We start from the raw sequence: 46,182 nt of genomic DNA on the forward strand, positions 1-46,182 counted from the left end.
ACTCTTCACTGACGAGGAATGCTACAACTTCTTCAAGGCTGCTGGATATGAAACCGATTGAACGCAACACGCTCTAAAATACCTTCGGGGGAGTTTGAGGGGGCGGACAGCCCCCTCATGGTCGAGATCACCCACATAATTCGCGACAAGTAACGATGTCATCCAGTGCCGCGGCGCCCCTTCGCGCGGAATCCCTGGCACCAAACCTCGGGAATCCCCGCCAGATGCCCCTAAATATTTGCAATAATGTCTCCCCCAATCATCCCCGCGCAACAAAATGTCGAAAAAATCCAGTCGAGAGACATAAATTCCTCTCCATTGACGGTTGACGCCCCATTCGCCTGACCATAATGTCCCGAAATGTCGTAAAGGAGCCTCGGGCAATGACCAGCCTAGTCGTCATCGTAGGAATTTCGCGCATGGGCCGGTAACGGATACCCTCTTTCCACCCATGCGCCCCCGTCAAAACCGGGGGCTTTTTTATGCGCAGCACGTCACAACAGATGCCTCACGGAGCAAACACATGACCCGCCAAATGACCGGAGCGAAAATGATCGTTCAAGCCCTGATCGATCAGGGCGTCGATACCGTATTCGGATATCCCGGCGGCGCGGTCCTGCCGATCTATGACGAGGTGTTCCAGCAAAACAGCATCAAACACGTGCTGGTGCGCCACGAACAGGGCGCGGTCCATGCCGCGGAAGGCTATGCCCGTTCGACCGGCAAGCCCGGCGTGGTGCTGGTGACCTCCGGTCCCGGCGCGACCAACGCGGTGACCGGCCTCACCGACGCGCTGCTCGATTCCATCCCGCTGGTGGTGCTGACCGGCCAGGTCCCGACTTTCATGATCGGCTCGGATGCCTTCCAGGAAGCCGACACCGTGGGCATCACCCGGCCCTGTACCAAGCACAATTGGCTGGTCAAGGAGACCGACAGCCTCAGCGACGTGCTGCACGAGGCTTTCCACGTCGCCACCCACGGCCGCCCCGGGCCGGTGCTGGTCGATATCCCCAAGGACGTGCAATTCGCCACCGGCGCCTATACGCCGCCGAAGCCCTCGACCTCGCATTACCAGCCCCGCGTCAAGGGTGACATGGCCGAGATCACCGAGCTGGTCGCCGCCATCGAGACCGCCAAACGGCCGGTCTTCTATACCGGCGGCGGGGTGATCAACTCCGGCCCCGGCGCGTCGCAATTGCTGCGCGAACTGGTCGATGCCACCGGTTTTCCCATCACCTCGACCTTGATGGGCCTTGGCGCCTATCCGGCCTCCGGGGAAAAATGGATCGGTATGCTGGGCATGCACGGGCTTTATGAGGCCAATATGGCGATGCATGGCTGCGACCTGATGATCAACATCGGCGCGCGCTTTGACGACCGGATCACCGGCGTGATCGACAGTTTCAGCCCGAAAAGCACCAAGGCCCATATCGACATCGATCCGTCCTCGATCAACAAGGTGATCCGCATCGACATTCCGATCGTCGGCGATGTCGGCCATGTGCTCGAGGACCTGCTCAAGATCTGGAAATCCCGCGGCCGCAAGACCGATGGCGCGGCGCTGGCGAAATGGTGGCGGCAGATCGAGGAATGGCGCGCCGTCGATTGCCTGAAATTCGAACAGAAAGGCAGCGTGATCAAGCCGCAGCACGCGCTGGCCAGGCTCGAGGCGCTGACCAAGTCCCATGACCGCTACATCACCACCGAGGTCGGCCAGCACCAGATGTGGGCGGCGCAATATCTCGGTTTCGAGGATCCCAACCGCTGGATGACCTCGGGCGGCCTTGGCACCATGGGCTATGGGTTCCCGGCCTCCATCGGCGTGCAGATGGCGCATCCCGAAGCGCTGGTGATCAATGTCGCCGGCGAAGCTTCCTGGCTGATGAACATGCAGGAAATGGGCACGGCGATGCAGTACAACCTGCCGGTCAAGCAGTTCATCCTCAACAACGAGCGCCTCGGCATGGTGCGCCAATGGCAGGAATTGCTGCATGGCGAGCGCTATTCGCAGAGCTGGTCCGAGGCATTGCCCGACTTCGTGAAACTGGCCGAGGCCTTCGGCGCCAAGGGCATCCAGTGTTCCGATCCCGACCGGCTCGACGATGCGATCATGGAAATGATCGAATATCCCGGCCCGGTGATCTTCGATTGCCTGGTAGAGAAACACGAGAATTGCTTCCCGATGATCCCGAGCGGCAAGGCGCATAACGAAATGCTGCTCGGTGCGGCCGAGACCCAGGGCGTGATCGACGCCAAGGGCTCGGTATTGGTTTAACCCGTTTTTTCGCAAGAACGGACCGGAATTTGCGAAAATTCCGCAGCGTGACGACAGAAAGGGACAGCAATGTCAGCCCTGAAGATCAAGAAAGGCTCCACGTCGCATTCGGCCTATAACCTGCGGCCGAATTTCTCCGACGTGATCGAGCGCCATACCCTCGCCGTGCTGGTGGAGAACGAACCCGGCGTGCTGGCGCGGGTCATCGGCCTGTTCTCCGGTCGCGGCTACAATATCGACAGCCTGACCGTGGCGGAGGTCGATCACACCGGCCATCTCAGCCGCATCACCATCGTCACCTCGGGCACGCCGCAGGTAATCGAGCAGATCAAGGCGCAGCTCGGGCGTATCGTCACGGTACATGACGTGCACGACCTGACGGTCGAGGGCGCCAGCGTGGAGCGTGAACTGGCGATGTTCAAGGTCTCGGGCACCGGCGACAAGCGGGTCGAGGCGCTGCGCCTCGCTGATATCTTCCGCGCCAATGTCGTGGACAGCACGCTGGAAAGCTTCATCTTCGAGATCACCGGCGCACCGGAGAAGATCGATGCCTTCGCCGATCTGATGCGCCCGCTCGGGCTCAGCGAAGTTGCCCGCACCGGCGTCGCGGCCCTGCCCCGCGGCGACTGAGCCGCCCATCGCAGGATCTGATCAACGCGTCGCCCCGGCGGCGCGTTTCTGCTTTCCGGCAAAAGGCAGGACCATCGGCGCGGGCTCCGGCATCTCCTGTGACGCCAATGCCTCCCGCGCGCGCAGCACCTCGGGAAGATCGCGGAACACCTGCCCGCCGACCAGCTTCGGATCACGGGCCCGGCGCAGCCGCTGCTCGGTCTCGACTTCGAATTCCACGAGATCTCCGGGACTGAATTCCAGCGTCGCCTGTCCGGTTTCCGCGTCGCCCTCATAAAAGGCAAGATCGCCATGATCTTCGCACCAAAATACCGCTTTTCCAGCCGACAAATCGCTCCAGAGAACCACACCGTACATAAATTCACTCACAAAATTTCGATTAACACCTTGCTAACAAGTTGAAAGGGACTAAGAACACCCTTATCGATGCAACTCAGGCTTGTATCTTGTGTCACCGCTACCAGTTTAATGGCACTATTCCGCGTCAATACTGACGCCGAATAGCGTCAATTCATCCCGTCGGACAATTCCGAACCCAACATTTTCTTTTTGATCGGAACGGCCAGTTTCATTGATGAATAAATTTGACCATCCCATGCTCTCCCCGGCAGAAACACGCAGAATGTTTGGCAGAAACCTGCGCCTGCTGAGCCGGGATTACCCTTCGGTCTCCGACTTGTCCCGCCGGTTGGGCATCAATCGCACCCAGTTCAACCGTTACGTCTCGGGCGAAAGCTTCCCCCGCCCCGATGTGCTGGCCCGGATCTGCCGCTTCTTCGATGTCGATGCGCGCATCCTGCTCGAACCGCTGGAAGAGATCGCGGGATTCAGGGATCCGATCTCCGGCCGCTTCCTGCGCGATTTCATCGGCGCCGGGGCCCGCTATGTTCCCACAGCGGATTTTCCAAGCGGCTTCTACCGCCTGTCCCGGCGCAGCTTCGCGAATCCGGAGCGCTTCAATCTTGGCCTCGTCCATATCCGCCGCGACGGCACCAACACCTATCTGCGCGGCTATGACTGCGCCGAGGTCATGCAGCTGCAGGGTCTGGAGAACACACCACGGCTGCGCGAGTTTCGCGGTGTCGTCACCCAGCAGGACGGCGGCATCGCGATCATCTCCTCGCGCCGCGACACGTTCGCCTGTTCGTTCAAATATCTCAGCCGCGTCGCCTCGGTGGAGAATAATTTCTGGCTCGGCTATATCACCCGCACGATCCCGGAAAACCTCGGCGGCCTGCGCGCCACCCGGCTGGCCTTCGAACATCTCGGCAATGATCTGGCAAACGTGCTGGCGGTCGCGCGCGGCACCGGGCTCTGCGACGCCGCGGAACTGCCGCCCTTTCACCGTCGCCTGCTGCGTCCCGAGGTCGGCTTCTCCTGAGCGGCTAGAGCGGCGGCGGGCGGCGCTGCGGCCAGTCGGTCATCTCGTGCCAGCGCGCGGCGAGCCGCAGCAGCAGCGCATCCGACCCGCGCGGGCCGATCATCTGCAGCCCCGCAGGCAGCCCCTCCGCGCCGAACCCGGCGGGCAGGTTGACCACCGGCAGCCCGATCAGGCTTGCCGGAGTGACCACCTGCATCCAGCGATGATAGCTGTCCATCTCGCGCCCGGCGATCTGCTCGGGATGCACCTCCTCGACGGCGAAGGGCCAGAGCTGCGCCGAGGGAAGCACCAGCGCGTCGAAGGTCTCAAACAGCGCCGCCGCCTTGCGGAACCAGTCCGAACGCTGCATCGAGGCACGCTGTATCGTCATCGCATCGAAACGATAGCCGCGCGCGACCTCCCAGATCGCCGCCTCCTTCAGGAGCGCGCGCCGGGCCGGATCGTCATAGAGCGCCGAAAGACTGCCCGCCACGGCAAAGGAGCGCAGGGTGATCCAGCTTTCCCAGATCGCCTCGGCGGCAAAGGGCGGCGGCGCCGCCATCACGTCACAGCCCAGCCCGCCCATCTGCTCGAGCGCGGCCTCGCTGGAGGCGATGATCCCTTCCGCCATCGGAAACGCGCCGCCCCAATCTCCCAGCCAGCCGAGCTTCAACCCGCCAACCGACCCGCCAATCCGGGGCAGGCAATCGGCCTGGTCGAAACCATGCGGCTGGCGCGGATCGGCCCCACTCATCACGTCGAGCAGCGCCGCAAGATCGGCAGGGCTGCGCGCCATCGGTCCGGCGGTCGCCAGCTGGTGCAGGAACATCTCGCCCTCGGGCTCGCCGGGCACCAGCCCCCAGGTCGGGCGCATGCCATAGACATTGTTCCAGCCCGCCGGATTGCGCAGCGAGCCCATCATGTCCGAGCCATCGGCGACACAGAGCATCCGCGCCGCCAAGGCCGCCGCCGCGCCGCCCGAGGATCCGCCCGCCGAACGGGTCAGGTCATAGGGATTGCGCGTCGCCCCATGCACCGGATTGAACGTATGCGAGCCCAGCCCGAATTCCGGCGTGTTGGTCTTGCCAATGATCAGCGCCCCGGCACGCCGCAACCGGGCCACCAGCAAATCGTCACGCGCCGCCACCTGCCCGGCGAAGACCGGCGAACCCATCGAGGTCGGCAGGCCCTCAGCATTGGCCAGATCCTTGATCGCGATCGGAATGCCATGCAGCCAACCCTGGCGCGGCGCCGCATCGGCCGCCCGCGCCTCGGCCATCAACGCCTCCCCGTCGCGCAGCGACACGATCGCGTTGACCGCCCCGTTCACCGCCGCGATCCGCGCCAGGGTCGCTTCCATCAGCTCCGCCGCGCTTACCTCGCGCGCCGCCAGTGCCGCGCTCAGGTCGAGCGCCTCTCGTTCCAGAATATCCATGACAGGCAGAAAACCCGCGCGGACGGGTCAACGCAAGGCTTCGTTTTTTCTGACGTGAAATACCTCGGGGGTCCGGGGGCAGCGCCCCCGGCTGCGGCCGCGCGTCCCGCCGCCGGACCTTATCAGCCGCCCTGCGCCTCGGCGCGGCTCTTGCCCGACACGGCAAGGGCCAGCGTCGCCCCCATCAGCCCGTCGAGGTCGCCATCGAGCACTCCCTTGGTATCGGAGGTCTCGAAATTGGTACGCAGGTCCTTCACCATCTGGTAGGGCTGCAGCACGTAGGAACGGATCTGGTTGCCCCAGCCTGCCTCCCCCTTGTTCTCATGCGCCTCGTTGATCGCCGCGTTGCGGCGGTCGAGCTCGAGCTGATAGAGCCGCGATTTCAGCGCCTTCATGGCGATATCGCGGTTCTGGTGCTGGGACTTCTCCGAGGAGGTCACCACGATCCCGGTCGGATGGTGGGTGATCCGCACCGCCGAGTCGGTGGTGTTCACATGCTGGCCGCCCGCGCCGGAGGAGCGGTAGGTATCGATGCGGATATCCGAAGGGTTCACGTCGATCTCGATATTGTCATCGACTACCGGATAGACCCAGACCGAGCTGAACGAAGTGTGCCGCTTGGCGGCGGAATCATAGGGGCTGATCCGCACCAGGCGGTGCACGCCGGATTCCGATTTCAGCCAGCCATAGGCATTCTGCCCGCTGATCTTGTAGGTCGCATGCTTGATCCCGGCCTCGTCGCCAGAGCTCTCCGATTGCAGCTCGACCTTGTAGCCCTTCTTCTCCGCCCAGCGGACATACATCCGCGCCAGCATGCTGGCCCAGTCGCAGCTTTCCGTGCCCCCGGCGCCGGCATTGATCTCGAGGAAGGTATCGTTGCCGTCGGCCTCCCCGTCGAGCAGCGCCTCGAGCTCCTTCTGCGCGGCCTTTTCCGCCAGCGCCTTCAGCGCCGCCTCGGCATCGCCGATGACCTCGCTGTCCTCTTCCATCTCGCCCAGTTCGATGAGCTCGATATTGTCGGCCAGCTCCTGCTTGATCTCCTCATAGGTGGTTATCGCATCCACCAGCATCTGCCGCTCGCGCATCAGCTTCTGCGCCGCGTCCGGATTGTCCCAGAGGGTCGGATCCTCGACCCGTGCATTGAATTCCTCGAGACGATGCGGCGCGGTCTCCACATTCAGACGTTGGGCCAGCAAATCCAGGGATTTGCCGATCTGATCTGCGGTATTCTGTGCCTCTGCGCGCATATGCCTGCCTTGAAATGATCTGCGGCTCCCCGGGTTTGGAGAGCCGCCTGTGTGATAGACCAGCCGCGGCACCGCGGCAAGTGGGGCCGGGCCGCGGGAGCCCCTGGCCGTCTAGTAGAGACCGCCCGAGGACAGGGTCCCGAAACCCGCTTTCGGGCCGACCACGGCCTTCTTGCCGGTCGAGGTGGTGACCTGACGGCCGCCGCCGCCACCGACCTCGTCAACCAGCGGCAGGTCGGCGCCCATGGCAAAACCGCCGTCGAAAGTGATGCCGAAGATCGGCTCCTCGCCCTCGCGGAAACATTCGGAGACCACGTTGGCGCCCGACGCCCCGTCGCTGAGCCGCGCGCCGGTGAACCGGTCGATCTTGATGAAACGGCATTGCTCGGGCACCTCGAACTGGCCGCCGCCGTATTTCTTCACCGCCTCGGTCATGAAACGCTGGAACACCGGACCGCACATGCCGCCCCCCGTGGCACCACGTCCCATCGGGCGCGGCTGGTCATAGCCGATGTAGCAGCCGGCGACGATGTTGGAGGTGAAGCCGATGAACCAGACGTCCTTGGCATCATTGGTGGTGCCGGTCTTGCCCGCGGTGGGCACGCCGAGATCGACCGAGCGGCGCGCGGTGCCGCGCTCGACCACGCCGCGCATCATCGAGGTGAGCTGATAGGCGGTCACCGGATCCATCACCCGCTCGCGGTTGGAAATGATCCGCGGCGCGGTGCCGGGGGCAAGCTCGGTGTTCTGGCAATCGTTGCAGATCCGCTCGTCATGCTGATAGACCGTGCGCCCGTAGCGGTCCTGCACCCGGTCGACCAGCGTCGGCTGCACCCGCTCGCCGCCATTGGCGAACATCGCATAGGCCGAGACCATCTGATAGAGCGTGGTCTCCTGGCTGCCGAGCGCATTGGCAAGCACCGGGGAAAGATCGTCATAGACCCCGAAACGCTCCGCATAGGAGCCGACAACATCCATGCCGACCTCCTGGGCCAGACGGATGGTCATCAGGTTGCGCGACTGCTCGATCCCGGTGCGCAAAGGCGTCGGGCCGTAATACCGGTTGGAGGCATTCTTCGGCCGCCAGACCCCTTGCGGCGTGTTGATCTCGATCGGCGCATCGACCACGATCGTCGCCGGGCTGTAGCCTGAATCAAGCGCCGAGGCATAGACGAAGGGCTTGAAGCTCGAACCGGGCTGGCGCTTGGCCTGGGTGGAACGGTTGAACACGCTGGCCTGGTAGGAGAAACCGCCCTGCATCGCCAGCACCCGCCCGGTATCGACGTCCATGGCGACGAAACCGCCCTGCACTTCCGGCACCTGGCGCAATGTCCAGCGGATGAATTCGCCGCTGCCGTCATCGGTCATGCGGCGCACCAGCACCACGTCGCCGACCTCCAGCAGATCGCCCGCAACCTGTGCCTTGCGTCCCAAGCTGGTCTTGCCGCTTTCCTCATCGACGATCAGCTTGCGCGCCCATTGCACGTCCTTGGCGGGGATCCAGTGACCGTCCTCGTCCTCCTCGACATTCTCGATGCCGATCCGCGCGTCGTTCTGGCCGACCTCGAGCACGACCGCAGGATACCACTGGCTTTCCAGATCGATATCGCGGGGCACGCGCACCCCGGCCAGCGCCTCGCGCCAGCTTTGCTCGCTGCCGAGGACCTCGGCAGACAGGTTCTTGCGGGTGCCGCGCCAGATACCGCGGTTGCGGTCATATTGCTCGAGCTCGCGGCGCAGCGCATTAGCGGCGATCGGCTGCATCTCGTTGTCGATCGTGGCGCGTACGGTCAGGCCGCCGGTGAAGAATTCGCCCTCGCCGAAGTCGCGGCTGAGCTGGCGGCGGATCTCGTCGGTGAAGTAATCGCGCGGCGGCAGCTCGGCCTTGAAGCTCTCGAAATCACCGTTCTGCACCGAACGCAGCGGCTGCGCGACCTCGCTCTCATAGGCGGCCTCGTCGATATAGCCGTTCTCCTTCATCTCGCGCAGCACGAAGTTGCGCCGCGCCAGCAGCCGGTCCTTGCGCCGTACCGGGTGATAATCCGACGGGGCCTTGGGCAGCGAGGCGAGGAAGGCCGCCTCGTGCGGGGCGAGTTCCGACAGGGTCTTGTTGAAATAGGTCTGGCTGGCCGCCGCGACGCCATAGGAATTCTGCCCGAGGAAGATCTCGTTGAGATAGAGCTCCAGGATCTTCTCCTTCGGCAGGGTCTCCTCGAGCCGCGCGGCGAGGATGATCTCCTTGATCTTGCGCTCGGCACGGCGGTCGCCGGAAAGCAGGAAGTTCTTCATCACCTGCTGGGTGATTGTCGAGGCGCCGCGCACATCCTGCCCGCGGCTCTTCACCGCGTCGATCGCGGCGGCGGCGATACCGCGCAGGTCATAGCCCTCATGGGTGTAGAAATTCTTGTCCTCGGCGGAGATGAACGCCTGTTTGACGAGATCGGGGATCGTGTTGGCGGGTGCGAAGAGCCGCCGCTCCTTGGCAAATTCGTCGATCAGCCGCCCCTGCCCGGAATAGATCCGGCTGATCGTCGGCGGCGTATATTGCGCCAGCGATTCGTGGCTCGGCAGGTCGCGGCCATAGATCCAGAATACCGCCCCTATGCTGAGCGCCACCATGGCGATGCCCATGGTCAATGTCGTGAAGATAGCGCCCAGAAAAGACAGGATAAATCGGAACAAGATGCAGACCGCCGTATGAGATGTCGATTGGCCCCTCTATAGCGGCTGCCGCCCCTGTCGTCAAAACACATGGCTGTAACGTCAACGCTGCGCCGGATGCCGCGCGCCCTGCCCGTTCGACTGGCGAATTACTGCCGGATCAAGGGTTTGCGCGCCGAGTCTTCGTCGCGCCAGGCGAGCAGCGCCTCGGCCATCGCGCCGACCATCCCGGCCCGCCAGATCGGGTCGCGCAGATTGGCGAGATCCCGCTTCGAGCTGAGGAAACCGACCTCCACCAGTACCGAGGGGATATCGGCGGATTTCAATACCGAGAAACCGGCCTTGCGCAGCGGACGGCGGTTCATCGGTCCGCCCGCGGCGGTCATTGCCTCGACCAGCGTCTGCGCGAGCGCGGTTGAGCGCGGCTCGGTCTCCTGACGGGCCAGATCGAGCAGGATTCCCGCCACCTGGTCGTCCGAGCCGGTCAGATCGGCCCCGGCGATGATGTCGCTGCGGTTATGGCGTGCGGCGAGATGCGCGGTCGCGGCATCGCTGGCCTCGTCCGAAAGCGCATAGATCGTCGCGCCGTTGGCGCCTCCCTGATCAAGACTGTCGGCATGGAGCGAGATAAACACGTCGCCCTCGGCCTGATGCGCCAGCGCCACGCGGGTTTCGAGCGCCACGAAGATATCGTCATCGCGGGTCAGCACCACCTCGACCCCGGCACGCAGCAACGCATCGCGCAGCGCGCGGGCGAAACTCAGCATCAAATCCTTTTCCGCCACGCCCTCGCGCTCGGCGCCCGGGTCAATCCCGCCGTGCCCGGCGTCCAGCACCACCACGAAACGCTCCTCCCCCGGGGCCGCCTTGCGCGGTGGCGCGGTCAGCGCCACGGTCCAGTCGGGATCGCGCGGCGTGCCAGCCGCGGCGGCGAATTCTTCGGCATCGACGGGTTTGAGGTCGATCTCCAGCATCGCGCCACTGCCGTCCTCGGCGACCGGCATCCCGATTTCCTGCGGCAGCATCGGCTCGGCCAGGTCGGCCACCAGCCGCGACCAGCCGGGCTGGAAGGCACCGAAACGCACGGCGCGGACCCGGCCCGGCTCGGCCAGCAGATCGCCGGCCGCGATCCCGGTCCAGTCGGCCTCGCGGAAATCCACCACGAGCCGCGCCGGTTCATCGAGCAAGAACACCCGGAACGGCACGCCCTGGCTCAGCGCGATGCGCAGCGAACTGCGCCCGAACCAGTGATCGCTGATCCGGCTTTCCTGCGCATCGACCCGCGCCAGCGCCGTCAGGTCCTGCGCGAAAACACCCTGCACGCCGAGCGCCAATGCGCCCGCAATCCCCAAAATGACCTGTCTCACTGCTCTGCCCGTCCTGTTTTCCCCGCTTCTAGCATTGAAGCGGCAAGGCGGGAAGCGTCCTAGCGGGCCTTCATATAGGCTTCGAGCCGCGCCAGCCCTTCCGCGATGTCGGCTGTGCTGCGGGCATAGGAGAAACGCAAGGTACCGTGGCCGCGCAACGGATCGAAATCGAGCCCCGGCGTCACCGCGACCCCGGCCTTGTCAAGAATATCGGCGGCCAGCGCACGGCTGTCATCGGTGATCGCCGAGACGTCGGCATAGACATAGAAGGCACCGTCGGGCGGTGCGATCTCGGTGAAACCGGCCCTTGGCAATCCCTCGAGCATCATCGTGCGATTGGCGCGATAGACATCCATGTTCGCTTCGAGCTCCGCCTCGCAATCCATTGCCGCCAGTGCCGCGACCTGGCTGGCATGGGGGGCGCAGATGAACATGTTCTGCGCGATCCGCTCGACCACGCGGACCTGATCCTCGGGCACCACCATCCAGCCGACACGCCACCCGGTCATCGAGAAATACTTGGAAAAGGAATTGATCACATAGCACTCATCGCTGACCTCCAGCGCCGTGACCGCCTTCTTCTCGTATTCGATTCCGTGATAGATCTCGTCCGAAATGAACGACGCGCCGCTGTCATGGCAGGCCCCGATCAGCGCGCTCATCGCAGCGTGATCAAGCATTGTGCCGGTCGGGTTGGCCGGTGAGGCGACCAGCAGCCCGGCAAGATCGAGCAAGGCGAAATCCTCCGGCACCGGCTGATAGCGGTTTTCCGGGCGGGTCGGCAGATCGACCGGCTGCAAGGCCAGCGCCCTGAGGATCTGTCGATAGCTCGGATAGCCCGGGGCGCCGATGCCGACCTTGTCGCCGCTGTCGAAGAGGGAGGTGAAGGCGAGCAGGAAACCGCCGGAGGAGCCCGGCGTGATCACCACCCGGGCCGGGTCGAGATCGACATTGTACCATTCGCCATACATTCGCGCGATCCGCTCCCGCAGCGCAGGCAGGCCAAGCGCCACGGTATAGCCCAAAGGCCCGTCTGCCATGGCTTTTGCCAGTGCCTCGGTCGCGGCCCTGGGGGCGCCGGTGCCGGGCTGACCCACCTCCATATGGATGATATGGCGCCCGGCTTCTTCGGCAGCGGCGGCGGCTTGCATCACATCCATCACGATAAAGGGATCAACGGCGGACCGGGTTGAATTGCGCATGGGCTTGCTCCTAGTGTCGGCATATGCTTTCACCGCGTCCTGAAGCTGGCGTCAAGTCCGGCGCCAAAACCGTTTTGAAACCCGCATTCGAAAGTGAGATCCATGTCCAGACGCCTGTCCGCTCCCGTCCTCGCCACCGGCCTGGCTCTCGGCCTCACCTCCGGCTTCGGCCTGACCACCCCTTCGGTGGCGCAGGCGATGGACCTGACCGAGCTGACGGATGCCGAGCGGGCCCAGTTCCGGGCCGAGGTTCGCTCCTATCTCATGGACAATCCCGAAGTGATCATGGAAGCGGTCGATCAGCTGCAGCGTCGCGAGGCCGAGGCGCAGGCGGAGGCGGATCACAGCCTCGTCAGCGACAATCAGGAGGCGATCTTCAACGACGGCTATTCCTGGGTCGGCGGCAATCCCGAGGGCGACATCACCCTGGTCGAATTCCTCGACTACCGCTGCGGCTATTGCAAGAAAGCCCATGAAGAGGTTGCCAAACTGCTCGAGACGGATGGCAATATCCGGCTGATCGTCAAGGAATTCCCGATCCTCGGTGAACAATCCATGCTGGCGTCGCGCTTCGCGGTCGCGACCAAGCAGGTATCCGGGGATGATAGCTACAGGGCATTGAACGATGCGTTGATGGCCTTCAACGGCGACATCACGATGGAGAGCCTGCGCCGTCTGGCCAAGACCTTCGGCCTCGATTTCGACGCCATTGCGGCGAAGATGGACAGCGAGGCGGTCACGCGGGAGATTACCGAGACCCGCGAACTCGCGCAGCGGCTGCGGATTTCCGGCACGCCCACCTTCGTGATGCAGGGCGAGATGCTGCGCGGCTATCTACCCTATGACCAGATGCGCGACCTGGTGGACGAAAAGCGCGGGTAAGGACGATGCTGCCCCGGATCTGCACGGCCGCGTTGCTTGGACTGCTGCCGGGGCTCGCTTTTGCCGGGACGGATTTCGGCAATCTGAGCGCGGCAGAACGCGAAGCCTTCGGCAGGGAGCTGCGCGCCGCCCTGCTCGCGGAGCCGGAGATCGTCGCGAAGGCGCTCGAGGAGCCGAACCCGGTGCGCGACGCGTTTCGCCAGAATGTCGAGGATGACCTGGCGGTGCTGGCCCGGCTGGCACCGCGGCTGCTGGACGGTCACGATATCGCGCTCTTTACGGCAAAGGATTGCCCGGACTGCCAGCGCGCTGTCAAGGAATTGCAAGACTTAACAGAGGCTTTGGGGGTGAGTTTCATCCTGCATGATCTCGACGATCCGGAAATCGCGGCGCTGGCGGCGGAGCTGGGGCTGAGCGAGGCGCCCTTCTACGTGCTGCCCCGCATGATCTTGCGCGGGCAGATGCCCGCGGTGGTGTTGAACCGCTATCTCAACCAGTGACCCCGGCGCGCGGCGCGCTCTATTCGGCCGCGTCCCTGGCCTCTGCCGCCTCGATCTCGGCGGCACGTTTCTCGACCTGCTCGACGATATGCTCGATCATGCCCTCGTTGCCGAGCTTGTGGCTCTGCTTGCCCGCCAGATAGACCATGCCCGAGCCCGCCCCGCCGCCGGTGAACCCGACATCGGTCATCAGCGCCTCGCCCGGCCCGTTGACCACACAGCCGATGATGCTGAGGCTCATCGGGGTCTTGATATGTTCCAGCCGCTCTTCCAGCGCCTCGACGGTCTTGATCACGTCGAATCCCTGACGCGCGCAGGACGGGCAGGAGATGATGTTGACGCCGCGATGACGCAGGCCGAGCGACTTGAGGATCTCGTAGCCGACCTTGACCTCTTCCACCGGATCGGCGGAGAGGCTGACGCGGATCGTGTCGCCGATGCCCATCCACAGCAGGTTCCCGAGACCGATGGCGGATTTGATCGTCCCGGAGGTCAGCCCGCCCGCCTCCGTGATGCCAAGGTGAATTGGCGCATCGGTGGCCTCGGCCAGCTGCTGATACGCGGCGGCGGCCATGAACACGTCAGAGGCCTTGCAGCTGATCTTGAACTCGTGAAAATCGTTGTCCTGCAGGATCTTGATGTGATCGAGCCCGCTTTCGACCATCGCATCCGGGCAAGGGTCGCCGTACTTCTCCAGCAGATGCCGCTCCAGCGAGCCGGCGTTGACGCCGATGCGGATCGAGCAATCATGATCGCGCGCCGCCTTGATCACCTCGCGCACGCGTTTCTCGTCGCCGATATTGCCCGGATTGATCCGCAGACAGGCTGCCCCGGCCTCGGCCGCCTCGATGCCGCGCCGGTAATGGAAATGTATATCTGCGACGATCGGCACCGAAACCTCGGGCACGATCTGCTTCAGCGCCCGGGCGCTGTCCTCGTCCGGCACGGAGACCCGCACGATATCGGCCCCGACATCTGCTGCCGCCTGGATCTGGGCGATGGTGCCCCTCACGTCGGTGGTCAGCGTGTTGGTCATGGTCTGCACGGTGATCGGCGCATCGCCCCCCACCGGCACGTTGCCGACCATGATCTGACGCGACTTGCGCCGGTAGATATTGCGCCAGGGACGGATATGGTTGAGCGACATGAAACACCTGTGCGGGTTGCGGGTTTGCCTGCCCTAACTAGTCAGACAGCCGCGCAATCGCAATGGGCTCTAACGGGATTGGCAAGGGATCGCGGCCAATGCCGAGGGCTCGATATTGCCCTGCAGATCGGCGAACATCCGGCTCAGCGGGCTGTCCTGCTGCGGATCGACCGCCTGGTAACGCGCGATCAGGCTTTCTCGTTGCAGCGACAGGCCCGACGTGACCTGACCGCGTTTGCCGACCGGACCGAAGCAATCATCGCCCATGGCGAAGAACAACGCACCGGATTCACCGGTGCGCAAGCTCGCCGGTTCCTCGGTATTTGGCACGTCCCAAGTATCGCCCTTGTTCATGATCCCCTCGAAGATCACCGTCCCATCCGCCGCGCGCACGCGCACCCAGGAAGGATAGGCCGCCACCATGCGCACCGCCGGGCCGACCGGCTCGACGACCTGGGGCACCGTGACATTGGGCGTGAGGGACTGGGCAATCATCGGATGCTGGCTGCCGCTGCCGTCAGGCTGCGAATGGCCGTTGGCCGCGACTTCGGTCTCGCCCGCTGCTGCGGCGAAATTGCTCTCCATCGGCTCGTCGGGCCGGCGGTCCGGGCTGGCGAAATTGCCGACGAGGCGCGGATCGATGCTGGCGATCGGCGCATCGCGCGCGACCAGTACCGGCACGTCGAGCGCCTGGGGGCGGTAGAGCCGGTCGAGCGCATCAAGGCGCGGCGCATCGACAGCGCGCGGCGCCGCCGGATCCTCGCCCTCTTCCGGCGCCGGGGCCAGCGCCCCTTCGACCGGATCGAGATCGGAAAGCACCACCGGCGTCTGATCGACCGGCGCCACCTGCACGCGCTGCACTTCCTTGAGCACCGTCCAGCCGCCGAAACCGATCGCGCCGATCAGGGCGACCAGCACCAGCAGCGACCCGATGGCGCCGGGTTCGATACGGTTCAGGAAACTGTCACCCGACGGGGTGAACGGCAGGCTTGGCTGGGCGAAAATGTCTGTTTTTTCGTGCCTTGTGAGGCGTTCCTCACGTGATGGTTTCTTGATGACCGAGGCCTTGTCGGACATGCCATGGGCGACCGAAAAACCGGATTCGGTGCAGAAGGCGGCGAAAGCCGCATCCGGGTCCATGTTGAGATAGCGCGCATAGGAGCGCACGTAACCGGCAATGAAACCGGGGGTGTCGAAGGCCTCGGGATCGCAATTCTCGATGGCGGCGATATAGGACGCCTTGATGCGCAATTCGCGCTGCACGTCGAGCAGGGATTTGCCCATCGTGGCGCGTTCGCCGCGCATCACGTCCCCAAGTCGTAATTCAAACGCATCGAACCCCTTGGGTTCGGTCAGTTCTTCCTCGACGATCTTGGAGGACCAACGCCCGATCATACCGCTGCCTTATGCTGTGCCTGCTGAAAGCTTGATTCAAATCTTCACGATTCGAATGTAGCTTCTTCTTTCGGTAAGAGTAGCATAACGCAACAGGATTCAGAAACGCCGCGTGCTCATCCGGCAGCTTCGGCACGATTCAGCGCACATTGTGACCAGAGCGCGTCCATCGCCCGGACCAGCGCATCCATCTCGCGCGGGCCATGCACCGGCGAGGGCGTGAAACGCAGCCGCTCGGTGCCGCGCGGCACGGTGGGGAAGTTGATCGGCTGCACGTAGATGCCGTGATCCTGCAACAGCATGTCCGACAGCAGCTTGGTATGCACCGGGTTGCCGACCATCACCGGCACGATGTGGCTGCCGTGATCGATGATCGGCAGGCCCATGCCCTTGAGCCGCAATTTCAGCACCTTGGCCTGTGCCTGATGCCTCTCGCGCAGTTCCGGTGCGCGTTTGAGATAGGCAACCGACGCCGCCGCGCCCGCCGCCACCGCGGGCGGCAGCGAGGTGGTGAAGATGAAACCCGGCGCGTAGGAGCGGATCGCGTCGCACATCTTGGCCGATGCGGCGATATAGCCGCCCATCACGCCATAGGCCTTGGCCAAGGTGCCGTTGATGATGTCAAGCCGGTGCATCAGCCGGTCACGCTCGGCCACGCCGGCGCCGCGCGGGCCATACATGCCGACCGCATGAACCTCGTCGATATAGGTCAGCGCGCCGAATTCGTCGGCCAGATCGCAGATCGCTTCGATCGGGGCGAAATCACCGTCCATCGAGTAGATTGATTCAAAGGCGATGAGCTTTGGCGCCGCCGGGTCATCGGCCTTGAGCAATTCGCGCAGATGGTCGAGATCATTGTGCCGGAAGATCCGCTTGGCGCCTCCGTTGCGGCGCACGCCCTCGATCATCGATGCGTGGTTCAGCGCATCGGAATAGATGATCAGCCCGGGGAACAGCTTCGGCAGGGTCGAAAGCGTCGCGTCATTGGCGATATAGGCGGAGGTGAAGAGCAAGGCCGCCTCCTTCCCATGCAGATCGGCCAGCTCGGCCTCGAGCCGCTTGTGATAGACCGTGGTGCCGGAAATGTTGCGGGTGCCGCCGGAGCCTGCACCGGTCGCCTCGAGCGCCTCGTGCATCGCCTCGAGCACCACCGGGTTCTGGCCCATGCCGAGATAATCGTTGCCGCACCAGACGGTGATGTCCTGCTCGCTGCCATCCGGACGGGTCCAGACCGCATGGGGAAACTGGCCATTGCGGCGTTCGATATCGATGAAGGTGCGGTAGCGTCCCTCGTCATGCAGCCGGTTGATCGCTGCGTCGAGTTTCTCGGAATAATCCATTGCGCCTCTCCATCCTGGGCAGTCTCGGGGGTCAGCAGGCGCCTGCCCCCCATATTCACTGTTTAGAATGAATACAGAAACCTGGGGTCGGCCACAATGGTTTATGCCTGCGCGACTTGTCGCAGCCGGGAACCGGCAGGCCGCCGCCCCGCCCTGCGCCGCAACTGGACATGGCTCCGCGGGCTGGTAGGTTCGACCCCATCTCATTCTGAAAGGAAACCCGATGTCAATTGATGACGTTCTCGCGCGGATCGACGACGATCTGCCCGCCGCGACCGACCGCCTGCTGGACCTGCTGCGCATCCCGTCGATTTCCACCGACCCCGCCTACAAGGAAGATTGCGACCGGGCCGCGGACTGGCTGGTCGCCGACCTGCAATCCTTCGGGATCGAGGCCAGCAAGCGCGCGACGCCGGGTCATCCGATGGTCGTCGGCCATGTCGGTGACCCCGGCAAGGGCCCGCATCTGCTGTTTTACGGACATTACGATGTGCAGCCGGTCGATCCGCTGAACCTGTGGGACCGCGACCCTTTCGATCCCCAGGTGCAGGACACGCCCGCCGGCAAGGTGATCCGCGGCCGTGGTGCGGCGGATGACAAGGGTCAGTTGATGACCTTCATCGAAGCCCTGCGCGCGTGGAAAGAGGTGAAGGGCGACTGGCCCTGCCGGATCACCTTCTTTCTGGAGGGCGAGGAAGAATCGGGCTCGCCGTCGCTGGTGCCCTTCATGCGCGACAATGCCGATGAGCTGAAAACCGATCTCGCGCTGATCTGCGACACCGGGCTGTTCGAATCCCGCACCCCGGCGATCGTCACCATGTTGCGCGGGTTGCTCGGCGAGGAGCTGACCATCACCGGGCCGGACAAGGACCTGCATTCGGGCATGTACGGCGGGTTGTCGATGAATCCGATCCGGGTATTGTCGCGGATCATCGCATCGCTGCATGACGATCAGGCCCGCATCACGGTGCCGGGTTTCTATGACGGGGTGCCGGAGCTTTCCGAAGAGCTGGAAGCGCAATGGCAGGGCCTGGCCTTCGATCATGACAAGTTCCTCAGCGATGTCGGACTGTCCACCCCGGCGGGCGAGCAGGACCGCACGCCGCTGGAAATGCTCTGGTCGCGTCCGACCTGCGAAGTCAACGGGATCTGGGGCGGCTATACGGGCGAGGGGTTCAAGACCGTGCTGCCCGCGCAGGCCCATGCCAAGATCAGCTTCCGGCTGGTCGGCACACAGGACCCTCAGGCGATCCGGCAGAGCTTCCGCACAATGGTGCAGGAGATGTTGCCGCCCGATTGCGAGGTCTCCTTCAGCGATCATGGCGCCAGCCCGGCCTCGGGCGTGTCGGTGGAGGATCCGAAATTCGAACAGGCTCGCGCCGCGCTCAGCGCGGAATGGGGCATCCCGGCGGCCTATGTCGGCTGCGGCGGCTCGATCCCCATCGGCGGCTATTTCCAGGACATCCTCGGCACCACGCCGATGTTGATCGGCTTCGGCAAGGATGACGACGCGATCCATTCGCCGAACGAGAAATACGATCTCGAGAGCTTCCACAAGGGCATCCGCAGCTGGGCGCGGATCCTCGAGGCGCTGACCTGAGCAGTACCCTTGCCCCTGCCGTGCGCAACGGCGGGGGCGGCAGGCGGTATCGGGCCGGGAAATCCGGGACTGGCGCGCGTGGCGCCACATCCGGATCGAGTATTTTTAAAAAGGGTGAAAGTGGCGCGGTTGACGGGGCTCGAACCCGCGACCCCCGGCGTGACAGGCCGGTACTCTAACCAACTGAGCTACAACCGCGCTATGGGGGCGGAATAGGCGATGGCGGCGGGGGCGTCAAGCACCTAGCGCCGGGAAAAACACCCGGGCCGGAAGTTTTTTTGCGAGCGGATAGAAGCGGCGCGCAACCGGGCGCCGGACATGCCAAAGCACCGGCGGAACCGGTGCAAGGCATTCGAATTGTTCGAAAAATAAGCAGCGGTGGCGCGGTTGACGGGGCTCGAACCCGCGACCCCCGGCGTGACAGGCCGGTACTCTAACCATCTGAGCTACAACCGCCCACTGCAGCTCCGGGTGACCCCGAAGCGTTTGGATCTAATATGGTCAGCCCCGCCTGGCGTCAAGCAGGCAATCGGGCTTTTCCAAGCTTTTCGCGAAATTAATCGCGCCCCCCCGCCAGATCCGCGCGCGCCCCTTCCGAAACGCCCGTGAGCATCGCATTGTCGTCGACACCTTCGGGAAAGAAACAGGCGGCGCCATGGGGCCTGCCGTGCAGGTCGGGACGTTCGGCGCGGCATTTGTCCTGGGTCTTCCAGCAGCGCGGCGCGAAGGGGCAGCCCTCCGGGATCGCCAGCGGCGAAGGCAGTTCGCCGCTGAGCTTGATGCGCTCCTTGGCAGCCGCCGGATCGGCGCGCGGCGTGGCCGAGAGCAATGCCTTGGTATAGGGATGGCGCGGATTGTCGAAGACCGCCTGTTTGGGGCCCTTCTCGACCGCGCGACCGAGATACATCACGATGACCTCGTCCGCGACATGGCGCACCACGCTGAGGTCATGGCTGATGAACAGATAGGCCAGGTTGAGCCGCTCCTGCAGGTCCATCAGCAGGTTCAGCACCGAGGACTGGATCGACAGGTCGAGCGCCGAGACCGGCTCGTCGAGCACCAGCACCTTGGGATCGAGCATCAGCGCGCGGGCCACCGCGATGCGCTGGCGCTGGCCGCCGGAGAACATATGCGGATAGCGGTCGTAATGTTCCGGGCGCAGCCCGACGAGCTGCAGCATTTCACGGGCCTTGGCCTCGCGCTCCGGCTTCTTCATGTCGGGGCGGTTGATCACCAGCGGTTCCTGCAGGATCGCGCCGATCCGCTGGCGCGGGTTGAGCGAGCCGTAGGGGTCCTGGAAGACGATCTGCACCGAACTGCGCAGGCTGGCCCAGTCCTGCGGGCGCATCGGCTTGCCATCGAGCGTGAGCTCGCCGGAGGTCGGTTCCTCGATCATCGTGGCCATGCGCGCCAGGGTGGATTTTCCGCAGCCGCTTTCCCCGACGACGGCAAGCGTCTTGCCCGCATAGAGCGCAAAATCGACCCCGCCGACGGCTTTCAGGACCCGCGGCTTGCGCATCACGCCGCCGCCGACCTCGTAATGTCTTTCGAGATTGGTGGCGGTCATCACGGGAGCGTTGTTCGGGACATTCATGACGCGGCCCTTTCATCGGTGTTGAGCGGATAGAAACAGCGCGCATGGCCGAGATCCGGCCCCAGCGGCGGCGGCGCCTCGGCGCGGCATTTGGCGTTGGCGTAGGGGCAGCGCGGCGAGAAGAGGCAGCCTGCGGGGCGGTCGAACTGGCCCGGCACCACGCCCGGAATCGTGGGCAGGCGACGCTCGGTCGCGCGTTCCGGCAGGGCGGCGAGCAGCGCCGAGGTATAGGGGTGATGCGGGCTTTCGAAAAGCGGCAGCACCGGCTGTTCCTCGACCTTCTGCCCGGCATATTGCACCGACACGCGCTCTGCCGTTTCGGCGACCACGCCCATGTCATGGGTGATCAGCACCAGCCCCATGCCGTTCTCGTCGCGCAGGCTCGCCAGCAGGTCGAGGATCTGCGCCTGGATTGTCACGTCGAGCGCCGTTGTCGGCTCGTCCGCGATCAGCAGCTTGGGTTTGCACGCGATCGCCATGGCGATCATCACCCGCTGGTTCATCCCCCCCGACATCTGGTGCGGGAAGGCGCTGAGGCGTTTTTCCGGGTCCGGGATGCCGACTTGTTCGAAGAGTTCGATGGCGCGGGCGTGGCGCGCCTTGCGGTCGAGCCCGAGATGGAAGCGCAGGGATTCCTTGATCTGCCATCCCACCGGGAAACAGGGGTTGAGCGAGGACATCGGCTCCTGGAAGATCATCGCCAGGTCATTCCCGACGATCCTGCGCCGGGAACGCTTGTCCATGCGCAGCAAGTCATGCCCGTCAAAGGACATCTCGTCGGCGGTCACCGTCGCGGTCCAGGGCAGCAACCCCATCAGCGCCAGCATCGACACGGATTTACCCGAGCCGCTTTCCCCGACAATGGCGAGGATCTCTCCGGCGTCGATGTCCTGATCGACGGAATCGACGGCGCGAAAATGCCCGGAAGCGGTGGCGAAATCGACCGAGAGGTTGCGGATACGTAGCAGGGACATGGGCTCAGCTCCGTTTCAGTTTCGGATCGAGCGCGTCACGCAGACCGTCGCCCATCAGGTTGATCGCCAGCACCGTGACCAGGATCGCCAGACCCGGGAAGGTCACCACCCACCAGGCGCGCAGGATGAATTCACGCGCTTCGGCCAGCATCGTGCCCCATTCCGGGGTGGGCGGCTGCGCGCCCATGCCGAGGAAGCCGAGCGCGGCGGCATCGAGGATCGCGGTCGAGAAGGACAATGCCGCCTGCACGATGATCGGCGCGAGGCAATTGGGCAGCACGGTGATGAACATTAGCCGCGGCAGCCCGGCCCCGACAACCCGGGCGGAGGTGACGTAATCCTTCTGGCGTTCGGAGATCACGCTGGCGCGGGTGAGCCGCACGTAATGCGGTTGCAGCACGATGGCGATGGCGATCATCGCATTGGTCAGCGACGGCCCCAGGATCGCCACCAGCACCAGTGCCAGCAGCAGCGAGGGGAAGGCCAGGATGATATCCATGATCCGCATGATGATCGTATCGACCCATTTCGGCGCAAACCCCGAAAGCAGCCCGATCAGGATGCCGCCCGAGGCCGCGACGGAGACCACGACGACGCCCACGAAGAAGGAATAGCGCGCCCCGACGATGAGCCGCGAGAGCATGTCACGTCCCAGCGGGTCGGTGCCGAGGATATAGGTCCAGGAGCCGCCCTCCTGCCAGACGGGCGGTTGCAGGGCGGCGGCGCGGAATTGCGCGGTCGGGTCATGCGGTGCGACCCAGGGGCCGAACAGCGCGAGGAAGGCGAAGACCGCGAAGATCCACAGGCCGATGACCGCGCCGCGGTTTTCGCGGAAATAGAACCAGAATTCGCGCAGACGGCCGGGACGTGCCTCGACCATCTTCGCTTCGGCGGAAAGTGCGTCGTCCATCAGCGTTTCCTGATCTTGGGGTTGATGATGCCGTAGAGCATGTCCACGGTGAGGTTCACGATCATGACCATCACGGCGATGAGCAGCAGTCCGCCCTGCACCACCGGATAGTCACGCCGGAAGATCGAATCGACCATCCACTTGCCGATGCCCGGCCAGGAAAAGATCGTCTCGGTCAGGATCGCGCCGGCCAGCAGCGTGCCGACCGACAGGCCGATCACGGTGATCACCGGAATGAGCGCATTGCGCAGCGCGTGGATGCCGTTGATCCGCCCCGGCGTCATGCCCTTGGCACGGGCAGTGCGGATGTAATCCTCGCCCAGCACCTCGAGCATCGCCGAGCGGGTCTGCCGCGCGATAACCGCCAGCGGAATGGTTCCGAGCACGATCGTGGGCAGCAGCAGGTGGCGCAGCGCCGATGCAAAGGCGCCGCTTTGCCCGGAGGCGAGACTGTCGATGATCATGAAGCCGGTCGGATTGGGGAAATAATAGATCAGGTCGATGCGCCCCGACACCGGGGTCCAGCCGAGATTGCCGGAGAATACGATGATCAGCAGCAGCGCCCACCAGAAGATCGGCATGGAATAGCCGACCAGCGCGGTGGACATCAGCGCACGGTCAAAGAACTTGCCGCGGTTCACCGCCGCGATCACGCCAGCGGGCAGGCCAAGGGCGATGGCGAAGATCATCGCGCAGATAGAGAGTTCCAGCGTCGCCGGGAACAGCGCGAAGAATTCGTCCCAGACTGGTTTCTTGGTCACGAAGGAATTGCCGAGATCGCCCTGCAGCACGCCGGTGAGGTAATCCCAGAACTGCATGTAGATCGGCCGGTCGAAGCCGAATTGCTCGGAAAGCTGCTGATAGCGCTCTTCGCTGAGGCCGCGCTCGCCCGCCATCACGACGATCGGATCGCCGGGCAGCACGCGGATGAAGGCAAAGGAGATCAGCGTGACCCCGATGAAGGTCGGCACGAAGGTCAGAAGGCGGCTGAGGATGTAATTCAGCATGGCAGCACCGTCAGCTCTTTCGGGAAGCTGGTCAGCGAAACGCAGCCCTCTTCGGTGATCAGGATATCGTCCTCGATCCGCACGCCGAACTTGCCGTCTCCGTAAAGCCCCGGCTCGTTGGTATAGACGGTGCCCGCGGGCAGGGTCATGTGATTGCCGCGCATGATATAGGGGGCCTCATGCACTTCGCGCCCGAGCCCGTGGCCTGTCTTGGTGCGGATCCGGTCGGCGTAGGGAGAGGCTTCGAGCACGCCGGTCACCGCATCGTCGATCTCATGGGCGGTGACCCCGGCGCGGGTGACGTCGAACCCGGCGAGATTGGCGGCCAGCACGGTTTCATAGACCGCCCTGCCCTCGTCGCTGACCTCGCGCAGGAAGAAGGTGCGGGTGATATCGGCGGCAAAGCCGTGTTTGCGGGCACCGAAATCGAAGAGCAGCGCATCACCCGCCTGCACCGCGTAATTCTCGCGGGCATGAGCGTGCGGGCGCGCCGAATTGTCTCCGGCGGCGACGATCGGGGCGAAGGAGAGGTCATCGGCCCCTTCCGCGAAGAGCATCTGCACCAGCATCTGCTCGATCTGCTTCTCGCTCTGCCCGAGCCTGATAGTCTCGATGGTACGGCTCAGCGCGCGTTCGGATATCTCGATGGCATCTTTCAGCGCCGCGACCTCGGCGTCGGTCTTGATCATCCGCAGGGCCGAAATCTCGCGCTCGCCGTCTATGATGGTCAGATCCGGCTGCGCGCGTTTCAGCGCGTGATGCACGAAGACCCGCATCACCTGCCCTTCGACCGCCAGCGAGGCGATGTTGAGATGCTTGCTCAACGCGGCAAAGGCGACCTCGTAGCCATCCTGATCGCGCCAATCGAAGACCGCACCGTCAAAGCCGACCAGCCCCCATGAGGCGAGCTCGAGATTGGGCACCAGCGCCGCTGGTTTGCCTTCGGCCGGTATGACCAGCACGAAGGGCCGTTCATGGCTCATGAAGCTGTAGCCGATGGCGCGGGTGAAATTCGGCCCCGGCACCAGGGCCACGGCATCCACCTCGAGGCGGGTGGCGACATCGGCATAGGCGGCGAGGGATTGGGTCAGATCATCTGTCACGGGGCGGGTTCCATATTTGGAGGCAGAAAAAGCAGGGGCGGCGCCAAGCGGCGCCGCCCCTTATAACATGAGAAGTGCTTATTGGCTCAGGCCAACCCGATTGAAGATATGGCCGCCCAGCGGGTGCACGACATAACCTTCGACTTCGGGACGCATCGGCATGTAGACCACCGAATGTGCGATCGTCGCCCAGGGCGCCTGTTCCTTGAAGATTACCTGCGCCTCTTCATAGAGCTTGGCGCGCTCTTCCTGGTTGGACAGCACCTTGGCTTCCTGCAGCTTGGCGTCGAATTCCTCGTTGCACCATTGCGCGCGGTTGGCAGCGCCGACACCGTCACAGCCGAGCAGCACGGCAAGGAAGTTGTCCGGATCGCCATTGTCACCGGTCCAGCCCAGCAGCACCGCGCCGTCGCGGTCCTCGGCCTTGGAGCGTTCGAGATACTCGCCCCATTCATAAGACACGATCTCGACGTTGACGCCGATCTTGGAGAAATCCTCCTGCATCAGCTCGGCCATGCGGCGGGCATTGGGGTTGTAGGGACGCTGCACCGGCATCGCCCAGATCTTCATGTTGAGATCCGAAACGCCTGCCTCTTCGAGCATCGCCTTGGCCGCTTCGGGATCGTATTGGTCGTCCTCGATGGCGTCGTTATAGGACCACATGGTCGGCGGGATCGGGTTCTTGGCGATCTGCCCGGAGCCCTGGAAAACCACGTCGATGATCGACTGCTTGTCGATCGCCATGTTCAGCGCCTTGCGCACCTTCGGATCGTCGTAGGGCGCGACCTTGGTGTTATAGGCCAGGTAGCCGACGTTCAGGCCTTCCTGCTCCATCACCACGATGTCCTCGGCGGCCTTCATCGCCTGCACATCGGCCGGGTTCGGATAGGCCATGACGTGACATTCACCGGCCTGCACCTTCTGGAAGCGCACCGAGGCGTCAGGCGTGATCGCGAAGATCAGGCTCTCGACCTTGGCCTTGTCGCCGAAATATTCGTCGTTGCGGACATAGCGGATCACCGCGTCCTTCTGGTAGGCCTGGAACTTGAACGGACCGGTGCCGATCGGCGCCTGGTTCAGCATCTCCGGCGTACCGGCCTCCAGCATCGCGTCGGCATATTCCTTGGACACGATCGAACCGAAATCCATGGCCATGTTGGCGATGAACGGCGCTTCGGGTCGGGTCAGGTGGAAGACGACGGTGTAATCGTCGACCTTCTCGATGCGCTCGACCAGCTCGGGCATCGACATGCTGGAGAAATATTCCCAGGTGCCGCCGGAAACCTTGTTATAGGGGTTTTCGGAATCGCCCTGGCGTTCGAAGGAAAAGATCACGTCATCCGCGTTGAAATCGCGGGTCGGGGTGAACTGGTCGTTGGAATGGAATTTCACGCCCTGACGCAGCTTGAAGGTGACGGTCTTGCCGTCATCGGACACTTCCCAGCTTTCCGCCAGCCCGGGAACGACTTCGGTGGTGCCGACCTTGAATTCGGTCAGATGGTCGTAGATCGGGTGGCTCGAGGCATCAAAGGTGGTGCCGGAGGTGTAGAGCGCCGGATCGAAACCTTCGGGCGATCCCTCGGAGCAATAGACCAGCGATTGCGCGGAGGCCGCCGAGGCCCCCAGTGCCGCGAGCACGAAGCCCGTGGCCATTTTGGTCGTGAAAGACATATGCGTTCTCTCCTGAAGTTGTATTGCAGTTTTTTTGGCGGCGGGCAGACCTGCCGCGGTGGATGCGCCGCATGAACGGCGCGACGGACCCGATGGCAATGCCGCTTTCGGGTCGCATTCGGTCGGACGAGATTGGCCAGGCTGCGCAGCCGTCACAGGATATCCCCTCCCAGGCGCTCACGACCCCGTTTGACGGAGCCGATGGCGATGAGCGAATTTGTGCGATCAAAAGCAATTTGGGTCAACACTTATTATATATTTTCCGGCCTCTCGCAGCCGGGTGAAGGCGCTGAAACACTGATATAAAAAACAAATTAATTCTTTTTGTTCAGAATTTTACAGAACATATTTCAGGTCTGAAACATCCTTGTGCAGCTGACGTTTGGTCAAGTTTACCGCGTCCATTTGCCCCTCTTGCGCTGGCACAACTTCGCCTATCGCGGAATATTTATGTCGCAAAGCTGGACCGGAGCGAGCCAACAGATTAGGCATCGCGCAAAACCGCGCGGGTTAGGCATCGCGCAAAACCGCGCGGGACAGAATCCCGCGACCAGTTCGAGCAGGAGCAACAGTTCAAGCGTGCCAGCACAAGACGCCACGGCCCCGGGCCAGAATAATGTCGCCAAGGTCAAGCCTTTCCAGATCCGCGGCCGGTTCTTCACCGCCGTCGCCCTGCGCCTCGGCGAGGTCCTGCCCGACGATTCCTTTTACGAGGCCCTCGACGAGCAGCTGCGCCTGACGCCGCAATTCTTCGCGGATGCACCGGTGATCATCGATCTCGAACAGGCCGCCGGCATGATGCAGGGCGAGGACGTGACCCGGCTGGTGAAGAACCTGCGGCAGCGCAAGCTCTCCGCCTTCGGCGTGCAGAATGCCGACAGCGATCAGGCGGCCGCGGCCGAGGCGCTGGGGCTGATCCCGATCACCATCGGCCACGAAGCCCCCCTGCGCGGCGAGCGCAGCAAGCGCCGCCAGACCGAGGAGCTCGCCAAGAAGGCCCAATCCCCCGCCAACCGCATCGTCACCACCCCGGTGCGCTCTGGCCAGACGGTGATCGCCGATCAGGGCGATCTGGTGATCGTCGGGCCGGTCGCCTCTGGGGCCGAGCTGATCGCCGCGGGCAATATCCACGTCTATGGTCGGCTGCGCGGCCGCGCCCTGGCCGGCGTCAATGGGGATGACACGGCACGCATATTCTGTCAGAGCCTCGATGCCGAGCTTCTGGCCATCACCGGACTTTACCGTACCAGCGACAATCTGGAACCAGAGCTCCTGCAGCGCAGCGTGCAGGTCTTCCTTCAGGATGAAAGCCTATGCGTGGAGGCGCTTGAATGACTTTTCAAATTAGACAGGATACGCAAGTGAGCAAGATAATCGTTGTAACCTCCGGCAAGGGCGGCGTCGGCAAGACAACCTCGGCCGCCGCGATCAGCGCCGGGCTGGCCAAGCTCGGTCACAAGACCGTGGTGATCGACTTCGATGTCGGCCTGCGCAACCTTGACATGATCATGGGCTGCGAACGCCGCGTGGTCTTCGATTTCATCAACGTGATCCAGGGCGAGGCCCGGCTCAAACAGGCGTTGATCAAGGACAAGCGGCTGGAGAACCTTTATATCCTGCCGACCTCGCAGACCCGCGACAAGGACGCGCTGACCCAGGAAGGCGTCGAGAAGGTCCTGAACGAGCTGCGCGAGGAATTCGACTATATCATCTGCGACAGCCCCGCCGGGATCGAGCGCGGCGCGCAGCTCGCCATGCATTTCGCCGACGAGGCCGTTGTTGTCACCAATCCCGAGGTCTCCTCGGTCCGCGACAGTGACCGGGTGCTCGGGCTGCTGAGCTCCAAGACCCACCGCGCCGAACAGGAGAACGCCGAGCCGATCAAGGCGCAGGTGCTGCTCACCCGCTTTGACAGCGAGCGTATCGAGAGCGGCGAAATGATGAATGTCGATGACGTGCTGGAGATCCTCGCGGTGCCGCTGCTCGGCATCATCCCCGAGAGCAAGGCGGTGCTGCGTGCCTCCAACCTCGGCGTGCCGATCGTGATGGACGAGCCCTCCCCGGCCAGCCGGGCCTATGAGGACGCGATCGCCCGGCTCACCGGCGAGCAGATCGAGATCCGCTTTGATGCCGAGCCCCGCCCCGGCCTGCTGCAACGTCTGTTCGGGCGCACGTGATGAAGCTCTTCGATTTCATCCGCAAGCCCCGCAAGTCAGACTCGGCCAACACCGCCAAGGAACGCCTGCAGATCCTGCTCGCCCATGAGCGCAGCTCCGGCGGCGCCAGCCCCGACTGGCTGCCGGAACTGCAGCGCGACATCCTCGAGGTGATCCGCAAGCATATGGAGATCGACCAGGACGCCGTCGATATCCGCATGGACCGCGGTGACGAATTGTCAAGCCTGGAGATCAATATCGAGTTTCCCGGCCCCGCCAAGGCGAAACCGAGCAGCAAGGCAAAGCCCAAGAAAGCCGCCGCCAGCCGTTGAGGCGGCGGTAAGGCGCTTTCCCGGCGGCTTGTTCGCCGGGCGCGCGGCGCTGATGGTGGCGCAGATGGTAGAACCGTGAGCCGTGCTGGCAGGGCGATAGCTGTTTGTCACGTCCGCGGGTTGGCCCGCGAGCCGATCACCCCCTTTCCAACGGTCGCGTGACGCGCCATATCCTTGGCATGTCCAATGATCTCGCCCATTTCGAGAAGATCGCCCGCGCCACCGTTGCGGCACTTCCGGACCCGTTCCGCCCCGCCGCAGAAGAGGTGTTGCTGCGCATCGCCGAATGGCCCGCGCCCGACATGCTGCGCGAGCTCGACATTCGGGATCCGCTGGAGCTGACCGGCCTTTACGAAGGCATCCCGATGACCGAGAAATCCCTGTTCGACATGGGCCCCTCTCCCGATACGGTCTGGCTCTTCCGTCAGCCGATCCTCGCCGAATGGCGCGCCCGTGGCAACGTCGCTCTCGACGATCTGATCGCGCATGTGGTGACCCACGAATTCGCCCATCACTTCGGCTGGAGCGACGCCGAGATCGCCAGGGTCGATCAATGGTGGATGTGACCCGCGGCGCGCATCCCGGCACCGAAGCAGCGCTGCGGCATGACGGGCTGTGGCGGGTGTATGGTGGGTCGTGACGGGCTCGAACCGCCGACCCAGCGTGACTGCAAGGCAGGCGCGCGTCGGTCGGCCCTGAAAAGGAAGGTGCCGCAACTTCAGACATGACAGGAAAGGATGGTGGGTCGTGACGGTCTCGAACCGCCGACATTTTCGGTGTAAACGAAACGCTCTACCAACTGAGCTAACGACCCATTGCGCGCCTCTTAGCCGATGCTCGCGGGGGCTTCAACCCCTTCCGGTCAACTGGCGCTGCTGCCCGTCGCGCAGGGCAAAGACGACCCCCTGCCCGCCCTCGATCTCGCGCAGATCGCGGGTCGGACGGCCAGTCAGGATCAACCGCAGCATCCGCGAAGTGATGCCATGGGTGACGAGGATCGTCGGCGTGTCGATCCCGGCGAGAAAGGCTTCGCAGCGGGTGCGCAGGGCGGCGAAACCCTCCCCATTCGGGGCGTGCTCGTAAAGATCGAAGGCATCGCGCGCCTCGGGGTGGCGTAGCAGCAGCTCGGCGCGCAGTTCTCCGGCCCAGTCGCCTACTCCGATCTCGCTGAGCGCCGCATCGGTGCCGATCGGCGCGACCAGACCTTCCAGCGCCAGCTCGGCGGTGTGACGGGCCCGGCGCTGCGGACTGCTCAGGGCCCGGTATCCGCGCAGACCGCAGGATTGCAGGATTGCCCGCTGCGCCAACGCCTGTTCCTCTCCACGCGCGGTCAGCGGAGAGTCAAAACAGCCCTGCAGGCGGTTCTGCACGTTCCATTCGGTCTCGCCATGACGCAGGATGTAGAGCGGGGGGCAGGCGCGCATCAGGCGGCCTCCATCAGGGTCTCGCGCCCCCTTTCGAGGTGATAGATGCAACCCTGCCGGTTGCAGAGCCGTCCGGCCTCGGCAAGGTCGATGCCGCGCAGCTCCGCGCGCAGCACCTGTCCGAGCAGCCCATGGGCGATCACCACGCTCGGCCCCTGCAGGTGATCGAGGAAATCAGCGATGCGCGCGCGAAAGACCGAGATCCCCTCGCCCGCCTCGGCCGCCGCGTAGATGTCGAGCGGGCTCACCGCATCGCCCTGCAGATGCGGATGGTCCCGGACGATCGCCGAGCGGGTCAGACCCTGCCAGGCCCCCGCGTGGATCTCCATCAGCCGGGGATCCGTGCGATAGGCAGCACCCTGCAACGCGATCTCGGCCGTCTGTCGCGCCCGTCCCAGCGGGGAAACGAAGATCGCGGGCTTCTGCGCAAGGATCGGTGGCAGCAGCGCCGCTTGCCGCGCCGCATCGCGCCGACCCTGCGCCGTCAGCGGCGAGTCGAGCTGGCCCTGCAGGCGATGCTCGGCATTCCATTGGGTCTGGCCATGGCGCAGGAACCAGAGGGGCGGATGGTCTTTCACGGGGGATTCCTTGGATCGTCGGTTGGCCGCAACCTAGATTTGCCCTCCCGCAAGGACAAGCGGCCTTCGCGGCGCAGCGTTCAACGTCGGCGACATTCGCGCGAAGACAGAGGATATGCACGGATCATCGCCGATGGCAAAGGGCGCAATGGGACCGGCGGTCAAAGACACTCAAAGGAGGGGAAATGGTGGGTGATAAGAGATTTGAAAAAATGACTAAGGCCGATTCCGCTATATTTATATGAAAATAAGGGGTTTTCGCTTGCCTGAGGGGCCAAAAGTGTCATACATTTCGGCAGAAAGTGTCATACATTGAGGTTAAAATGCCCCCGAAAAATCGCATTCCCGGCCTAACGACGGACCCCAAAACGGGGGGCTGGAAGTACCAAAAACGGGTCCCTGAGGACGTCCAATCCCTCGTTGGCAAAAAGAGCTGGGGGGAGCGTCTCGGAGACGATTACGCCGCCGCCGCCGCCAAAGCGCTGCGACTGGAAGAGGAGAACCTCGCGACCATAGCGCGTTTTCGCGATCCTGAAGTAGTAGAGTCCGAACTGCGCGGCGGTGTCCTGCAGGCCGCTGCCGCCATGGTCGAATTCTCAAAGGATAAAGAAACGTTCGCCTCAGACTTTCACTGGAGTCAGGCCGCACAACAGATGCGGTCACGGGACCACCTCGAACCGGATGAGCGGGCGGAATTTCTGCGGCTCCTTCTCGCGATATCATTCGGCGAGACGGCGCAGATTGAAGCCTTCCCGCCTGCCAATCCACACAATGCCGCGCTCTTGAAAAAGCTAGGCGCTGGGGCCCCGCCCACTAATCCGACTGACCTCATAATGTTTAACGCGATGAGGGAAGCGGTGTCAGGCCAAATCACAAAGCTACCGGTCAAAAGGCGGTCTGACTCTTCTGACACATTACTGAAGCTTCTGGACCGCTACTCTGGCCTGCAGTCACTGTCAGAGAACACCCGGCGCGCGTACGCGCGCGGAATTCAGCGCTTCATTGATAATGTCGGTGACCTCGACGTTCGCGATATCACCTCGCGGATGTTGAAGGACCACCGGGACCACCTCGTCGCGTCGGGCATTGAACCGACATCTATCCGGACGCTCTTCGCCGGTATCGGTTCGGTGCTGGCCTTCGCGCAAGACGAAGAATTGATCGAAGTGAATCCGACTCTGGGCATGAAGTTCCCCCGCGACACGAAAAGTATCGAAGATCGAAAGCACCTTCCCTTTCGGCGCGATGAGGTTTCGAAGATTTGGACTGCAGCACAAGAGCGCTTCAACCCAGACGGCGACTCGCGGCTTAGCAAGGATCGCCGCCGCGCCTATCTGATGTGCGTGAAGACCCTCTTTCTGACCGGGATGCGACCGCATGAATTCTTTCGCCTGCGAAACTTCGACGTTTGCGACGTCTCCCAGCTCGACGACTATCACGATGAATGGAAGGGCATTGGAATCGACATCTGCTTCAGTAAATGTGGCAACCGTCTGATCCCCCTGCCCGACGCGCTGGCGGACCTCCCGGACTTCATCGGCGGCGGCGGTCTGGACTGTATCCGTGACGTCTCAAATATAGAAAACAAGTTCAGCGACAAACAGTTCAATCCGTTGCTGACATCGCTTGGCATCAAGCGCCCGCGCGTTTCGCTCTACTCTACGCGCGCGACCTTCAATATGGCGCTGAAGCGCAATGGCGTATCCTTAGAAGTGCGTCAGCAGATCATCGGTCATAAACCGGACGGGCAGATGATGCGCCACTACACGGACGCTGAGACGATGACGACGATGGCTGACGCCATGAATAGCGTGACGCTCTGGTAAGGACATAGCGGGGGCGCTAACGCGCGCCCCATCGCGCCCCCCATCCCGCCGCCGACTGAGTGACCGCGTCAGCACCCCGCCGCGATCTGAGTTGCCGGGATTCCGGTAAGCGACATGGTGAGATGTTCGGGGCGGCGTCAGCCGGTCGCGCGATGCGACCATATGAGCCTTTGTTCGAATCCAGATAATATGTAAAGTTGCGTCTGGGATGTTACTCGCGAGGAACTTCACGATGAGCCGAAATAGTTCTGAGGGTGAAGGGTCTGATAGACGCGCTAGAGGTTCGCGGCGCTGGTCATTTTGGCTGTTTGTGGTCGTGATGGTGCTTCTCTGGGCAGTGGCGGCACAACAGGTGATCCAGTACATCATCAACAACTAACGTTGCGGATGGTTGCCGACAGACGCCGTCGCATTATCTGCGATTCATGCCCCACGATGACGACGATAGGAAAAAGAAAGAGCGCGAACGCTGGTCGTTTGTGATCGCGGTGTTTGTGCTCTGGGTCGTGGCGATATTGTTCGTGCTCGGCTACGTGCGGTAAGGCGGCGTCAGCCGCCGCCCCTCCTGATTACCGTCCGCCGCGCGGGTTGAGGTATCCGCCATAGCGGCTTTGCTCGATCATCTTTTCTTCAATCATCTGGTCGATTTTCGTTGTGATTGTGTTGGCGATATTCAGGGCGTTGGCTTCGCCGTTCTCGCCGCCGCCTTCGACTGTGACGCTCACATTATTGGTGATAGAGAGGCCAGCGCCACTTTCACCGCCGCCTTTCATTTCAACAGGTACTTTCCTGTTTCCGGATAGCGGGATAACCGCTTCATTCGGATGCAGCATCGCCGGGATTCCGCTGGTGTTGGCGGTGCCCTCTGCGAAGTGTGGAACATCGTCCGGGTCGTAATAGTAACTTTGCTTGATCTTCGGTTCTGGCTCACGCGGTGCAGATGGTTTGTTAGCGCGGTTGGCGAAGTACGCTGAGCCTAAGCCAATGGCCATGTTGAGCCAGTTACCGTTTCCGAAGATGGAACCTAGACCGCCGCCGCCGCCCCCGCCTTCACCGCCGCCGCCGCCCGACGTCGCTTCAGCCATCATCTGCGCGCCCTGCGCCGAGCCTGACACGATGCCTGTCTGCATCTGCGCTGCGCCTGTGGCGGAACCGGTGGATACGCCAGCACCCATCGCCGACGCGGATACTAGGCCCGCCGTGGTTATGCGAGTCCCCGCCATAATCGATCCTGCGGACATCGCCGATGTGATCCGGTGACCGCCCATCGCAGCGCCGCCGCGCATGGCGTTTGAGATAGCCATTGCAGCGGACTGCCCGCCATTGATCATCGCGGCTTGCATCTGGGCAGCGGCCTGCTGATTTCCAGAATTAGGCAGGATTGCTGACATGATCTGGTCTGCCATTGCGTCCGCCATGGCGCGCTGAATCGTGCTGGCGATTTTGCTGGCGTCAAAGTCGCCTGTCAGTGCATCGGAGATGCCATCGCGGGTTGCGCCTAGGACGTTGTTTCGCAGCGCCGTGGCGGATTCCTCTGCCGTGGGCAGGGTGGATTCATATTCACTCTGCGCGGCGTCGCGTAGTGCCGTCATCGCGTCGATTTGGCGCAGATATGAAGCGGTCGTGGCGTCGATTTTGCCGCCGTTTTGAGCCATCGACTGCGCGGCGAGGTTCGCCGCTTCTGTGGTCTTGAATTGCCCGGATGCAACGAGGTCAAGCGCGGTGGCTTCGTTCTGCAGGCTGGTCAGCCGGTCCTTGATGGAATCCGTGAGCTTTTCAGTGGCCTTCTGTTCTTCGGTCAGACGGGCTTTGCGTCCGCCGCCGGTTGACTTGGAGTCGCGCTTACGCGCTGCAGCACGTGCCGCTTCAAGTTCAGCGTCTAGCTGAATTCCCTTTTCCCAAATCGCACGTTCTCCTGCGATTGCCGCCTTGCCGATCATCCCGGCACCTTGTGACCGGCCCGCCCATTCCGCCTCTTTCCGCATACGCTCTGCAGCCACTGCGGACTCGCGGACACCTTTTCCGGCCTTCAGGGCGGCAAGCTCAGTAAACTTCGACGCATTGCCGATCAGACCGCCGCCAATATTACCTAGCGTCGACATGATCGCGGAAAGCTCGGCGCGGACGCCTGTTAGATTGGATGCCCAGTCGATTGTTTGGTTGTTGGCGTCAGCCATCACCCGATTCAGCATCCCAGACTGGTCAGCGGCCTTTAGCAGCGCGTCGGCGATCTGATCGCCAACGGGTCCGCCAATTTCAGCAGCCAAACTGCGCGCCGTAGCCATATTCTTTACGAAGTCATTGACGTCCTTCGACGTGAAAACCGAATTCACGGCTTTATCGAGCTTCACGAATTCGTCGTATGCAATACCGGAATCGGAAATAATCTCCTGCATCTGCAAGAGATACCCAGAATCCACGGAACCGGGGTTCATAAAGTCTGCCCAGAAAACCTCAAAGGCACCGCCGAGGCTGTTTAGCTGCGATGTTGCAGTTTCAATTTCGCGCTGCATTTTATGCGAAATGACGCTGAATTCGGCTTCTCGCAAATCGGAGATAAGCGCTTGCACGTCGGTTGCGACTGATCCGAAGGCTGATTTGAGATGTTGGCTAATCTGCGCGGCGGATGCCTGCGTATTGGCTTCCAGCGCATCCAGCGATGTACTGAGGACGTGAATCTTCTTTGACAGGTCCTCAGTTTTCTCTTCAGCGGACGTCGCGCCGATAATCCACTGGGTCAGCATCGCTGCAGCGGCAACGCCGCCAATCGTGACCAGCGAAATGGGATTAACCATGCTCGCGATACCACCTGCCAGACCTTTCAGCGCCCCGGATGCGCCGTTGCCGGACTTTGCCATATCAGACATCACGGCGGAAAGTTGCGTTCCCTGCTGCAGGGCGATCCGCATGGGATTCATGCCCATCTCAGCCGTGACAAAGATGTCCTGGAGCTGATAGGCGGCATTTTGTGTCTGGTGGCCTGCGGTCTGCATTGCTGCGCCGTACTTTGTCATCTGTCCAGCGCCTCCCTGCAGCGCCTGAGCGGCGCGCTGACGCGCGTCTGCAGCAAGATGCGAAGATATGACTCCAGCGCGCTCAGCCTCTGCAATTTCGCGAAGTGCCGTCTCATATTGAGCGGACGCCGCATAGAGCGGGTTATACTTGGCGCGAAGAGATTCCAGCGAATTTTCAAGTGACTGTGCGGATGTCGCGGCGATATTCTGCGCGCGCTCTTGCAGCTCTAGACTGCGGTTGGTCTGCATTATCGCGGATGCGGTATCCGCGAACTGAGACCGGGCCGCGCGTACGTCCAGCGGTGTCGATGCCGCGTGAAGGCGGGACTGCAGTTGCGCGAGGTCGAGCGTCAGTTTCGCGATGCCTTGCGTATCCCCGAGTCGGGACAGCTTCTCATAAAGGCGATCAGATTGGCTCTGGCTGGTACGCATCGCCGAAGCTGCAGCTAGCTCTAGCTTGATCCGGTCATCCGAACTCTTCTTCGCGGTCTGCGCGAGGTTCGCCGAGTCTTTGGTCGCTTGTTTAATGGCGGTCGTATCAACGTTGACGCGGACGCCTTTACGCAGAGATGTAAATACGCCTTGCGTATCGCGGTCCAGACCTTTGACAGCTTGCTTTACGCCATTAATGGCTGCTTTAAATTCACGACTGCCGCGCTTGGCTGCGGCGGCGTCGATTTTTAAACGGATTTCGTGGTTTTCGCTCATTTTACTGCTCATTTGTTCAAGGATGATGTTCAAAGAGCGGGGCGGAGTCCCGACGAAAAACTCCGCCCCCAAATCCCCCGGAATGACGAAACAGGGGATGTCCTCGAACTTCTATATATTACCACAATTAGCGCTAATCTCATAGCAATTTGACAGAACGGGTCAGCATTTCTGTGCAACTTTATTTGAGAAAATATGGATTCTACAGAAACCGTATTCGCGAGGGATTTGGGGTATCCTTCTTTATGCCGTGGGTCCCTACTGCAACTTTATTTGGGTCAAAAATTGAATCTAAAAATAGGGGAATGCGATTCAAAGAGGGGTACCCCTCTTTCCCCGGCGGGTCCCTTTGTATTTCGATGCCGTGTAACTGGTGGGTTGCTCTGCAACTCTTTCACGGGTACTACGCCGCGATTCAACCCTAGGGTGTACTCCCCCTTTGGGCCCCTCTGGCGTTTTTATCCTGCAAATATCAAGCTTTTAGCTGGCTATCCTGACCCGCTGACGCGGGTCAACACCATCACGTCGACACGTCGACACGACAGCCGCCGTGCCTGCCGCCAATGTGCCAGAATGAATTACTGAATTGCTGGATCAAAGTGAAACTGGCACGGGCCTGCCCGCTGACGCGGGTGGTGTGATAGTAGGTCAGTGGCGTGGTGCGTCGGTGGCGCGGTGTGGTGGTGCGTCGGTGGCGCGGTGTGGTGGTGCTGTCCCGCGTCAGCGGGATATGAAGCGATATCAGCGCCTTAGACGTCATGTGCCCGCGTCAGCGGGGGGTTGGTAGGGTGGTGGCGGGGATGGCGCTCAGAGGCGCTCTGAGGCGCTCTGAGGGCGTCTCAAGTGTGGTTAGTTGCCCTGATATACCTGCGCCTTCATTAGCATCTGGCGTACGCTGTTGGCGTTGTATTCCTTACCGCTGTCGCGACGTGACCAAGCTCTGCCAGCTCCTTGGCGATGGTGCGCAGGCTGCGGCGCTTGCCGGTCTTAGGTGATGCGCGGTACAGGCGCTTGGCTTCGGCTATAGTCGCCTCAGGTACCGCCTTGCGCCCCTCTACCCGGTGTCCGATGGCAGTGCTCTTGCGGTCCCGTGCGTGGCGTAGTTTGTCTACAGTGGTGCGGCGGTCGAAAGCGGCGACTGCGCCTAGAATGGTCCGAACCATTTCAGCCGTTGGCGTGTCGGAACCGAAATAGTCGGGCGATGTTGTCGGGATGAGGTCGATACCCTCATCTTTCAGCATCTTGTAGCCAAGCTCCTGTACCAGCACGTCACGGGCGAAGCGATCAGGCGATTCAACGAGGATGGTGCGCGTACCGTTGGACAGGACAGCGTCTAGCAGGCTCATCATTCCCGGTCGCTGGTCGATAGGATCAGTGCCGGATACTGCAGCGTCATAGTAGGTACCTATAACCTCATATCCGTTCGCAGCGGCGTATCCTTCGATGGCGGCGAGCTGGCGTTTGTCCGAGTCCTTGTCCGGACCCGAGTTTGTCGCGCTCGAAGTCCGCAAATAGGCAAAAGCTGGGATTTTCTTGTCCGCCATTATCTCATTCTTTCAACGATCTAGGATGATTTTTCGTTATCTATCTTGAGTAAAATAACGCTTGGCGTTGTGGTTTCAAGGGGATTTGGCGGGGTGCGGACAGAAATAACCCCGCCCCGCCGTGGGGCGTTGGGGCGGGGCGACGGTGCTAAAATGGCCTCCCTGAAACGGCATAAAATTTAGCACTATGGCGATAATTTGGCAACGTTCGGATGAGGGACGGCGTCAGCAGTCAGGTTAACAATATTGCGTGAACGCATCAGTATACGCAATATTGTTACTATACACTATATAGTGTGTTTGGGGGTGTTAGCGCAACTATATGTAGATTCAGGTTGCATAGGCATTTCCTGACTCTTTTAATCAGGTTTAACAAGGCTTCCAGCGGCTGGAAGGTTGTCTAGTTGAGAACGATTCGCAACTTTGGCGGGAAGTTGCTTTTCCGGATGCGGACAGCGACTGCAGGGCCGTTTCTGGCGTTTTGCGTGCGATGGTGGCGGTAGTTGGGTTGTTAGGTGCTTACTATCATAATGTGCGTGTATCCCGGCGGTGAACAGGGCGGGTGGAAAAGCAATATATTCAAGTGATGGGCGCGTTATAGGTGGTGGAGAAGGGTGTTTTGCGGACCTCGCGGTCCGTTTTGCGGACCTCTGCGGACCTCTGCGGAGGTAGGTCCGCAAGGAATAACCCATTAAAAACAAGTACTTATAGGTTTTGCGGACCTCGCGGACCTCTAACCCTTCTGAGTCTTGTCATTTTCTTTTTTTTCTTCCGATGGATAGGATGAAAGACGCCTGAAAAAAAAGAAAAAGAGGGTAGGTGGAGGCGGTCAGAGGTCCGCGAGGTCCGCAAGGTCCGCAAGTCGAACCTAAGCGTTTGAAACTAAAGGGTTATTCTCGCGGAGGTAGGTCGGCAACCACATCCGCAGAGGTCCGCAGAGGTCCGCAAAACCCCCGCGAGGTCCGCAACTGTAACCTTGAAACGCAAAAAGGCGCGCTGACGCGCGCCTCTCACTGAGACAACAAAACTGCAGACCAGCGTCAAGCCGTCTTGCTCATCCGGTACACCACCCCCTTATTCTTGCGGTCTTCCATCGTCGCAAAGGTCAGGGTGCCCGCCTCAGTCGCGTGTGGCTTCCTCGCGAGCTTCTCGAACTGACCCTTGATCTTGCCTGCTGTGTTGTATGAGCCGTCGTGGTTGTTGTAGCCCCAGCCGTGAATCTGGATGGGGTCCGGCTTCTCGTCACCGACTTCGATCCTCGCACGCTCATCACCGTTCAAGATATCCATGATGTTGACGGTACGCTCCCCCACAAACTTCGCAGCTCCACCGGGGCGGAACAGGGTTCCATCCGGGTAGTCTGCCATCATTTCAATAAGCTCCTGCACGCCGTCCTGTGCCGCGTCAGCGGCCTTCGCGCGCTCATCATCCTGCCCTTCCAGAAATTTATAAAGCCCCGCCGCTCCAAGAACTCCGCCCATCACCCGGCTCCAGTTCTCGTAGGAGGCCAGCACGTTGTCGCTCTTCTGTACCATCCCCTTCGCTACCCAGTTCTGAATAATCGTCAGGCAGGCGTGAACCAGTTCCGAACGATTCTCCAACGCCCAGCCCCGGATATCGTTGTGACGGAACCCGGTGCGCAACTCGGGGTTGGCGAGACGCGCGTCCAGCCCGATGAACAGGAGACGCCGCGCCAGTTCGGACGTAAGAGTCACGTTGTTACCGGTGAAGACCCATGCGCAGCGGACGTCAACTTCGACCGTCTGCGACCTGCCAAGGATACGTGCCTGATAGACTGGCGCGGTCATTGCTGAGGCAAGCTCGCCACTGTCAACGGAGTGGTTAATGTTGTCGAAGAACACGACGTTTTGACCATTGGAAAGAACAGAAGTGAGCGTCTTAGACATTTCATCCTTGTTCGTGGGCATTGCAAGCGCCGGTGTGGGACGCCCTGTCGCGATTATCGAGAACGTGTCAGTTAAAAGTGATGCCCCGGTTCCCGGTGCTGGCTTTGTGAGCAGGTGCCCAGGCGTAGGCCCCTCGACCAGTTCCCGCATGAAGGGTAAAAGAATAAGCGCCATCATGTTAGTGACAGCCGCGACCCCCTCGCCCTCTAGCGCCTGTGACACTATCTCAGGGCGCGACAATGCTCCGAGCGGAAAGTCCGCCAGAATCTCTTCGACTATCAAGCGCTTCGCCGCGTCAACTTCAGCCTTTGTTGGCACATCCGAAACCTTACCCACGTTCAACGTTGCGTCGGGGTTATAATAGAGGCGGCTGGCGTAGTCGTAGCCCGGAGTCGTGAGAAGGTCCCCAGAGCGCGTGAACGTGGGCGTAGAGACCAGCCCCTTCAGCTCGGGGTACGTGCCATAATCCGCCGCGAAGAGGTGCTTGACGACGTCGTCAGGGGCGCTGACGCCGGTCGTCTGACCACCGTCACCGCTGACGCGGACATACCGTGCCGCCGTGTTCAGCAGATACGCAAATCCATAGGCGTCGACGAACTTCAGCGACGCATGCCCTGCCGAATTTTCACGGACCACACAAAGGCGTTCCATGTAGTGGAAAACATGCGGCTTGGCGAGGTTGGCGTCCTTCAAGCGGCGGTCGCTGTACTCCACCATATCGTGAAAATCCCATTCGTTGACCACGGCGATATTTGTGCCGGTGCCGGTCTTGGCTGCAGCCTTTACCTTTTCCTTCTCCTCATCCCGGCGCGCCTTCTCGGCGTCCTTCCAGAGCGCGTTAAGGTCGCGCTTGCCCAGCAACGTCACCTTGATAATGGCATCAGTGATGCGCGCCCGAGTCGTTGTGTCCGCGCCTGCGGCGATAGCTTCACCGATCAGGCCCTTGATCTCGGATTCGGTGGTGTCGTTGCTGAAGCGCTGCGCGCGCTCTTCAAACGTGGCGCTCTTAGTCAGTTCCTCCTCAACAGACTCCGCCGGGTCCTCCTCATCTGCAGCGGGCAGAATGTAAGCACTGCCCTGTTCGATAAGGTCCCGCTCAAACCAGCCGTCCGAAAGTGCCTGCGCTAGCATGTCCAACCGGTCATGCCCGGAGCAACTGTTATGCTTACAGGCCCACTGAAACCCGTCGTCGCCGTCACCGTCGCGAACGTGGCAACCGCCGTCATCGGCATCGCCTGCGTTGCCGTGTAGATGATCAAACGGACATTCAACGACCAGTAGACCTCCCTTGTCCTCTCGGACCTTGTCCGGAGCTTCAGCCTTCAAAAGCTCTGCCACTTCAAACGAGCGCGCGGTTTCAGCCGCCCAGCCCTTCAGGGTGCTGCCCTCACCATCGGCCTTTAGCTTGCTGTCGACCGTGGGGACCTCATCGAAGGTCAGCGCCCGTCCGCGATATACGGCGACGTAATAATCGGCCTTTGGACGATGCGACGGCGCATAGAAAGCGCGGCTTACATCTTCACAAGATTCGTCATGAATCACGCCCAGCATCTGCGCCAGACCCCGGACCTTGCTTGCAAATGCCGCCTGCTGGACCTTCTGAAACGGGCCAAGGTCCGTGATCTTCTGGGCCTCTGCCAACGGCACGACCACCCGCCACTTTTCCAGTGGCGCATGTTCCAGCGCGATCTTCACGCCCTCCTCGGTGTGTAGATGCTGGTCTTTGATGCGCGCCGATGCGATGTGGGAAGGCCGGTGCTGACCGCGATCAGTAAGGTACTGGCGCACCTGCTCATCCGTCGGGTCAGACTCGATCTTCAACGCCTTTAGCACCGCGTCGCGGCTAAGGAGCGTAGTCGTCGTGCCGTCGTTGAAAGACGTATAGAATAGAGCCGCGATGCCTAGCTTTTCTAGGCGCTCCTCGGCCTCCTCCATGCTGTCGCCGGATTCCACATCAAGTGAAAGACACTCGGCAGTGGCCATGGCCTGAGCGGTACGCCGGTTGCCAGCGGATGCGCCGAACACAAGGGGCATGTAGCCCTTTTCCCGACGCTCGAAATGGCGTGTGAGGGAACCTTCCGGGCCTCCTTCCAGCCAGTGCTGCAGGGGCGCGGTCTGATTGTTCCACGTTGTCTGCTTGATGTCGCCGTGACGATTCTTTGGGAGGAGGAACGTCATTGGACGTGCAAGGACGGCCTGCCATGCAGCCGAGTCTTCACCATAAACGTAAGCGTCATTCATCGGCGCGTTGCCGTGATAGGCGGCGAGGTCAATTACCTTTGCGCTAGTGGTGGTGTCGTTGGTCGAAGTTTCGTCTGCCGCTGACGCGGCGGCGCTAGTATTCTTAGTCATTTTTCATGCCTGTATATTGTAGTGGTTAACCCCAACGGCAACATGTCGCCGGGAATAGTCGCGCAGGTTAGTCTGCGCTTGACATTGTGGTAACTCAATTTTGAAGCTGAGTCGAATCTGAGAGGGTCAACGGGTCAGAGATTCTTTTTCAGTGACCCGTTTCCGGTGGAAAGGCTTGCTAAAGTACTGGTCCACTGCTATAAATAAATTACGGTTGTAGTGGGCCGTGAAGTACTAAAGGGGGCCTGCCTGTGGTCCTCTTTTTAACCCCCGGCGCTCAGTAGTACTCAGCGCCGGGGGTTTCTTTTTGTCAGTGGAGTAGCAGCCACTTCGACCGGACCTCACAATTCGGGTCCAGCATCCGAAAAATGCCGTTCAACGTCTTTGCCATGACCTCATTCCTAGATTTGCAGTTTGGAAGTCGGGCCATTTGCGCCAGCTCGGCGGCATAGGCCGCGATTGCTTCATTATCCATCGATCAGACCGGGTCATAGACGTTTAGGACATCGACCAGCGCTTCGGTGCTCAGCACCTCCTGCAGTGGCCTGTACTGGCCAGCACCGCAAGCGCTCGACCATAAGTCACCATCTTCCTGATTTGGAATAAATCCGTTCACTAACAGGACCTTACGCGCAATATCTTGCCGCCCATCCAACTCATTTATGAGGTATTGAAGGCTGATATAGTAGCCGTTTTGTTTCCGTCGTTTCAGTGCGTTATGGATTAGCATCGAAATTTCCCACTCGACGCGGAATTGTGCATTGTCTGTCATTGTTACTCTTCTTAAGGTTGTTTTGATTGTTGGGATTGTTTTTGGTCCCGGCGCGACTAGGAGAGAGGCCGCGCCGGGGTAGTCGCCCGTGGGCAACTATACCGCAGCTCTGCAGGCTGCACGCTCTGCGAGCATCTGTTCGATTTGGGTGGCTAGGAGTCGATCCTCTTCGAGAAACTGATCGTCGGTCCAAGCTTCTCGCGCCTTCAATCCTGCCCGGATTTTCCGGTCACGTTCGGCCTGCCGCGCCGCGCGCTCCTTCCCGGCTGGCGACCTTCTGTCATACGGGCCACCACCGCCCAGCGGCCCGATTGGGCCACCGGTTCCGGCGTCCTCGTTTCCTAGTTCTATCGTGGAGACGCCAACGAGCGCAGATAGATCAATCTGATCGTCGAAGCTCATCGGGTGCCATCCTTGCTGTCCGCGATCCCGCGAAGCTTGTTCCGCGTGATCTCAGCCGCTGTCAGCGTCGTGGGCGTCGCCTTCGATGGTACAGGCCGCGCTGGGGCGGGGCTGGCAATCTTGCGTGGCTGCGCCGGGGCAGGCGCGGGTGTGCCGCTCAAAATGTCCGTCACGGCGCGCATCACGGCGTCACGTTCCATGGCAGTAAGAGCTGGAAATTTCTTCTCATCGTCAGGAAGGATGATATAGCCACGCCCTCGCAGGCTAAAGATGTGCGTTTTCCAGTTATTTCCGACGGTTAGAAGGTGCTCGACAACGGATGTAATTACGTCCTTCCTCACGAAATGAGCCCCCACTGGCGCGCCTTGGCGATCCGCTGGGCAGGGCTGAGCGCCAGCACACGCCGCAGCATCGTCGCTTCGTCGGTGACGCTGGAAGAATCCTTCGTTTCTGCGCCGGTCATGCCCAGCTCCCTGCTGCGAGAAATGCGCTGAGCCGGGCTGAGGCGCGCCAATGCCGCGTGCTCTTCTTCGTCTCCCGCCGCAATCTTCTCAGCAACTGCGGCGTTCCGGGCGGCTTCACGAACCGGGCCGAGCGCCTGCGCTTCTTCCATCCATGACGCGGACAGGCTGTCATCTGTCAGGACCGCAAGGCGCGCTGACGGCAGGGCCATAATTTCTTCTGCGGTGAGGGTCACGCCAAGCACTGCGCGGGCTTCGGTTCCGATCTTATCAGCGACAGCTTCCCAGCGTGCGCGGGTGCGGTCATCGGCAGTTTCAAGGATGTTCTTAAAGTTCTCAGTAGACATATTCTTCTTTCTTTTCGGTGATTTGGTTTGATGTGGGTGTGATTTGGGGTGCGTTAGCGAGGGCGAACAGTGGGGAAAAGCTTGCCCAGTCTGGAAGGCTGCTTTCGTCTCCGAGGACAACGTATGGTAGTACGGCATCGCTGGTCAGGATGGTCAGGCGCAAGGACTCGATGTCAGCGAACAGGACGCTGGTCGACTGGCTGGCGGCGAGGCCCTCCGAGAACGCTGTCTGAGCCCGGTAGGCCCGGCCCTTCATTACGGGGTCCAGCCAATCAACGAGCGCGTGCGCGGCACTAACATCACCGCCGATATAGTGGTCCTCGCCGTCATTTTTAGCGGCGGCAAAGGTCGCTGGAAGGCCAAAACTTTCGCGCCACTTGACCAGCGGCAAGACTCTGTAGAGCGCGTAGCGCTTGGGACGTCCGCCATCATTTGGTACATCTGCGAGCCGGGCGCTGATGGTGTTGCGATGCGCTCGAAGCGCTCTGCAAAGGTCAGATTGGGTAACAGTAAGCACCTTGAAATATGCTCCTAAATTTGTGACTTGACTTTGATTTGATACTGTTATAACAGACCCGCCGCTTGCCGTCAAGCATACTGCACCGAACGGGTCAAGTCATTTGTGCATTATTTTTTGATGGCCATGCTGATCGTGTCACAATCGCTGACAAGATGCCATTTATACTAACCTTTACAACAAGTTGACTTTGAGCGATGGTCCGCTCATGGTAACGAGAATCAGAAAGGTTAATGATGAATAATGATGAAATGCACGGCAAAGCGATTCGCTTGGTCGAATCACTTCGAGCTACTATTGAGCAGGAATTGAGCGCTGAAGTGCTCGCGAAGATGGAGTCTGATGTCGGGGAACTGGGCACGCTCATCGGTGAGCTGCAGGCTGGTCTGGCAGCATAGCGCCGCTAACCCGCTGACCCGCTGACGCGGGCTACATGGCGTCTCAGCGCGACACACAGGCACGCGTCAGGGCATGCACACCACCGCACCACACACAGGCGCATCCTCACAAGGCATGCCAGCACCACACGACACGCCAGCGCCGGGTGGGAGTCTCAGGGCGTCTGTGAGACGGTAGGGGCCGCGTCAGCGGCCCTGCCCTGCCCTGCCCGACTGCTACCTATTGCCGAGCATATCACCGCACGTCCTCACAACACCCATTTTGCGGCAAGTTGTGCAAAGTTGCCGGGCTGGCCTAAAGAGCACTGCGGGGAATCCGCCTGTCCCGGCGTAAATCCGGCCCTACAGACGTCATACAAAATCGCGAAAGTGTCATACATTTTGGGCCAAAGTGTCATACATTGGCCTTCGCGGGGCCGTCTAAGTCATTGAAATATAAGGAAAAGAGTATGGTGGGTGATAAGAGATTTGAACTCCTGACATCTTCGATGTGAACGAAGCGCTCTACCACTGAGCTAATCACCCGTGCCGTGCGAATTATCCAATTGCGCGCCGCCTTGCAAGGGGGCGGCGCGCAAATTTTTGCTATTCGGCGGTCTTGTCGCGCGGCGCGACCTTTGCGGCCGCGGGGTCGGTCTTGCTCTGGCGGAGCTTCACCGTCATGATCCTGGCATTTGGCATATCGCGCTGCTTGCGCACCATGACACGGCCCAGCGGCGGCAGGGCAAGTTCGCGGTCTTCGGCGAGCGCTTCGCCCAGAACGGAGAGCATCGTCTCGATGACCGGTTTGGCGTCCTTCTTCTTGACCCCGGCGCGTTCGACAACTGTCGCGATCAGCTCCTTCTTGCGCAGTACGGGGCCGAGGATCACCGGTTTCGCGGCATCGACCAAGGTCGGTCTGGCCGGGTCTTCGGCCGGCGCCGTGATCATGTCGAGGGACGAGACCGGTGCCGGAGCCTGCGCTTCCGGTTTGGCGGTCGCCTTTCTTGAGCTCCGTGTTGTCGAGGATCTGCCGGTCGCGGATTTGCCTGCCGTCGTTGTCTTCTTCGTCATACTGATGAACCACCGTAAGCGTTTCCTGCCTGCCACCTTCCGTCTGTCATCATGATGGGTTCATTGGACCCTATTGATTGTTGGACTGGAT

The 46,182-nt window shown here is 61.7% G+C and carries 37 protein-coding genes and 4 tRNA genes; 12 read left to right on the forward strand and 29 right to left on the reverse strand.

From position 1 onward, the window contains the following. The first annotated feature begins 523 nt into the window (after positions 1-523). Together ACFSUD_RS17050 and ilvN are read left to right on the forward strand one after the other, a co-directional pair. On the forward strand, positions 524-2,275 hold the full coding sequence (locus ACFSUD_RS17050; protein WP_386375714.1) for an acetolactate synthase 3 large subunit: 1,752 nt from the start codon (positions 524-526) through the stop codon (positions 2,273-2,275). A 69-nt stretch (positions 2,276-2,344) separates the two neighbouring features. Next, a complete protein-coding gene (gene ilvN / locus ACFSUD_RS17055; protein ID WP_386375715.1) occupies positions 2,345-2,905 on the forward strand; it encodes an acetolactate synthase small subunit in 561 nt (186 codons plus the stop codon). 21 nt (positions 2,906-2,926) lie between these two features. Here the strand turns inward: ilvN and ACFSUD_RS17060 are convergent, their stop codons facing one another. Further along, on the reverse strand, positions 2,927-3,274 hold the full coding sequence (locus ACFSUD_RS17060) for a hypothetical protein (protein ID WP_386375716.1): 348 nt from the start codon (positions 3,272-3,274) through the stop codon (positions 2,927-2,929). 253 nt (positions 3,275-3,527) lie between these two features. Here ACFSUD_RS17060 and ACFSUD_RS17065 point away from each other — a divergent pair, with 253 nt between their 5' ends. Then, positions 3,528-4,286: a helix-turn-helix domain-containing protein gene (locus ACFSUD_RS17065; RefSeq protein ID WP_386375717.1), complete on the forward strand. Its 759-nt coding sequence runs from the start codon at positions 3,528-3,530 to the stop codon at positions 4,284-4,286. A 4-nt stretch (positions 4,287-4,290) separates the two neighbouring features. On the opposite strand, the gene ACFSUD_RS17070 is transcribed toward ACFSUD_RS17065, so the two are convergent. From ACFSUD_RS17070 to ACFSUD_RS17090, 5 genes are all read right to left on the reverse strand, one after another. Further along, entirely contained in the window at positions 4,291-5,700 is a 1,410-nt protein-coding gene (locus ACFSUD_RS17070) for an amidase (RefSeq protein ID WP_386375718.1), read from the reverse strand. A 122-nt stretch (positions 5,701-5,822) separates the two neighbouring features. Beyond that, a complete protein-coding gene (prfB, locus tag ACFSUD_RS17075; protein ID WP_386375719.1) occupies positions 5,823-6,947 on the reverse strand; it encodes a peptide chain release factor 2 in 1,125 nt (374 codons plus the stop codon). Positions 6,948-7,058: 111 nt separating this feature from the next. Continuing rightward, positions 7,059-9,629: a penicillin-binding protein 1A gene (locus tag ACFSUD_RS17080; protein ID WP_386375720.1), complete on the reverse strand. Its 2,571-nt coding sequence runs from the start codon at positions 9,627-9,629 to the stop codon at positions 7,059-7,061. A gap of 128 nt (positions 9,630-9,757) precedes the next feature. After that, complete coding sequence (locus tag ACFSUD_RS17085) at positions 9,758-10,975, reverse strand: N-acetylmuramoyl-L-alanine amidase (protein WP_386375721.1); 1,218 nt, start codon at positions 10,973-10,975, stop codon at positions 9,758-9,760. A gap of 59 nt (positions 10,976-11,034) precedes the next feature. After that, a complete protein-coding gene (locus tag ACFSUD_RS17090; protein ID WP_386375722.1) occupies positions 11,035-12,177 on the reverse strand; it encodes a pyridoxal phosphate-dependent aminotransferase in 1,143 nt (380 codons plus the stop codon). A gap of 102 nt (positions 12,178-12,279) precedes the next feature. On the opposite strand from ACFSUD_RS17090, the gene ACFSUD_RS17095 reads away from it, so the two are divergent. Both ACFSUD_RS17095 and ACFSUD_RS17100 read left to right on the forward strand, forming a co-directional pair. Continuing rightward, complete coding sequence (locus ACFSUD_RS17095) at positions 12,280-13,059, forward strand: DsbA family protein (protein ID WP_386375723.1); 780 nt, start codon at positions 12,280-12,282, stop codon at positions 13,057-13,059. Positions 13,060-13,064: 5 nt separating this feature from the next. Further along, on the forward strand, positions 13,065-13,559 hold the full coding sequence (locus ACFSUD_RS17100) for a disulfide bond formation protein DsbA (RefSeq protein WP_386375724.1): 495 nt from the start codon (positions 13,065-13,067) through the stop codon (positions 13,557-13,559). A 19-nt stretch (positions 13,560-13,578) separates the two neighbouring features. Here ACFSUD_RS17100 and ispG read toward each other — a convergent pair whose 3' ends face one another. The 3 genes from ispG to hemA form a co-directional block, all read right to left on the reverse strand. Then, positions 13,579-14,706: a flavodoxin-dependent (E)-4-hydroxy-3-methylbut-2-enyl-diphosphate synthase gene (gene ispG / locus ACFSUD_RS17105; protein WP_386375725.1), complete on the reverse strand. Its 1,128-nt coding sequence runs from the start codon at positions 14,704-14,706 to the stop codon at positions 13,579-13,581. Between the two features lie 69 nt (positions 14,707-14,775). Beyond that, positions 14,776-16,101: a helix-turn-helix domain-containing protein gene (locus tag ACFSUD_RS17110; RefSeq protein ID WP_386375726.1), complete on the reverse strand. Its 1,326-nt coding sequence runs from the start codon at positions 16,099-16,101 to the stop codon at positions 14,776-14,778. 116 nt (positions 16,102-16,217) lie between these two features. Beyond that, entirely contained in the window at positions 16,218-17,441 is a 1,224-nt protein-coding gene (hemA, locus tag ACFSUD_RS17115; RefSeq protein ID WP_386375727.1) for a 5-aminolevulinate synthase, read from the reverse strand. A gap of 223 nt (positions 17,442-17,664) precedes the next feature. On the opposite strand from hemA, the gene ACFSUD_RS17120 reads away from it, so the two are divergent. Then, complete coding sequence (locus ACFSUD_RS17120) at positions 17,665-19,041, forward strand: M20/M25/M40 family metallo-hydrolase (RefSeq protein WP_386375728.1); 1,377 nt, start codon at positions 17,665-17,667, stop codon at positions 19,039-19,041. 121 nt (positions 19,042-19,162) lie between these two features. On the opposite strand, the gene ACFSUD_RS17125 is transcribed toward ACFSUD_RS17120, so the two are convergent. The 8 genes from ACFSUD_RS17125 to ACFSUD_RS17160 all read right to left on the reverse strand — a co-directional run bounded on the left by ACFSUD_RS17125 (position 19,163) and on the right by ACFSUD_RS17160 (position 26,300). Further along, positions 19,163-19,239 (reverse strand) — tRNA-Asp (locus ACFSUD_RS17125). Between the two features lie 181 nt (positions 19,240-19,420). Then, a tRNA-Asp gene (locus tag ACFSUD_RS17130) sits at positions 19,421-19,497 on the reverse strand. 100 nt (positions 19,498-19,597) lie between these two features. Continuing rightward, positions 19,598-20,635 (reverse strand): ABC transporter ATP-binding protein, encoded by a 1,038-nt coding sequence (locus ACFSUD_RS17135; protein WP_386375729.1) that lies wholly within the window; start codon positions 20,633-20,635, stop codon positions 19,598-19,600. Continuing rightward, a complete protein-coding gene (locus tag ACFSUD_RS17140) occupies positions 20,632-21,609 on the reverse strand; it encodes an ABC transporter ATP-binding protein (RefSeq protein WP_386375730.1) in 978 nt (325 codons plus the stop codon). The genes ACFSUD_RS17135 and ACFSUD_RS17140 overlap by 4 nt, the downstream gene beginning before the upstream one ends. A gap of 4 nt (positions 21,610-21,613) precedes the next feature. Then, on the reverse strand, positions 21,614-22,519 hold the full coding sequence (locus tag ACFSUD_RS17145) for an ABC transporter permease subunit (RefSeq protein WP_386375731.1): 906 nt from the start codon (positions 22,517-22,519) through the stop codon (positions 21,614-21,616). Then, positions 22,519-23,526 (reverse strand): ABC transporter permease subunit, encoded by a 1,008-nt coding sequence (locus ACFSUD_RS17150; protein ID WP_386375732.1) that lies wholly within the window; start codon positions 23,524-23,526, stop codon positions 22,519-22,521. Before ACFSUD_RS17150 ends, ACFSUD_RS17145 begins: the two co-directional genes overlap by 1 nt. Then, a complete protein-coding gene (locus tag ACFSUD_RS17155; protein WP_386375733.1) occupies positions 23,520-24,629 on the reverse strand; it encodes a M24 family metallopeptidase in 1,110 nt (369 codons plus the stop codon). The genes ACFSUD_RS17150 and ACFSUD_RS17155 overlap by 7 nt, the downstream gene beginning before the upstream one ends. 78 nt (positions 24,630-24,707) lie before the next feature. Beyond that, positions 24,708-26,300 (reverse strand): ABC transporter substrate-binding protein, encoded by a 1,593-nt coding sequence (locus ACFSUD_RS17160; RefSeq protein ID WP_386375734.1) that lies wholly within the window; start codon positions 26,298-26,300, stop codon positions 24,708-24,710. Between the two features lie 579 nt (positions 26,301-26,879). Between ACFSUD_RS17160 and minC the strand changes: the two genes are divergently transcribed. The 4 genes from minC (at position 26,880) to ACFSUD_RS17180 (ending at position 29,354) form a co-directional block, all read left to right on the forward strand. Further along, positions 26,880-27,635: a septum site-determining protein MinC gene (gene minC, locus ACFSUD_RS17165; RefSeq protein ID WP_386375735.1), complete on the forward strand. Its 756-nt coding sequence runs from the start codon at positions 26,880-26,882 to the stop codon at positions 27,633-27,635. Continuing rightward, positions 27,632-28,477 carry a septum site-determining protein MinD gene (minD, locus tag ACFSUD_RS17170; RefSeq protein WP_449343066.1) on the forward strand — a complete coding sequence of 282 codons (846 nt, stop codon included), beginning with the start codon at positions 27,632-27,634 and terminating at the stop codon, positions 28,475-28,477. The genes minC and minD overlap by 4 nt, the downstream gene beginning before the upstream one ends. Beyond that, a complete protein-coding gene (gene minE, locus ACFSUD_RS17175; RefSeq protein WP_386375737.1) occupies positions 28,477-28,788 on the forward strand; it encodes a cell division topological specificity factor MinE in 312 nt (103 codons plus the stop codon). The genes minD and minE overlap by 1 nt, the downstream gene beginning before the upstream one ends. Before the next feature lie 179 nt (positions 28,789-28,967). Continuing rightward, positions 28,968-29,354: a metallopeptidase family protein gene (locus ACFSUD_RS17180; protein WP_386375738.1), complete on the forward strand. Its 387-nt coding sequence runs from the start codon at positions 28,968-28,970 to the stop codon at positions 29,352-29,354. Between the two features lie 172 nt (positions 29,355-29,526). On the opposite strand, the gene ACFSUD_RS17185 is transcribed toward ACFSUD_RS17180, so the two are convergent. The 3 genes from ACFSUD_RS17185 to ACFSUD_RS17195 form a co-directional block, all read right to left on the reverse strand. Beyond that, positions 29,527-29,602, reverse strand: a tRNA-Val gene (locus ACFSUD_RS17185). Between the two features lie 34 nt (positions 29,603-29,636). Continuing rightward, entirely contained in the window at positions 29,637-30,212 is a 576-nt protein-coding gene (locus ACFSUD_RS17190) for a histidine phosphatase family protein (protein WP_386375739.1), read from the reverse strand. Continuing rightward, on the reverse strand, positions 30,212-30,790 hold the full coding sequence (locus ACFSUD_RS17195) for a histidine phosphatase family protein (RefSeq protein ID WP_386375740.1): 579 nt from the start codon (positions 30,788-30,790) through the stop codon (positions 30,212-30,214). The genes ACFSUD_RS17190 and ACFSUD_RS17195 overlap by 1 nt, the downstream gene beginning before the upstream one ends. Positions 30,791-31,113: 323 nt before the next feature. On the opposite strand from ACFSUD_RS17195, the gene ACFSUD_RS17200 reads away from it, so the two are divergent. Then, positions 31,114-32,616, forward strand: coding sequence for a tyrosine-type recombinase/integrase (locus ACFSUD_RS17200; RefSeq protein ID WP_386375741.1), 1,503 nt, complete (start codon positions 31,114-31,116; stop codon positions 32,614-32,616). A gap of 569 nt (positions 32,617-33,185) precedes the next feature. On the opposite strand, the gene ACFSUD_RS17205 is transcribed toward ACFSUD_RS17200, so the two are convergent. From ACFSUD_RS17205 to ACFSUD_RS17235, 7 genes are all read right to left on the reverse strand, one after another. Continuing rightward, a complete protein-coding gene (locus ACFSUD_RS17205) occupies positions 33,186-36,338 on the reverse strand; it encodes a phage tail length tape measure family protein (RefSeq protein ID WP_386375742.1) in 3,153 nt (1,050 codons plus the stop codon). A gap of 878 nt (positions 36,339-37,216) precedes the next feature. Then, positions 37,217-37,882, reverse strand: a complete 666-nt coding sequence (locus ACFSUD_RS17210; protein WP_386375743.1) for a recombinase family protein — start codon at positions 37,880-37,882, stop codon at positions 37,217-37,219. A gap of 1,040 nt (positions 37,883-38,922) precedes the next feature. Next, complete coding sequence (locus ACFSUD_RS17215) at positions 38,923-42,141, reverse strand: hypothetical protein (RefSeq protein ID WP_386375744.1); 3,219 nt, start codon at positions 42,139-42,141, stop codon at positions 38,923-38,925. A gap of 478 nt (positions 42,142-42,619) precedes the next feature. Then, positions 42,620-42,913 (reverse strand): hypothetical protein, encoded by a 294-nt coding sequence (locus ACFSUD_RS17220; protein WP_386375745.1) that lies wholly within the window; start codon positions 42,911-42,913, stop codon positions 42,620-42,622. A 96-nt stretch (positions 42,914-43,009) separates the two neighbouring features. Then, positions 43,010-43,315 (reverse strand): hypothetical protein, encoded by a 306-nt coding sequence (locus ACFSUD_RS17225; RefSeq protein WP_386375746.1) that lies wholly within the window; start codon positions 43,313-43,315, stop codon positions 43,010-43,012. A 337-nt stretch (positions 43,316-43,652) separates the two neighbouring features. Continuing rightward, positions 43,653-44,123: a hypothetical protein gene (locus tag ACFSUD_RS17230; protein ID WP_386375747.1), complete on the reverse strand. Its 471-nt coding sequence runs from the start codon at positions 44,121-44,123 to the stop codon at positions 43,653-43,655. Continuing rightward, positions 44,113-44,640 carry a hypothetical protein gene (locus ACFSUD_RS17235; protein ID WP_386375748.1) on the reverse strand — a complete coding sequence of 176 codons (528 nt, stop codon included), beginning with the start codon at positions 44,638-44,640 and terminating at the stop codon, positions 44,113-44,115. The genes ACFSUD_RS17230 and ACFSUD_RS17235 overlap by 11 nt, the downstream gene beginning before the upstream one ends. Positions 44,641-44,876: 236 nt before the next feature. On the opposite strand from ACFSUD_RS17235, the gene ACFSUD_RS17240 reads away from it, so the two are divergent. Beyond that, a complete protein-coding gene (locus tag ACFSUD_RS17240) occupies positions 44,877-45,038 on the forward strand; it encodes a hypothetical protein (RefSeq protein ID WP_386375749.1) in 162 nt (53 codons plus the stop codon). Between the two features lie 450 nt (positions 45,039-45,488). Here the strand turns inward: ACFSUD_RS17240 and ACFSUD_RS17245 are convergent. Both ACFSUD_RS17245 and ACFSUD_RS17250 read right to left on the reverse strand, forming a co-directional pair. Then, positions 45,489-45,563, reverse strand: a tRNA-Val gene (locus tag ACFSUD_RS17245). Positions 45,564-45,623: 60 nt separating this feature from the next. Beyond that, positions 45,624-46,091, reverse strand: a complete 468-nt coding sequence (locus tag ACFSUD_RS17250) for an HU family DNA-binding protein (protein ID WP_386375750.1) — start codon at positions 46,089-46,091, stop codon at positions 45,624-45,626. Between the last annotated feature and the right edge of the window lie 91 nt (positions 46,092-46,182).

It is taken from the genome of Sulfitobacter aestuarii, from assembly GCF_042685005.1.
Lineage (GTDB): Bacteria > Pseudomonadota > Alphaproteobacteria > Rhodobacterales > Rhodobacteraceae > Sulfitobacter > Sulfitobacter aestuarii.

Excerpts from the sequence above, each read along its gene's own strand:
- ACFSUD_RS17050 (WP_386375714.1), top strand. The coding sequence starts at position 524 with ATGACCCGCCAAATGACCGGAGCGAAAATGATCGTTCAAGCCCTGATC.
- ilvN (WP_386375715.1), top strand. The coding sequence starts at position 2,345 with ATGTCAGCCCTGAAGATCAAGAAAGGCTCCACGTCGCATTCGGCCTAT.
- ACFSUD_RS17065 (WP_386375717.1), top strand. The coding sequence starts at position 3,528 with ATGTTTGGCAGAAACCTGCGCCTGCTGAGCCGGGATTACCCTTCGGTC.
- ACFSUD_RS17070 (WP_386375718.1), bottom strand. The coding sequence starts at position 5,700 with ATGGATATTCTGGAACGAGAGGCGCTCGACCTGAGCGCGGCACTGGCG.
- prfB (WP_386375719.1), bottom strand. The coding sequence starts at position 6,947 with ATGCGCGCAGAGGCACAGAATACCGCAGATCAGATCGGCAAATCCCTG.
- ACFSUD_RS17090 (WP_386375722.1), bottom strand. The coding sequence starts at position 12,177 with ATGCGCAATTCAACCCGGTCCGCCGTTGATCCCTTTATCGTGATGGAT.
- ACFSUD_RS17095 (WP_386375723.1), top strand. The coding sequence starts at position 12,280 with ATGTCCAGACGCCTGTCCGCTCCCGTCCTCGCCACCGGCCTGGCTCTC.
- ACFSUD_RS17100 (WP_386375724.1), top strand. The coding sequence starts at position 13,065 with ATGCTGCCCCGGATCTGCACGGCCGCGTTGCTTGGACTGCTGCCGGGG.
- ispG (WP_386375725.1), bottom strand. The coding sequence starts at position 14,706 with ATGTCGCTCAACCATATCCGTCCCTGGCGCAATATCTACCGGCGCAAG.
- ACFSUD_RS17110 (WP_386375726.1), bottom strand. The coding sequence starts at position 16,101 with ATGATCGGGCGTTGGTCCTCCAAGATCGTCGAGGAAGAACTGACCGAA.
- hemA (WP_386375727.1), bottom strand. The coding sequence starts at position 17,441 with ATGGATTATTCCGAGAAACTCGACGCAGCGATCAACCGGCTGCATGAC.
- ACFSUD_RS17120 (WP_386375728.1), top strand. The coding sequence starts at position 17,665 with ATGTCAATTGATGACGTTCTCGCGCGGATCGACGACGATCTGCCCGCC.
- ACFSUD_RS17135 (WP_386375729.1), bottom strand. The coding sequence starts at position 20,635 with ATGAATGTCCCGAACAACGCTCCCGTGATGACCGCCACCAATCTCGAA.
- ACFSUD_RS17140 (WP_386375730.1), bottom strand. The coding sequence starts at position 21,609 with ATGTCCCTGCTACGTATCCGCAACCTCTCGGTCGATTTCGCCACCGCT.
- ACFSUD_RS17145 (WP_386375731.1), bottom strand. The coding sequence starts at position 22,519 with ATGGACGACGCACTTTCCGCCGAAGCGAAGATGGTCGAGGCACGTCCC.
- ACFSUD_RS17150 (WP_386375732.1), bottom strand. The coding sequence starts at position 23,526 with ATGCTGAATTACATCCTCAGCCGCCTTCTGACCTTCGTGCCGACCTTC.
- ACFSUD_RS17160 (WP_386375734.1), bottom strand. The coding sequence starts at position 26,300 with ATGTCTTTCACGACCAAAATGGCCACGGGCTTCGTGCTCGCGGCACTG.
- minD (WP_449343066.1), top strand. The coding sequence starts at position 27,632 with ATGACTTTTCAAATTAGACAGGATACGCAAGTGAGCAAGATAATCGTT.
- minE (WP_386375737.1), top strand. The coding sequence starts at position 28,477 with ATGAAGCTCTTCGATTTCATCCGCAAGCCCCGCAAGTCAGACTCGGCC.
- ACFSUD_RS17180 (WP_386375738.1), top strand. The coding sequence starts at position 28,968 with ATGTCCAATGATCTCGCCCATTTCGAGAAGATCGCCCGCGCCACCGTT.
- ACFSUD_RS17190 (WP_386375739.1), bottom strand. The coding sequence starts at position 30,212 with ATGCGCGCCTGCCCCCCGCTCTACATCCTGCGTCATGGCGAGACCGAA.
- ACFSUD_RS17200 (WP_386375741.1), top strand. The coding sequence starts at position 31,114 with ATGCCCCCGAAAAATCGCATTCCCGGCCTAACGACGGACCCCAAAACG.
- ACFSUD_RS17205 (WP_386375742.1), bottom strand. The coding sequence starts at position 36,338 with ATGAGCGAAAACCACGAAATCCGTTTAAAAATCGACGCCGCCGCAGCC.
- ACFSUD_RS17210 (WP_386375743.1), bottom strand. The coding sequence starts at position 37,882 with ATGGCGGACAAGAAAATCCCAGCTTTTGCCTATTTGCGGACTTCGAGC.
- ACFSUD_RS17215 (WP_386375744.1), bottom strand. The coding sequence starts at position 42,141 with ATGACTAAGAATACTAGCGCCGCCGCGTCAGCGGCAGACGAAACTTCG.
- ACFSUD_RS17220 (WP_386375745.1), bottom strand. The coding sequence starts at position 42,913 with ATGACAGACAATGCACAATTCCGCGTCGAGTGGGAAATTTCGATGCTA.
- ACFSUD_RS17225 (WP_386375746.1), bottom strand. The coding sequence starts at position 43,315 with ATGAGCTTCGACGATCAGATTGATCTATCTGCGCTCGTTGGCGTCTCC.
- ACFSUD_RS17230 (WP_386375747.1), bottom strand. The coding sequence starts at position 44,123 with ATGTCTACTGAGAACTTTAAGAACATCCTTGAAACTGCCGATGACCGC.
- ACFSUD_RS17240 (WP_386375749.1), top strand. The coding sequence starts at position 44,877 with ATGAATAATGATGAAATGCACGGCAAAGCGATTCGCTTGGTCGAATCA.
- ACFSUD_RS17250 (WP_386375750.1), bottom strand. The coding sequence starts at position 46,091 with ATGACGAAGAAGACAACGACGGCAGGCAAATCCGCGACCGGCAGATCC.